55 protein-coding genes and 1 tRNA gene (2 of these 56 running past the window's edge) are annotated in these 56553 nt (G+C 62.0%); 26 read left to right on the top strand and 30 right to left on the bottom strand.

Features of this window, described 5'->3' with window-relative positions:
* The 7 genes from pilW to der form a co-directional block, all read left to right on the top strand.
* A protein-coding gene (gene pilW / locus BTW07_RS08440) for a type IV pilus biogenesis/stability protein PilW (protein WP_075569706.1) crosses the window boundary here: on the top strand, positions 1–512 show its 3' portion. 226 nt of this gene lie to the left of the window's left edge; the window shows 512 of its 738 coding nt (coding positions 227–738); its start codon lies off the left edge, out of view; the stop codon is at positions 510–512.
* Between the two features lie 60 nt (positions 513–572).
* Positions 573–1652, top strand: a complete 1080-nt coding sequence (locus BTW07_RS08435) for a RodZ domain-containing protein (protein ID WP_083941673.1) — start codon at positions 573–575, stop codon at positions 1650–1652.
* 8 nt (positions 1653–1660) lie between these two features.
* On the top strand, positions 1661–2776 hold the full coding sequence (gene ispG / locus BTW07_RS08430) for a flavodoxin-dependent (E)-4-hydroxy-3-methylbut-2-enyl-diphosphate synthase (RefSeq protein ID WP_075569705.1): 1116 nt from the start codon (positions 1661–1663) through the stop codon (positions 2774–2776).
* Positions 2777–2915: 139 nt separating this feature from the next.
* On the top strand, positions 2916–4196 hold the full coding sequence (gene hisS / locus BTW07_RS08425; RefSeq protein ID WP_075569704.1) for a histidine--tRNA ligase: 1281 nt from the start codon (positions 2916–2918) through the stop codon (positions 4194–4196).
* 98 nt (positions 4197–4294) lie between these two features.
* Positions 4295–4951, top strand: coding sequence for a YfgM family protein (locus tag BTW07_RS08420; RefSeq protein ID WP_075569703.1), 657 nt, complete (start codon positions 4295–4297; stop codon positions 4949–4951).
* Complete coding sequence (gene bamB / locus BTW07_RS08415) at positions 4951–6117, top strand: outer membrane protein assembly factor BamB (protein WP_075569702.1); 1167 nt, start codon at positions 4951–4953, stop codon at positions 6115–6117. The genes BTW07_RS08420 and bamB overlap by 1 nt, the downstream gene beginning before the upstream one ends.
* 190 nt (positions 6118–6307) lie before the next feature.
* Positions 6308–7711, top strand: coding sequence for a ribosome biogenesis GTPase Der (gene der, locus BTW07_RS08410; protein WP_075569701.1), 1404 nt, complete (start codon positions 6308–6310; stop codon positions 7709–7711).
* 15 nt (positions 7712–7726) lie between these two features.
* Here the strand turns inward: der and BTW07_RS08405 are convergent, their stop codons facing one another.
* The 4 genes from BTW07_RS08405 to BTW07_RS08390 all read right to left on the bottom strand — a co-directional run bounded on the left by BTW07_RS08405 (position 7727) and on the right by BTW07_RS08390 (position 14167).
* Positions 7727–9343: a diguanylate cyclase gene (locus BTW07_RS08405; RefSeq protein ID WP_075569700.1), complete on the bottom strand. Its 1617-nt coding sequence runs from the start codon at positions 9341–9343 to the stop codon at positions 7727–7729.
* Positions 9336–9722, bottom strand: a complete 387-nt coding sequence (locus BTW07_RS08400) for a response regulator (protein WP_075569699.1) — start codon at positions 9720–9722, stop codon at positions 9336–9338. The genes BTW07_RS08405 and BTW07_RS08400 overlap by 8 nt, the downstream gene beginning before the upstream one ends.
* Position 9723: 1 nt before the next feature.
* Positions 9724–13221 (bottom strand): ATP-binding protein, encoded by a 3498-nt coding sequence (locus BTW07_RS08395; protein WP_144076870.1) that lies wholly within the window; start codon positions 13219–13221, stop codon positions 9724–9726.
* 73 nt (positions 13222–13294) lie between these two features.
* Positions 13295–14167, bottom strand: coding sequence for an ATP-binding protein (locus BTW07_RS08390; RefSeq protein ID WP_075569697.1), 873 nt, complete (start codon positions 14165–14167; stop codon positions 13295–13297).
* 316 nt (positions 14168–14483) lie between these two features.
* Here BTW07_RS08390 and BTW07_RS08385 point away from each other — a divergent pair, with 316 nt between their 5' ends.
* Together BTW07_RS08385 and BTW07_RS08380 are read left to right on the top strand one after the other, a co-directional pair.
* Entirely contained in the window at positions 14484–15149 is a 666-nt protein-coding gene (locus tag BTW07_RS08385; RefSeq protein ID WP_075569696.1) for a hypothetical protein, read from the top strand.
* A 93-nt stretch (positions 15150–15242) separates the two neighbouring features.
* Entirely contained in the window at positions 15243–16070 is an 828-nt protein-coding gene (locus BTW07_RS08380) for a M48 family metallopeptidase (RefSeq protein WP_083941671.1), read from the top strand.
* A gap of 146 nt (positions 16071–16216) precedes the next feature.
* Here BTW07_RS08380 and aroE read toward each other — a convergent pair whose 3' ends face one another.
* From aroE to tsaC, 3 genes are all read right to left on the bottom strand, one after another.
* The gene (aroE, locus tag BTW07_RS08375; protein ID WP_075569694.1) at positions 16217–17029 is read right to left on the bottom strand and encodes a shikimate dehydrogenase; all 813 of its coding nucleotides are present in this window, start codon (positions 17027–17029) and stop codon (positions 16217–16219) included.
* Positions 17026–17958 (bottom strand): oxygen-dependent coproporphyrinogen oxidase, encoded by a 933-nt coding sequence (hemF, locus tag BTW07_RS08370; RefSeq protein WP_075569693.1) that lies wholly within the window; start codon positions 17956–17958, stop codon positions 17026–17028. Before hemF ends, aroE begins: the two co-directional genes overlap by 4 nt.
* Positions 17959–18035: 77 nt before the next feature.
* Complete coding sequence (gene tsaC / locus BTW07_RS08365; RefSeq protein WP_075569692.1) at positions 18036–18584, bottom strand: L-threonylcarbamoyladenylate synthase type 1 TsaC; 549 nt, start codon at positions 18582–18584, stop codon at positions 18036–18038.
* 190 nt (positions 18585–18774) lie between these two features.
* Here tsaC and BTW07_RS08360 point away from each other — a divergent pair, with 190 nt between their 5' ends.
* The gene (locus tag BTW07_RS08360) at positions 18775–19614 is read left to right on the top strand and encodes a 5'-nucleotidase, lipoprotein e(P4) family (protein WP_075569691.1); all 840 of its coding nucleotides are present in this window, start codon (positions 18775–18777) and stop codon (positions 19612–19614) included.
* Positions 19615–19668: 54 nt separating this feature from the next.
* On the opposite strand, the gene dprA is transcribed toward BTW07_RS08360, so the two are convergent.
* Positions 19669–20889: a DNA-processing protein DprA gene (gene dprA / locus BTW07_RS08355; RefSeq protein ID WP_075569690.1), complete on the bottom strand. Its 1221-nt coding sequence runs from the start codon at positions 20887–20889 to the stop codon at positions 19669–19671.
* Positions 20890–20974: 85 nt separating this feature from the next.
* Positions 20975–22267 carry a LysM peptidoglycan-binding domain-containing protein gene (locus BTW07_RS08350; protein ID WP_075569689.1) on the bottom strand — a complete coding sequence of 431 codons (1293 nt, stop codon included), beginning with the start codon at positions 22265–22267 and terminating at the stop codon, positions 20975–20977.
* 188 nt (positions 22268–22455) lie between these two features.
* Between BTW07_RS08350 and def the strand changes: the two genes are divergently transcribed.
* The 10 genes from def (at position 22456) to BTW07_RS08300 (ending at position 33338) form a co-directional block, all read left to right on the top strand.
* Positions 22456–22962 carry a peptide deformylase gene (gene def, locus BTW07_RS08345; protein ID WP_075569688.1) on the top strand — a complete coding sequence of 169 codons (507 nt, stop codon included), beginning with the start codon at positions 22456–22458 and terminating at the stop codon, positions 22960–22962.
* A gap of 134 nt (positions 22963–23096) precedes the next feature.
* Positions 23097–24158 carry a methionyl-tRNA formyltransferase gene (fmt, locus tag BTW07_RS08340; RefSeq protein ID WP_075569687.1) on the top strand — a complete coding sequence of 354 codons (1062 nt, stop codon included), beginning with the start codon at positions 23097–23099 and terminating at the stop codon, positions 24156–24158.
* Positions 24155–25483 (top strand): 16S rRNA (cytosine(967)-C(5))-methyltransferase RsmB, encoded by a 1329-nt coding sequence (gene rsmB / locus BTW07_RS08335; RefSeq protein ID WP_075569686.1) that lies wholly within the window; start codon positions 24155–24157, stop codon positions 25481–25483. The genes fmt and rsmB overlap by 4 nt, the downstream gene beginning before the upstream one ends.
* A 138-nt stretch (positions 25484–25621) precedes the next feature.
* Positions 25622–26317, top strand: a complete 696-nt coding sequence (locus BTW07_RS08330; RefSeq protein ID WP_244158334.1) for a nicotinamidase — start codon at positions 25622–25624, stop codon at positions 26315–26317.
* 90 nt (positions 26318–26407) lie between these two features.
* Positions 26408–26614: a dodecin gene (locus BTW07_RS08325; RefSeq protein ID WP_075569685.1), complete on the top strand. Its 207-nt coding sequence runs from the start codon at positions 26408–26410 to the stop codon at positions 26612–26614.
* Between the two features lie 179 nt (positions 26615–26793).
* Positions 26794–28167 carry a Trk system potassium transporter TrkA gene (gene trkA, locus BTW07_RS08320; RefSeq protein WP_075569684.1) on the top strand — a complete coding sequence of 458 codons (1374 nt, stop codon included), beginning with the start codon at positions 26794–26796 and terminating at the stop codon, positions 28165–28167.
* Between the two features lie 55 nt (positions 28168–28222).
* The gene (locus BTW07_RS08315) at positions 28223–29671 is read left to right on the top strand and encodes a TrkH family potassium uptake protein (RefSeq protein WP_075569683.1); all 1449 of its coding nucleotides are present in this window, start codon (positions 28223–28225) and stop codon (positions 29669–29671) included.
* A gap of 279 nt (positions 29672–29950) precedes the next feature.
* Positions 29951–31195 carry a serine/threonine transporter SstT gene (gene sstT, locus BTW07_RS08310; protein WP_075569682.1) on the top strand — a complete coding sequence of 415 codons (1245 nt, stop codon included), beginning with the start codon at positions 29951–29953 and terminating at the stop codon, positions 31193–31195.
* A 124-nt stretch (positions 31196–31319) separates the two neighbouring features.
* Positions 31320–32534, top strand: coding sequence for a TraB/GumN family protein (locus tag BTW07_RS08305; protein ID WP_075569681.1), 1215 nt, complete (start codon positions 31320–31322; stop codon positions 32532–32534).
* A 330-nt stretch (positions 32535–32864) separates the two neighbouring features.
* The gene (locus BTW07_RS08300) at positions 32865–33338 is read left to right on the top strand and encodes an Hsp20 family protein (protein WP_075569680.1); all 474 of its coding nucleotides are present in this window, start codon (positions 32865–32867) and stop codon (positions 33336–33338) included.
* 105 nt (positions 33339–33443) lie between these two features.
* On the opposite strand, the gene BTW07_RS08295 is transcribed toward BTW07_RS08300, so the two are convergent.
* Positions 33444–35021, bottom strand: coding sequence for a BCCT family transporter (locus BTW07_RS08295; protein ID WP_075569679.1), 1578 nt, complete (start codon positions 35019–35021; stop codon positions 33444–33446).
* A gap of 235 nt (positions 35022–35256) precedes the next feature.
* Between BTW07_RS08295 and BTW07_RS08290 the strand changes: the two genes are divergently transcribed.
* Complete coding sequence (locus BTW07_RS08290; RefSeq protein ID WP_075569678.1) at positions 35257–35535, top strand: hypothetical protein; 279 nt, start codon at positions 35257–35259, stop codon at positions 35533–35535.
* 12 nt (positions 35536–35547) lie between these two features.
* Here the strand turns inward: BTW07_RS08290 and BTW07_RS08285 are convergent, their stop codons facing one another.
* Positions 35548–35853, bottom strand: coding sequence for a hypothetical protein (locus tag BTW07_RS08285; protein ID WP_075569677.1), 306 nt, complete (start codon positions 35851–35853; stop codon positions 35548–35550).
* Between the two features lie 159 nt (positions 35854–36012).
* Here BTW07_RS08285 and BTW07_RS08280 point away from each other — a divergent pair, with 159 nt between their 5' ends.
* A complete protein-coding gene (locus BTW07_RS08280; protein WP_075569676.1) occupies positions 36013–36276 on the top strand; it encodes a type B 50S ribosomal protein L31 in 264 nt (87 codons plus the stop codon).
* Between the two features lie 172 nt (positions 36277–36448).
* Here BTW07_RS08280 and BTW07_RS08275 read toward each other — a convergent pair whose 3' ends face one another.
* The 4 genes from BTW07_RS08275 to BTW07_RS08260 form a co-directional block, all read right to left on the bottom strand.
* Positions 36449–36652: a cold-shock protein gene (locus tag BTW07_RS08275; RefSeq protein WP_071229947.1), complete on the bottom strand. Its 204-nt coding sequence runs from the start codon at positions 36650–36652 to the stop codon at positions 36449–36451.
* Positions 36653–37005: 353 nt separating this feature from the next.
* Positions 37006–37275, bottom strand: coding sequence for a hypothetical protein (locus BTW07_RS08270; RefSeq protein WP_244158333.1), 270 nt, complete (start codon positions 37273–37275; stop codon positions 37006–37008).
* A 133-nt stretch (positions 37276–37408) separates the two neighbouring features.
* Positions 37409–37819, bottom strand: coding sequence for a polyketide cyclase (locus BTW07_RS08265; RefSeq protein WP_075569675.1), 411 nt, complete (start codon positions 37817–37819; stop codon positions 37409–37411).
* 43 nt (positions 37820–37862) lie between these two features.
* On the bottom strand, positions 37863–38795 hold the full coding sequence (locus tag BTW07_RS08260; protein WP_075569674.1) for a LysR substrate-binding domain-containing protein: 933 nt from the start codon (positions 38793–38795) through the stop codon (positions 37863–37865).
* 147 nt (positions 38796–38942) lie between these two features.
* On the opposite strand from BTW07_RS08260, the gene BTW07_RS08255 reads away from it, so the two are divergent.
* From BTW07_RS08255 to BTW07_RS08245, 3 genes are all read left to right on the top strand, one after another.
* Positions 38943–39824, top strand: coding sequence for a pirin family protein (locus tag BTW07_RS08255; RefSeq protein WP_075569673.1), 882 nt, complete (start codon positions 38943–38945; stop codon positions 39822–39824).
* A 108-nt stretch (positions 39825–39932) separates the two neighbouring features.
* Positions 39933–40556 (top strand): isochorismate family cysteine hydrolase YcaC, encoded by a 624-nt coding sequence (ycaC, locus tag BTW07_RS08250; protein WP_075569672.1) that lies wholly within the window; start codon positions 39933–39935, stop codon positions 40554–40556.
* Between the two features lie 74 nt (positions 40557–40630).
* Complete coding sequence (locus BTW07_RS08245; protein WP_075569671.1) at positions 40631–41578, top strand: pirin family protein; 948 nt, start codon at positions 40631–40633, stop codon at positions 41576–41578.
* A gap of 763 nt (positions 41579–42341) precedes the next feature.
* Here the strand turns inward: BTW07_RS08245 and BTW07_RS08240 are convergent.
* The 3 genes from BTW07_RS08240 to BTW07_RS08235 form a co-directional block, all read right to left on the bottom strand.
* A complete protein-coding gene (locus BTW07_RS08240) occupies positions 42342–43241 on the bottom strand; it encodes a type I restriction enzyme HsdR N-terminal domain-containing protein (protein ID WP_075569670.1) in 900 nt (299 codons plus the stop codon).
* 82 nt (positions 43242–43323) lie between these two features.
* Positions 43324–43950 carry an HNH endonuclease gene (locus tag BTW07_RS19625; protein WP_144076868.1) on the bottom strand — a complete coding sequence of 209 codons (627 nt, stop codon included), beginning with the start codon at positions 43948–43950 and terminating at the stop codon, positions 43324–43326.
* A 490-nt stretch (positions 43951–44440) separates the two neighbouring features.
* The gene (locus tag BTW07_RS08235) at positions 44441–44839 is read right to left on the bottom strand and encodes a MerR family transcriptional regulator (protein ID WP_075569755.1); all 399 of its coding nucleotides are present in this window, start codon (positions 44837–44839) and stop codon (positions 44441–44443) included.
* A gap of 65 nt (positions 44840–44904) precedes the next feature.
* On the opposite strand from BTW07_RS08235, the gene BTW07_RS08230 reads away from it, so the two are divergent.
* Positions 44905–45606: a cation efflux transmembrane domain-containing protein gene (locus BTW07_RS08230; RefSeq protein WP_075569669.1), complete on the top strand. Its 702-nt coding sequence runs from the start codon at positions 44905–44907 to the stop codon at positions 45604–45606.
* Here BTW07_RS08230 and BTW07_RS08225 read toward each other — a convergent pair.
* The 12 genes from BTW07_RS08225 to BTW07_RS08170 all read right to left on the bottom strand — a co-directional run.
* Positions 45592–46476, bottom strand: coding sequence for an alpha/beta fold hydrolase (locus BTW07_RS08225; protein ID WP_075569668.1), 885 nt, complete (start codon positions 46474–46476; stop codon positions 45592–45594). The two genes, BTW07_RS08230 and BTW07_RS08225, sit on opposite strands and share 15 nt — an antisense overlap.
* A gap of 638 nt (positions 46477–47114) precedes the next feature.
* On the bottom strand, positions 47115–48032 hold the full coding sequence (locus tag BTW07_RS08220; RefSeq protein WP_075569667.1) for a hypothetical protein: 918 nt from the start codon (positions 48030–48032) through the stop codon (positions 47115–47117).
* A gap of 74 nt (positions 48033–48106) precedes the next feature.
* Positions 48107–49882: a DUF927 domain-containing protein gene (locus tag BTW07_RS08215; protein WP_075569666.1), complete on the bottom strand. Its 1776-nt coding sequence runs from the start codon at positions 49880–49882 to the stop codon at positions 48107–48109.
* Entirely contained in the window at positions 49875–50912 is a 1038-nt protein-coding gene (locus BTW07_RS08210; RefSeq protein ID WP_075569665.1) for a toprim domain-containing protein, read from the bottom strand. The genes BTW07_RS08215 and BTW07_RS08210 overlap by 8 nt, the downstream gene beginning before the upstream one ends.
* Entirely contained in the window at positions 50905–51222 is a 318-nt protein-coding gene (locus tag BTW07_RS08205) for a hypothetical protein (protein ID WP_075569664.1), read from the bottom strand. The genes BTW07_RS08210 and BTW07_RS08205 overlap by 8 nt, the downstream gene beginning before the upstream one ends.
* Positions 51215–51454, bottom strand: a complete 240-nt coding sequence (locus BTW07_RS08200) for a hypothetical protein (RefSeq protein ID WP_075569663.1) — start codon at positions 51452–51454, stop codon at positions 51215–51217. Before BTW07_RS08200 ends, BTW07_RS08205 begins: the two co-directional genes overlap by 8 nt.
* 521 nt (positions 51455–51975) lie before the next feature.
* Positions 51976–52236, bottom strand: a complete 261-nt coding sequence (locus tag BTW07_RS08195; protein WP_075569662.1) for a hypothetical protein — start codon at positions 52234–52236, stop codon at positions 51976–51978.
* Entirely contained in the window at positions 52233–52532 is a 300-nt protein-coding gene (locus BTW07_RS08190; RefSeq protein ID WP_075569661.1) for a helix-turn-helix transcriptional regulator, read from the bottom strand. Before BTW07_RS08190 ends, BTW07_RS08195 begins: the two co-directional genes overlap by 4 nt.
* A 449-nt stretch (positions 52533–52981) precedes the next feature.
* Positions 52982–54538 carry a hypothetical protein gene (locus tag BTW07_RS08185; RefSeq protein ID WP_144076864.1) on the bottom strand — a complete coding sequence of 519 codons (1557 nt, stop codon included), beginning with the start codon at positions 54536–54538 and terminating at the stop codon, positions 52982–52984.
* Between the two features lie 11 nt (positions 54539–54549).
* Positions 54550–55746: a tyrosine-type recombinase/integrase gene (locus tag BTW07_RS08180; protein WP_075569659.1), complete on the bottom strand. Its 1197-nt coding sequence runs from the start codon at positions 55744–55746 to the stop codon at positions 54550–54552.
* A 164-nt stretch (positions 55747–55910) separates the two neighbouring features.
* Positions 55911–55987, bottom strand: a tRNA-Arg gene (locus BTW07_RS08175).
* A 56-nt stretch (positions 55988–56043) separates the two neighbouring features.
* Positions 56044–56553 carry the 3' portion of a ZinT family metal-binding protein gene (locus BTW07_RS08170; RefSeq protein ID WP_075569658.1) on the bottom strand. The gene runs 180 nt beyond the window's last position, so the window shows 510 of its 690 coding nt (coding positions 181–690); the start codon falls outside the window, past its right edge; it ends in the stop codon at positions 56044–56046.

The raw sequence follows: 56553 nt of genomic DNA, 5'->3' as shown, positions 1-56553 counted from the left end.
GCGACGGCGGCGCGCTCGAGGGGCTGGCGCTGCTGTATCAGCGTCAGCAGGAGCTCGACCAGGCTGACCACTTCTTTCAGCAGGCCTTGAAAGCCGAGCCCGACGCGACGCGCATTCGCAACAATTATGCGGCGCTGCTGTATCAGCGTGGCGAGTACGCCAAGGCGTGCGATCAGTTGAACGTCGCCAGTCAGGACATCACCTATACCAACAGAGCCCAGCTCTTCGCGAATCTGGGCCAGTGCCAGATTGCCAACGGCGACGAGACCGCCGCTCGCCGATATTACGAGCGCGCACTCGACATCGATCCGCGCAATGCGCGTAGCCTGTTGGCGTTGGCTCGTATCGATCACACGCAGGGTAACAACGAACGCGCCTGGGAGCGCTTGCAGCGCTATTTCACCGTGGCCGGCACCGATGCCGAGAGCCTGCACCTGGCGAGCGATATCGCCAGCGCGCAAGGCGACTCGACGCGTGCTGCCTTTTATCGCCGGCAGCTCGGCGGCTCCTGAGGCTAACAGACCCCGTACTCGAGCCTCGGCTCGGGAAAGAGATCAGAAGGATTTTCGCCCATGAGCGAAATGAAAGAACCCTCGACCAAGCAATACGATGCGCCCAGCCCTTCTCGCGAAACGGCAGGCAACATGCTTCAGAACGAGCGCGAGCGCCAGGGACTGAGCGTCGAAGAGGTCGCGCTGCAGCTCAACCTGCGCCCGATCGTGGTGACCGGCCTGGAGGAGGATCGCTTCGACCAGGTACCGATCGCCGCCTACCGACGGGGCTACGTGCGGGCCTATGCGCGCCTGCTGGGTCTTGACGAGACCAGCGTCGTCGCCGCCTATGATGCCACCCACGGGCGTGGCGACATGGATCGCAAGCTGGCACCGGTTCATACCTCACATCAGCCCTCGCGGGTCGGTGCCTGGATATTCCGCCTGTTCACGCTGCTGGTGATCGTCGGACTGATCTCGCTGACACTGCTGTGGTGGCAGAGCCGAGAAGGCAACGAGATCTTCGGCGGTGGCAGCGATGACAGTCCGATCGCGGTCGACCGCCTGAACGGCGATGACGACAGCACTGCGTCCACCGCCGCAGATGCAGACAGTGGCGCGATGGCCCCCAATACCGATACCCAGTTGCCACCGCTGGCCACCCAGGGGGACATGCCATCGGCCGGTGACGGCACACCGACTTCGACGAGCGGTTCTGCACTCACGGGCGGCGGGATTGACACTGGCAACGGCACGGGCATTTCCGCATCGGCGGAATCGGCGACGCCGGACGACGACGCGCGCCAGGCCGGGCAGATCGGATCGGCGGCGGATGATGTCACGTCGACCGCCTCGACAGAGGATGGATCGATAGGGGATGGCTCGACAGAGGATGGCTCGACGGCAGCTGCGGCCGGCGACGACACGCTCTCCCTGACTTTCAACGAAGAGTCATGGACCGAGATCTATGATGCCAACGACGACCGGATCTTCAGCGGCCTGCAGTCCGCCGGCAGTCAGGCAACCGCGGAAGGCGAACCACCCTTCCGCCTGACCGTCGGCAACGCCAGTGGCGTGACGCTCGAATACCGCGGCGAACCGATCGACCTGAGTCAATACGCGGGTGGCAACAACGTTGCCCGCTTCACATTGGGAGACTGAGAAGCGCCATGCAAATGCCCTCTCCGATCACCCGCCGTGTCTCGCGACAGATCCATGTCGGTGACGTACCCATCGGCGGCGGCGCGCCGATCAGCGTGCAAAGCATGACCAATACCGACACCAACGATGTCGCCGCTACCGTGGATCAGATCCAGCGCCTGCAGAAGGCCGGGGCCGATATCGTGCGCGTCTCGGTACCGGACATGGACGCTGCTGAAGCGTTCGGCAAGATCAAGCGCCAGGTCAGCATACCGCTGGTGGCCGATATCCACTTCGATTACAAGATCGCTCTGCGCGTGGCCGAACTCGGCGTCGACTGTCTGCGCATCAACCCCGGCAATATCGGCCGCGAGGATCGTGTACGCGCGGTGGTCGACGCCGCTCGCCATCACGGCATCCCGATCCGTATCGGCGTCAACGCCGGTTCGCTGGAGAAGGATCTGCAGAAGAAGTACGGCGAGCCGACGCCGGAGGCGCTGGTCGAATCCGCCATGCGCCATATCGACCACCTCGACCGGCTCGATTTCCCCGACTTCAAGGTCAGCGTCAAGGCCAGCGACGTGTTCATGGCCGTCGCCGCCTACCGTTTGCTGGCCAAGCAGATCGAACAGCCGTTGCATCTGGGTATTACCGAGGCCGGCGGCCTGCGGTCCGGCACGGTGAAGTCCTCCATCGGACTCGGCATGCTGCTGATGGATGGCATCGGCGACACGATTCGCGTCTCGCTGGCCGCCGATCCGGTCGAGGAGATCAAGGTCGGCTTCGACATGCTGAAGAGCCTGAAGCTGCGCGCCAAGGGCATCAACTTCATCGCCTGCCCCAGCTGCTCGCGTCAGAATTTTGACGTCATCGCGACCATGAATGCCCTCGAGGAGCGCCTCGAAGACATCATGACGCCGCTGAACGTCTCGGTCATCGGCTGCGTGGTCAACGGTCCCGGCGAGGCCAAGGAAACCGATATCGGCCTCACCGGTGGCAGTCCGGCCAACCTGGTCTATATCGACGGCAAGCCGGCCAGCAAACTGCGCAACGATCATCTGGTCGACGATCTCGAAGCGCTGATCCGCGCCAAGGCCAAAGAGAAAGAGAGCCGCACCGACGATCTGATCGCCCGCGAAGCCTGATCGGCGCGAGGCCCGGATCGCGGGAAGCCCGGTAAGGTAACGCGAACCCGGATGCGTCGCCGCCCAAGACAACCCGTGAATCACCGACGAACGCCCAGGCAGGCCGCCTGTGGCGTTTCCGTATAGGCAGGAGTGTCAGTTGAGTACCAAACTACAAGCCATTCGCGGCATGAACGATCTGCTGCCGGATCAGTCGCCCGCGTGGCAATACCTCGAGCGACAGCTGCGCTCGCTGATGGACCGCTACGATTATCGTGAAATCCGCACCCCGATCGTCGAGCAGACCGCCCTTTTCGCCCGCTCCATTGGCGAAGCGACCGACGTGGTCGAGAAGGAGATGTATACCTTCGACGATCGCAATGGCGAGAGTCTGACACTGCGCCCGGAAAATACCGCGGCGGTGGTGCGCGCGGCGATGGAGCACGGCCTGCTGCACAATCAGACGCAGCGCCTGTGGTACATGGGCCCGATGTTCCGCTACGAGCGTCCGCAGAAAGGCCGCTACCGCCAGTTCCACCAGATCGGCATCGAGGCTTACGGCATGACCGGGCCGGATATCGACGCCGAGATCATCCTGCTATCCGCGCGGCTCTGGCGCCAGCTCGGAATGGCCGAACACGTGACCCTCGAGCTCAATTCGCTGGGGTCGCCGGAAGCCCGCGCGGCCTATCGTGAATCACTGGTCGCCTACTTCGAATCCCATCACGAGCTTCTCGACGAGGACTCCCGGCGTCGGTTGACCACCAATCCGCTGCGGATCCTGGATTCCAAGAACCCGGCCATGGCAGAGATGCTCGCTGACGCGCCACAGCTGCTCGAGCATCTCGACGAGGAGTCCCGCACGCACTTCGAACAGTTGAAGTCGACGCTCGACGCTGCCGGCATCGGTTATCGCATCAACCCCCGGCTGGTGCGGGGGCTCGACTACTATTCGCGCACCGTATTCGAATGGACGACGACCGCCCTCGGCAGCCAGGGCACCGTCTGCGGTGGCGGGCGCTATGACGGCCTGGTCGAACAGCTCGGCGGCAAACCCACGCCCGGCGTGGGTTTTGCCATCGGGCTGGAACGTCTCATGCTGCTGCTCGACACTCTCGACCTGGTTCCCGAAGAAGCCAAGGGCGGCGCCGACGCCTACCTGCTGGCCATGGGTGATTCGGCGGAGCGCGAAGCGCTGCTGCTCGGCGAGCGTCTGCGCGACGTTCTGCCCACGCTGCGTCTTCAGGTACACTGCGGCGGCGGCAGCTTCAAGAGCCAGATCCGTCGTGCCGATCGCAGTGGCGCGACGGTGGCGCTGATTCTCGGCGAGGACGAGATCGCCAATGGCCGCCTGACGCTGAAGCCACTGCGCGACGGCAGTGAACAACGGACACTCGAACTGGATGACGCCATCACCTGGCTCGACCAGCAGTTTGCCTGAACCTGAGCGGCTGACCGGCAACGGGGAGACATACACGTTTCCCATTGATTGCCGTGTTGAATACCGATTGCCGTCTTGAATACAGAAGGAGACCGCCCGTGGCGGAGCTTAGGACCGAAGAAGAGCAGCTGGACGCGATCAAGCAGTGGTGGAAGGCCAACGGAAGCGCCCTGCTGGTGGGCATCGTCATCGCCGCGGCCGGCGTCTTCGGCTGGCAGGCGTGGCAGCGCTACCAGGAAGGCCAGTCTGCCGAGGCATCCAATGCCTATCAGCAGCTGATCGCGATTGCCAGCAGCGACACTCTCGATGACAACGCCCGCACCCAGGCGTTCGACCTCGCTGACGGCTTGCAGAGCGATCATGGTGGCACGTTGTATGCCGATCTGGCCGGATTGCTGGAAGCCAAGATCGCCGTCAACGCCGATGACAACGACCGCGCCCTGAAGGCCTTGAAGGATGTCATCGACAACAGCGACCGCCCCTACATGCAAGGTCTGGCGCGCATCGATCTGGCTCGCCTGCAGATTGCCAGCGACGATCCCGACACGGCGCTCGACACGCTCGGGGACAGCGTTCCCGGGGCCCTGGAAGCGCAGCGTCAGAACGTGCTCGGCGACGCCTATACCGCGCTCGAGCGACCCGAGGACGCGCGTAATGCCTATCAACAGGCGCAGACTCTGGCGCAGGATGCCGACCAGACCATCTACGGCCTGCAGCTCAAGCTAGACGATCTCGGTGCGGAGGATGCCACCTGATGAAACTGACCCACCTGCTTCTGCCTCTGGGGCTGACCGCGACACTGCTGGCCGGCTGTGCCGGCAGCGTCGAACCGCAGTATCCGCCCAAGGAACTCAAGGATTTCACGCCCAAGGTCAGCCTCGACGAGCGCTGGGATCAGGGTATTGGTGACGGCCTGGGTCGCGCCCGTTATCCGCTGACGCCGATCATCGATAACGGCACGATCTACGCGGTCGACGAGACCGGCGACCTGCGCGCGATCGACACCGACAGTGGCGATACCCAGTGGGACGTCGATCTGGGCACGCCGATCTCCAGCGGCATCGGTGCCGACGGTGGGCGTCTCTACATCGGCACCCGCAACGGCGAAGTCCTGGCCGTCAATCGCGAAGATGGCAGCATCGACTGGAAATCACGGGTCTCCAGCGAAGTGCTGGCCGCGCCCCAGGTCAACAGCCAGCTGGTCGTCGTGCAGAGTGTCGATGGCGCGGTCACGGCGCTCGATCGTCTGGACGGCAACGAACAGTGGGTCTACTCCAGCTCGCAGCCGGCGCTGACGCTGCGTGGTACTGGCGCGCCTCGTGTCATCGAACCGGTCTCCTTCGCCGGATTCGCCAACGGTCGTCTGGTCACCCTGGACAACCGTAGCGGTCAGCCGCTGTGGGACATGCGCGTCGCGGTGCCAAAGGGACGTACCGAAGTCGATCAGCTCGTCGACCTCGATGGCCAGCCGGTGCTGACCGAGGACGGCCGCCTGTTCGTGACCAGCTACAACGGACGCCTGCTGGCGCTGGAAGCCACCTCCGGCAAGGTACTGTGGGAGCATGAAGAATCCAGCTACCTGACGCCGCTGGTGGTGGGCAACTACCTGTTCACGGTCAATGCCGCCAGCCATGTCATCGCGATCGAGGCAGACACCGGCCGCGTGATGTGGGATTCCGACGCTCTCGAAGGTCGCTCGCTGACCGCACCGTCGTTCGTCGATGGCAACATCGCCGTGGGCGACTATCAGGGCTATATCCACCTCATCGACGCCTCGACCGGCGAAATGAGCGGTCGTACCCATATCGGTGGCGATGGCCTGACCCTGCCGTTGCTGACGGGCACCCAGCGTCTCTATGCGCTGAGCAACGATGGCACCCTGGTGGCCTATGACGTGAAGAGCATGTCCGACCAGAACTGATCGGTATCGTCGGCTTCACCATCGGCCCCGCTTCGGCGGGGCCGATTGCGTCCCGGCTCTAGAACCTCGAGAGGTTCGGACTTCGCGCTTGTCACATGCTAGAATGCCGAGCTATCAGCATCGATCGTATCGGGTTATCCGACCCCTCCCTCCGATCGTCCATCTTGTCACCGCCCTTTTGCGAATCGCCATGAATCCCGTTATCGCCCTGGTTGGCCGACCCAACGTCGGCAAGTCGACGCTTTTCAACCGCCTGACACGCACCCGCGATGCGCTGGTGGCCGATTTCCCCGGTCTGACACGCGACCGCAAATACGGCAGCGGCCAGCTCGGCGACAAGACCTACACCGTGATCGATACCGGCGGTATCAGCGGCGACGAGGAGGGCATCGATGCGGCCATGGCGGAGCAGTCGCTCACCGCCATCGATGAAGCCGACATCGTGCTGTTCATGGTCGATGCCCGTGCCGGGTTGATGCCGGCCGATCAGGCGATCGCCAACCACCTGCGCGTGAACCAGAAAAAGACCTGGCTGGTGGTCAACAAGACCGACGGGCTCGAAGAGCAGACGGCAATGGCCGATTTCTGGGCCCTGGGTCTGGGCGACCCGCGCCCCATCGCCGCCTCCCACGGTCGCAACGTCACCACGCTGATCGACGAGGTGCTGGCGCCCTTTCCCGAGCGCGATCCCAATGCCGGCCCGGCCGGCAACCATCCCGGCATTCATATCGGTGTCATCGGCCGTCCCAACGTGGGCAAGTCGACCCTGGTCAACCGCATGCTGGGCGAAGAGCGTGTGGTCGTGTTCGATGAGGCCGGCACCACCCGCGATGCCATCGAGATCCCGTTCGAACGGCGCGACAAGCCTTATGTACTGGTCGATACGGCGGGCGTGCGTCGTCGCAAGAATGTCAGCCTGATCGCCGAGAAATTCTCGATCATCAAGACGCTCGAAGCGATCAAGGAGTGCCACGTTGCCATCATGGTGCTGGATGCGCGCACCGGGCTGGTGGAGCAGGACCTGCATCTGCTCGACTACGTCCTGAGCAGCGGTCGTGCGCTGGTGCTGGCGGTCAACAAGTGGGACGGTCTGGAAGGCGAAGCCCGGGACAAGATGCGCTCCGACATCAAGCGCCGATTGGGTTTTGCCGACTACGCCGAGCTGCACTTCATCTCGGCACTGCACGGCACCGGCGTCGGCGATCTCTACAAATCGGTCGACAAGGCGTTCGACAGCGCCAACAGCCACTGGTCGACCAACCGCCTGACCTCGATCCTGCAGGACGCGGTCAGCGAGCACCAACCGCCGATGATCCACGGTCGACGCATCAAGCTGCGCATGGCCCACCAGGGCGGCAGCAACCCGCCGATCATCGTCGTCCACGGCAACCAGACGGCGTCACTGCCGGAAGCCTACAAGCGCTACCTCACCAACACCTTCCGCAAGGTGTTGAAGGTCCGCGGCACGCCCATTCGTTTCGAATTCCGCTCTGGCGACAACCCCTACGATCCGGACGCCGGCGCCAGCGACCGCGAGAAGGCCAAGAAACGCGAGCTGGGGCGCAGTCGCGAAGCCCGCAAGAGCCGCCGCTGAGCGGGACTTTGGCGCTCACTGCCGTGAAGCCGCGATCCGCGTCTGATTGCGGCCACCCTGCTTGGCCGCGTACATCGCTCTGTCGGCGGCTTCGAGCAGCGTCTCGGCATCCCGCCAATCCTGGGTGCAGGAGACGCCGGCGCTGAAAGTCGCGTGAAACGTCTTGTCGTCCGCCACGCACTCGAGTTCGGAAAAGCTGACGCGAATCCGCTCGATGGCGTCTCGGGCATTCTCCAGCGAACAGGATGGCAGCACGGCAACGAACTCCTCCCCCCCGTAGCGCCCGACGTGATCCACCCGGCGAAGTCGCTGCCGCAGCAGGTTGGCCAGCAGACGAATGACGTAGTCGCCGGTGCCGTGACCATAGGTATCGTTGATCGACTTGAAGCGATCGATGTCGATCATCACCACGCAAGCCCCCGTGTCGGTTCTCTGACCACGCGCTACCTCGAGCTCGATCAGTTCCTTTATCGCGGGATGCTTGATCAGTCCGGTGAGCCCGTCACGGGCCAGCGCCAGGCTCAGTTGGCGCGAACGCTGCGCCCGCGCCGTGACCGCAGCCACCAGCGCCACGTCCGAGATCGGCTTGACCAGGAAGTCGTCCCCCGCCTGGGCCAGGGCCTTCGCCTGTCGCTGGGCATCCGACTCGGCAGAGAGATAGATCAGCGGGATCTTCAGCCAGTCGTCGTCGAATCGGATGATCCGTGCCAGCTCCGGCCCTGAGCAGCCGGGCATGTTGATGTCGATCAGCACCAGATCGGGCACGAAATCCCGCAGGCCTTTCAGGACATCGCGAGGGTCGCTGATCACTCGGGACTCGATCCCGGCCATCTTCAGTGTCAGCCGAAAATGCTCGGCCAGATCGACGTCGTCGTCGACGATCAGCACCCGATAGGGATCCTGCTGCGGCAGGTTGATCAAATGGCGCAGACGATGCTCCAGCGAAGGGACGTCCACCGGATGAGTGAAAAAGCCCTGAGCACCGTTGCGAACGGCCTTTAACCGCGTCTCGAAATCGCCGGCGCCGCTGAGCAGAATCAACGCCGCCTTGGGAGCCGCCTCCACCGCCGGCTTCCAGACTTCATCCGCCACCTTGGCCGTATCGACGATGGCGATATCCGGCTGCCATTGGGGAAATGTCGCCTGGGCGTCGAGGCTGCGACACTCGTAGCCGAAGCCGCTCAGCGCGCGAATCAGCGTATCGGTATCACCGTCGGCCAGTACGGCCACGCGAATCCCCCGGTCGCCGCTGGCCAGATGGTAACTGCCCTCGGGCTCGACCACTTCCGAAGTCTGCGCGAGCTCCAGATCCCGATAACTCTCCTGCAGGCGATCGTGCAGCACCACCAGCGTCGGAGGCGTCGGCTGCGCGGCGCTTTCGATCACCGTCTGCAGCCAGACCTCCATTTCGCGCGCGTTTCGACTCAGCGCGGCGTAGCCGAAGGTGCCGGCAGAACCCGCGATGCGATGCAGGCCCTGACGCAGCGTCTCCAGAGCGTCGAGCCCGATCGCGCTCTGGCGTGCACTCAACTCCCGAGCCTGCGCCATCAATGTCTGCAAGTCGTCACTCAGGCGACGGCCGTACTGTTCCCGCAGTGCCGCCAACCGGGCCTGGACGTCTACGTCAGTCATGCGCCCGCTCCCAGATCTCGCGCAGCTGCGCCGCCAGCGTCATCGGATCGAAGGGTTTGATCACAACGTCCAGCGCGCCGATGGAGCGGTAGTGCTCGATCTCGCTGGGCTGGACCTTGGCGGTCATGAAGACCACCGGAATCTCCCGGGTCGAGGATTGCTCACGCAACTTGTTCAAGGTCGTGGGTCCATCGATCCCCGGCATCATGACATCGAGCAGAATCAGATCCGGCTGCCATTGATCGGCTCGCGCCAACGCCGACTGGCCGTCGTCGCAGCTCTCGACTTCGAAGCCGCCGACGATCTCGAGCGCTACCTTGGCCACTTCCTGAATCGAGATGTCGTCCTCGACATGTAGAATTCGCTGAAGGGGGTTCATATCAACCGTTGTCCTCTTGGTCGTTCTTTGGCTCGCGCTCCGAATCCTCATCCGGGAGCGTCGAAGTGCCGTGGAGCTGGCGATCGAATGCTTCCATCAGCGCCTCAGCCGACAACCCCGGCTTGGCGATCGCCGTCTTCACACGGCCCAGCAGCGTCGGCGCCAGGGCTTCCTCGGAAAGAATCACGACGGCGGGCTGACGCACCAGCTCGCTCAGCAGCGGAATCACTTCCCAGCCGGGCCCCTCCGGCGCCGTCAGATCCAGCGAGATCAAGCCGTACTCCTGACCGTCGAGCAGGTAGCGTGCTTCCTGCAACGAGCGCGCCACATCCAGCGTCATGCTCGGGGCAATCTGCTCGGCAACACGATGGGACAGCTCGGGGTCGCTCTCGATATGCAGGATGCGTTCGCGCTGTGGACGCAGGCTCAGCGAGCTGTGCAGGGCGCCAGCCAGCCGCTTCTGATCGAAGGGTTTGGCCAGCCAGTCCACCGCTTCCAGTCGACCGCCGATCTCGAGCTGTCCCTCTTCCGCGGTCGCCGACACCACCAGCACCGGCAGCTCGCGTGTCTGCGGCTGCTCGCGCAGTTGGCGCAGCAGCGTCAAACCATTGCCGTCGGGCAGCATCAGATCGAGCGTGATGGCGTCGAAACTACGCCGCTCCAGCCACTTCAGCGCATCGCTCATGGTGTGCGCCGTTTCCGCCTGATAGCCCCAGTGTCGGACCAGCGTAGCCAACAGCATTGCGGTGTCCGGATCATCCTCGACGATCAACAGCCGTGACCCCGAGACGCTGGCGTCGGTCGCCTCGGGAGCGCTCACATTGGCGCTCGCCGATGCCGCCTCGTCGGGCTGCGCGGGAAGGGCGAAACACGGCAGTTCGATGAAGAAGCAGGCGCCGTGCCCCTGCTCCGAGAAGAAATTGATCGACCCGCGCATGCGCTCGACGAGCTCACGGGTAATCGCGAGCCCCAGACCGGTGCCTCCCTGCTTTCGCGTGCTTGACGCATCCGCCTGGGAGAACTTCTGGAACATGCGGTCGTGAAACTCGGCAGGGATGCCGGGACCACTGTCGATGACGCTGATCCGCACCCGGTCGGCGATCGGCTCGACCCGGATTTCGACCTGGGTATCCGGCGGCGAGAACTTGGCGGCGTTGGAGAGCAGGTTGCTCATCACCTGCTGCAGCCGCATGGCATCGACATTGACGCCCACGCCCTCCACCCGCTCGGTCACCAGGTAGTGCGCGCGGAACTGATCCGCATAGGCCTGGTTGGATTCGATGGCCTGGTCGATCAGCGGCATCAACGGCTGTTCCTGCATCTGGAACGTCATCTTGCCGGCGACCAGCTTCTCCATATCGAGCAGATCGTTGATCAGCATGATCAGACGCTGCGAATTGTTATGGGCAGTGGCCAGCATGCCGCGCATGGTATCGGGTGGCGTACCCAGCGCACCACCCTGAATCAACCCCAGCGCGCCAGAGATCGATGTCAGTGGCGTGCGCAGCTCGTGGCTGACGGTCGAGATGAATTCCGTCTTCAGTCGTTCATCGCGTTTCCGCGCAGTGACATCGTGCAGAAAGCCGTGCCACAGCGTGCCGCCATCCGCCTCGCGCTCGGGTATCGATTGGCCGGCCAGCCAGATGACACGGCCATCGGGATGCCGAATGCGATATTCGCAGTGCCAAGGGGTCAGGTTGTCTCTGGACTCGGTAATCGACTGGAGAACCTTGGGCCGATCGTCTTCCAGAATCGCCTCGATCACGGCAGAAGAATCTTCCGCCGCCTGTTCGGGGGTGATGCCATAGAACGTCTTGATCGCTTCACTGGCGTAGGGGAAAGAGGCCCGGCCATTCGCATCGATCCGGTATTGATAGATCAGTCCCGGGGTCTGCGACGCGATCTTGCGCAAACGCTGACTCAGTTCTTCGCGCGTCTGTACTTCACGCCAGCGCATCAGCGTGGCGCCGATCCAGCGGGCCAGCAGACGCACGAACTCCTTGTCGACTTCATCGAACTGGCGTGGATGGGCCTGGTCACTGCTGAATGCCAACGCGCCGTAGCGCTCGCCGTGGACCCAGATCGGCGCGCCGATATAGCTCTTCAACGCGTAGCGCAGCCGACAGCGATGCTCGCCGTAGCCATCCTCGTCGGCATCGGCAAAAGCGACGACGTCGTCGCTGGCCATGGTCATTTCGCAAAAGGTATCGCTGGTCGTCAGATGCTGCCCCGGCGCGAAGCGCTGGTCTGGGGAGTAGGCGGCCTGAATCAGGTAGTCTTCGCCCTCGATACGGTTGGCCACGGCAAACGGCATGCCCAGGTGTTCTGCACCCGCCTGCAACGCTTTTTCCACCAGCCGGAGGAAAGAGGTCTCCTGCAGCGCCGCAATGTCATTGAGCGTCTGCAGTGTCTCCTTCTGCGCCTCGAGCCGCTGATTCAAGGACTCGAGCGTCGCTTTCTGGCTTTCGAGCCGCTGCTGATGTCGCAGCATGGTGTCGCGGGTGGCGCGGCGGGTTCCCCATAACAGCAACAGCAGACACGCCTCGGCGATCAGCCACGCCACGCCCCAGCGCAGCCAGGTATTGATAATCAGCTCGCCACGCTGCTCGAACTGGGTAGTGACGTCCTTCCAGATCGCCACGGCCGCGACCGGCGCCTCGTTTTCCCGCCCAGTCTGACTCAGCGGCACCAGCGTCAGCAGATAGTGACGTCCGTCGTCACCTGCCACCAGGGTATGGTCGTCGCGCCGGGTGGGTAGCTGGCGCTGTTGCAGCCAAGTCTCGATCAGCGATCGGGAGCTTGCGTCCACCCGCCAGCCCGGTGTGTCATCCCGATGTCGGAAGAGTACGGCAACGCCGCTGTCCAGTTGATCCGCCAGGCTATCGACGTTGGGCACGATGCCGAACTCCAGCTCGAGCAACCCGACCACGGAGGCATCCGCCCCGTCACTGTCCGATGCCAGTATCGGCGACACGCCGATCGTGGTCGCCCGCTCACCGTCGTATTCGACACCGAATTGCGGACGCTGGTGGATGACACTCTGATGCAGCAGATAGCCGCCGTCGCTCCGGGCCTCCTGCGGTGCGTCCGGCGGCTCCATGCTCAGCAATGGACGGATTTCGCCGCCGGCATGCACAAAGACATTCAGTTCCAGTGCGCTACCCGCTTGGAGTGCCTCCCAAAAGGGTTCTAGGTTTTCGTCCAGACGCCGACGCAGTGACTCGAGTCGCGCGGTGGAATCGGTGTCAGCGGCCTGTGCCACCAGCGAGCGAATCGTCGTGTCGGCGGCGAGCGTCGAGGCCAGCACCTGCACGCGCCGCTCGAGCCCGGCTCGCGACGTCCTGACCGTTATGCCCTGCTCCTGAGACTGAAACCGCAGATCACGTTCGAAGGTTTCGCGATCGTTATGCAGCGCCTGCAGTAACATCCAGCCGAAAAACAGGGTCAGCAAGATGCTGCCGAGCACAATCAGGCATATCGGTAAGCGGGAGTGTTTCACCAGGCCCTTCCCTCATGAACGCGTGAGCATGAGTCGAATAACTCACACTTTTTCATGAGGGTAACGCATTCGTCTACGTCGTGGGGCGCTGAATAGACTGCGAACCGACCCACTGACAGGCGAATTGCCACGCCGCCCGACCACTGCGGACGCCGCGCAAGGTGGCGTAGCGAACGGCTTCGGCGCGGGCGTCCTCGTTCCAGGCGTTCTCTCCTCCCAGATGGGCAACCCAGTGCTGGCAAGTCTCGAGATAGGCCTGCTGGCCGAACGGATGAAACGCTAGCCACAGGCCGAACCGATCCGACAGCGATATCTTCTCTTCCACCGCATCGCCGTGATGCAGCTCGCCATCGACCAGCTGAGTCTGCTGATTGTCGGCCATGGATTCCGGCAGCAGATGACGACGGTTGGACGTCGCGTACAGCAGCACGTTGTCCGGCGGACCGGTCAGCGTACCGTCAAGCACGCTTTTCAGTGCCTTGTAGGCATCGTCGCTGCCTTCGAACGAGAGATCGTCGCAATAGACCACGAACCGCTCCGGACGGTCGCGCAGACGCTGCACCAGGATCGGCAACGCCACCAGGTCGTGACGATCGACCTGGATCAGCCGCAGTCCATCGGGCGCCAGGGTATTGAGCAGGGCGCGAACCATCGAGGATTTGCCGCTGCCGCGAGCGCCCCACAGCAATGCATGGTTGGCGGGATAGCCCTTCAGAAACGCGCGGGTATTCTCCAGCAGCGCGTGTTTCTGGCGCTCGACGCCGATCAGATCGTCCAGTCGAACGCCGTCGCGCGGCGATACGGCCACCAACTGACCGCCCATCGGATGGGAGTGCCACAGCGCCGCAATATCGCGACTCCAGTCCACCGCCGGCGGCTGCTCGGGCAACCAGCTTTCGACCCGATCCAGCAGCCGGCTCAAACGTTGCGCCAGATCAGCGTCCATCGTTGACTCCCCTTTTCCACTCTCCATACCGCATTTTTCTCTCCGTAATGACATTCGTGCCCTCAGGACGGGCGTGACAAGACAGCTCCACCAGCCTTACGACGTGGACACTAAAGGCCCTCATCAGTAACGATTGCGGATTGCCGGAAACAGCGTATCTTGTGCCGGTTGAATCCGCGGGTCCAGTTGCAGCCCATCGCCGTGCCCTTGGTCGTCGAATCGGCCGCAGGCTAGTCGTCGAATCGGCCGCTGACGACAGTGCCATTGCGCTGGGCTTCTGCCGTCCATCTCGAGCTGTCTCAGGCAAGGAGAGGCGATGCCGTCTCGTTACCGTCCGTTCATCGCACTGGCGTCGGTGGCCCTGCTGGGCGGCTGCCTGGCGCTGCCTCAGGTCAGCTTCATGCTGGGGCGGATCGCCCTGTCGTCGATGGGCGTGGAGAACGTGCGGATCGGGAATTATCACTTCTCGCCCGGCCTGCAGGGTATCGACGAACTCTCGCTGCTGAGCTCCGGCCTGGCACTGGCCGGGCTACCGGTGAACATCGATCTGCCCCTGGCCATGACACTGCCTGCCGGCGCTCCTCCGATCGAACTTCAGGGCTTCGATTGGCAGTTGCAGGTACCGGGCGCCGAGCCGACTGCCGGTGAAATCGACGAGACCATTCGACTGCAGGGCGGCGAGCCGGCGACGGTCACGTTGCCGGTGGCCCTGGAGCCGACCGGGATCGATGCGTTGAGCTCGAAGGCCGAGCGTGTCTCGTCGCTGCTCTCCCTCGCCCGCCAGCTCAGTCGTAGCGGCGAACTGCCGGCAGGCAGCCAGCTATCGCTGACCCCGACACTACCGGCGGCGCTCGACGGCATCGTCACCGCGCCGACGTTGACGCTGGATGTCGGCGAGCCGGCCACGATCTCGCCAGACAACCCGCAGGAGAGCGCACCCGAAAACACCGCGGAGGACGCGAGAGACAAGCCCTCGGGTTGACCGCTCCGCCAGGCCGGGTATCTTGAGCGGATTCATAACCAGTCCCGGCAAATCGCCGCGACGATACAGTTTCAGGCAGCTCCGGAGACCCTGATGGAAGACTCGAAACCCTGCATGTCGGCAAGACCCTCGACCCGGCTGATTGGCGCCCTCGGCGTTGCCGTCCTGCTGAGCGCCTGCAGCACCTCTCCGCTGGGCCGCAACCAGCTGGCGTTCTACTCCGACGATGAACTGGCACAGATGGGCGAGCAGAGCTTTGCCCAGTATGAACAGGAGCTACCCACTGTCGGCGGCGCCAAGGCGGCCTACGTCCAGTGCGTGGCCAAGGCGATCACTGCCGAAGTGCCCGCCAGCGAGGGGATTTCCAACTGGGAGGTCAAGCTCTTCAAGGACGGCACCGCCAACGCCTTCGCGCTGCCGGGGGGCTATATCGGCGTCAATACCGGGCTGCTCGACGTCGCCACCAATCAGGACCAGCTGGCTGCAGTCATCGGCCACGAGGTTGGACACGTTCTGGCGCATCACGCCAATGAGCGGGTTTCCACCCAGGCCGCCACCCAGAGCGGGCTTTCGGTACTGCAAACGGTCGCCGGCCTGCAAGGCGCGGGAGGCGAACAGGTGATGGGGCTATTGGGTGCTGGCGCCCAGTACGGCGTCATCCTGCCGTTCTCGCGCAAGCAGGAATCCGAAGCCGATCTGGTCGGGCTGGATCTGATGGCCGATGCCGGATTCGACCCCAGCGCCAGTCTCAAGCTGTGGGAAAACATGGCGGCCAACAGCGAGGGCGAACCGCCGGCCTGGATGTCCACCCATCCCAGCAACAGCCAGCGCATGGAAGGCTTGCACGATCGGCTCAACGAAGCCCAGCCACGCTACGAGCAAGCCAAGGCCAATGGCAAGCGGCCCAACTGCAAGGTTTGATTGGGATCAGGGCAACATATTCGAAGGTGTTCGAGTGACCACTGACGTCGCGTCAACCGCCCTGTTGCTCGTGAATGCGAGGGGGATCCCCTCGCGCTCCCCTTTCTTGACGTCGCATGACGGCGAAACCCTGCCCGCTGGAGCGCTTACAGCTCCCGCCTCAGCAGCTCCCGCAGCGGCGCGGTATCCGGCCTCACTTGGCGCCACAGCCAGAACGATTCCGCCGCCTGCTCGATCAGCATGCCGAGTCCGTCGACCGATCGGGCACCCTGCTCGGCCGCCCAGCGGAGAAAGACCGTCGGCTCGGCGGCATACATCATGTCGTAGGCCAGCCCTTGCGCCGCGAAGATTTCGCCCGGCAGTGGCGGCAGGTCGCCGACCAGGCTGGCGCTGGTGGCGTTGATCACCAGATCGAACGGCCCCGCGACGTCTTCGAAGCCGCATCCGGAGACCTCGCCCCTGGCGGCAAACCGCGAAGCGAGTTCCTCGGCCCTGGACACGGTGCGGTTGGCGACCGTCAGCGACGCGATACCCGCCTCCAGCAGCGGCTCGATCACGCCACGCGACGCGCCACCGGCGCCGAGCAACAGCACCCGCGCGCCGGCCAGCGGGGCCGCATGGGCCTGCAGATCCCGAACCAGACCGACACCATCGGTGGTATCGCCGTGCAGAAGCCCATCGTTGCCGAGAGAAAGGGTGTTCACCGCCCCGGCCAGCTGGGCCCGCGGCGACAGCACTTGCGCCAGCGCGAAGGCCGCCTGCTTGAACGGCACGGTCACGTTGGCACCGCGGCCACCGGCCTCGGCAAAGGCGCGCCAGGCAACCGCGAAATCGGTCACGGGCGCCTCGATCGCCGAGTAGCTGATCGCCTCGCCGGTCTGCTCGGCGAATGCAGTGTGGATTCGCGGTGATCGGGAATGTCCGATGGGGTTGCCGAAAACGGCGTAGCGATCAGTCATTTCGGCTGCGGCTCCTGCGTTGTGCTCAACCAGTCACGGGGCTGGAGATAGGCGTTCAGGCGAGCCTCGACGGTATCGGCCTGCGGCGCCCACTGATATTGCCAGCGTGCCAGCGGCGGCATCGACATCAGAATCGATTCGGTGCGCCCGCCGCTCTGCAGGCCGAACAGGGTGCCGCGGTCCCACACCAGATTGAATTCGACGTAGCGTCCGCGACGATAGGCCTGAAACTCGCGCTCGTGCTCGCCGAACGGCACCGCCCGGCGACGCTGGGCGATCGGCTCGAACGCCTCGAGAAAGCTGTCGCCGACCGAGCGCTGGAAGGCGAAGCACTCCTCGAACGACCCTGCGTTGAGATCATCGAAGAACAGCCCGCCGACACCACGGGTCTCGTCGCGGTGCTTGAGAAAGAAGTACTCGTCGCACCAGGCCTTGAAGCGCGGATAGACATCGTCTCCGAAAGGATCGCAGGCCGCCTTGGCCACGCGATGCCAATGCTGGACGTCTTCGAGATAGGGATAGTAGGGCGTCAGGTCGTAGCCGCCGCCGAACCACCACACGGACGCCTCGCCGGGCTTGTCGGCGATGAAGAAACGGACGTTGCCGTGCACCGTCGGCACATGCGGATTGCGGGGATGCAGTACCCAGGACACGCCAACCGCATGGAAACTGCGACCTGCCAGCTCGGGACGCGCCGCGCTCGCCGAAGGCGGTAACGCCGCACCGTAGACATGAGAAAAGTTGACGCCGCCTTTTTCGAACAGCGCGCCCTCTTCGATCACCCGCGAGCGCCCGCCTCCACCTTCGGGACGGTCCCAGGTCTCCTCCCGAAAACATCCGCCGCCATCGAGCGCGGTCAGCGACTCGCAGAGCCTGTCCTGAAGCGTGAGCAGGTAGTCCTTGACGCGTTCGAGATGGGGATGTGCCACGATCGTCGTTCCTTCAGGTCCGGAGAATAGGGTTCAGCGCGTGAGTCGGGATTGCGGCCGCGGAAACGCTGGCGCGCTCAGGCGCGCAACGTCCGGTTGGACATCAGATCGCGGATGGTGCTCGGCCGGTCGCGACCGCCAAGCGGGCCATCGACGATCACGTCCACCGCATCGCCGAACGTCTGGCGCACCTGTTCGGCGCTCATCCCCGGCGGCTCACCGGCACGGTTGGCCGAGGTCGATACCAGCGGTCCGCCCCAGGCGGCGCACAGAGCCTGTACCAGCGGATGATCGCTGACGCGCACAGCCAGCGTGACATGATTACCGCGCAGAAGCGGTTTGGCACGACCGTTGTCGGGAATCAACCAGGTGTTGGGGCCGGGCCAGCTGTCAATCAGCCGGGCCATTGCCGCCTCATCGACCCCCGCGAGCCAGTCCGCCAGTTGCCGGATGTCACCGGCGATCAGAATCAGCCCTTTGTCGCTGGCGCGCCCCTTGAGCGCGATCAACGCTGCCAGGGCCTGCTCATTGTCCGGATCGCAACCCAGACCCCAGACGCCTTCGGTGGGATACGCGATGATGCCGCCTCGTTTGAGTGACGCCACGGCCGCTGCCTTTTCCTGCATGTCCCGATCTCTCTGTCGCAAGCCAACCCAGCGCTGAATGGGGACGAATTCTAGCATGGCCGGACCACATCCTGCCGTGCCTGAACGTCGCACCCGGCTCCCTGTTCCGACTGGCAAGACCGCCTCTCGCCGACCATATTGACCTATCGGCAACGCACTCCTTCACGGCAAAACGACCAGGAAACCGATCATGCCCCGTTCCCCGCTCTCTCTGTCTCTGCTCTCGCTGATCCTGGCCGGCGGACTCTCCGCCTGCGCCCAGCATCCGGCGAAACCGCTAGGCCCTCCGGTGTCTCTTGCCGACGAACTGGTGATGGCAACGGTCTGGATGCAGTCCTCCGGCGAATACGCCGCGCTTAGCCATCAAGCCTTCAATCTGGCGCGCATGAATCTGGACCGTGCGCTCTCCGCACCCGCCAACGGCCAACAGCGCCGGCCGGCGATCATCGTCGATGTCGACGAGACGGTGCTCGACAACTCACCCTACGAAGCCTGGCTGATCGCCCAGAGCGAGAACTACGCCAGCGACAGCTGGCATAAATGGGTGGAGAAAGCCAGCGCCGTGCCGATACCCGGCGCCAAGGCGTTTCTCGACTACGCCGCGTCGCGCGGGGTCGAGGTCTTCTATGTCACCAATCGCCGCGACAGCGAAACCGAAGCGACGCTTCGCAACCTGCAGCAGGTCGGTTTTCCCGATGCCGACAGCGAGCATTTCCTGCCGCGCAGCGATTCCAGCGACAAGACCGCACGACGCCAGCGCGTGGCGCAATCACACTGGGTCGTACTGCTGATGGGCGACAACCTCGGCGATTTTTCCGCCGGCTTCGATCGCGACACTGCCCCCGCTCGCCGTGCCGCCGTCAATGCCCAGGCCGACGCCTTCGGCAGCCGATACATCGTGCTGCCCAACCCGGCTTACGGCGATTGGGAGGAAGCGATCTACGGCGGCGACTGGAGCCTGAGCGACGAGCAAAAATCACGTGCCCGTCGCAACCATCTGGAAGTGTGGGGCGGACCGGCGACTCGGTAGACGAGAGATTGGCGGTAGAAGAGCGAGTCAAGGCAGGCGGGGCCGAAGCGAGCGTCATCGCCCTCTTCGGACCCAGCCGCCGGTCGTCTGTGCCACCCAGCCATCGAGCTCGAGCTCGAGCAGGCCCAGCTGCAATTCGGCCACCGACTGACCGGTCAGCTCGACCAGCAGGTCCACCGGCGTCGGGGCGTCGCTGAGCGCTGCCAGTAGCGGCGACTCCGGCGCCACGGGCGAAACGGCCAACGCCGGAGACGACGGTAACGGTGACGGTGAGAATAAAGATGGCGTCGAAGCTGGAGGGTTCGCGGCATCATCGAGCGGGGCGTCCATTGCGGTTAGCGACCGATCCAACGGCTTCGACAGCGGGTCGAGCGCCGCCACCTGCCAGGTCGACAGATCGGCAAGCATGTCGTCGACGTCGCGAACCAGCGCCGCCTCCCCCTGGCGAATCAGGCGCAGGCAACCGGCAGACTGCGGGTTGTGAATCGATCCCGGTATTGCGAAGACCTCCCGATCCTGTTCCAGCGCCAGACGCGCGCTGACCAGCGACCCGCTCTTCTCCGCCGCCTCCACCACCAGCACGCCGAGGGATAGCCCGGTGATCAGGCGGTTGCGCCGCGGGAAGAAGCGGGGATGCGCTCGCGTCGTCGGCGCATGCTCGGAAAGCAGCAGCCCTTGCCCGGCCAGCAATTCGCGGTAGAGCGAGGCGTGACGAGGCGGATAGACCACATCCACCCCGCAGCCAAGCACGCCGATGGTGGCGCCGCCGACCTGAAGCGCTGCTCTCTGGGCCGCACCATCGATGCCCAACGCCATGCCGCTGGCGATGCAGAATCCTTTTTCGACCAGCGCCCGGGCAAAGCGCGCGGCGTTGTCCTGCCCCTCCCGCGTGGGCCGCCGGGTACCGACGATCGCCATGGCGGGGCGCGACAGGATCGCGAGGTCGCCCTTGGCCCAGAGTATCGTCGGCGGGTCGGGCAGCTGGTTCAGCAATTCGGGCCAGGCCGGATGCCCGGGATGGAGCAGGTGATGAAGTGAGTCGGCGCGCTCCCACCCGATCGCGGCGTCGATCGCAGGCGTCAACGGGCTTCGGGCCGGATGCTCCAACCACAGTCGCAGCGGCTGGGCCAGGCTGGCTGGCAACGCTGCCAGCCAACCCTGAGGCCAGTGCAGATCGTCACCCTCGCGCCAGCGTCGCACCAACGGTGCCAGTTTGGCCGGCCCCAGCCCGGGAAGCGCGTCGAGCGCGAGCCAGTCTTGCAGTCCCGGCGTCATGGCCGACACCCGCGGCGATGAGGGCTGTCGAAACGACGATCGGCCCTGGCAATACCCTGACCGCCAATGCTCGTCAGCAGACTCGTCAAAATGCCCCTCCGCTGGCCAGAGTCTCGCGAAGATCGCGCGGCACGACCAATTGATCGCCCACCGCCAGCACCTGAGAAGTGCGCATCACCAGGGCGTAACTGAGATGATCGAAAACGCGAAACACCATCACCGCGCCGGCTTCGGTATCCGGTAACGTCACCCAGTCGTCGCGACTGTCGTCATGCACGCGTTCGCCCTGGCGCATCACTTGCAGCACGTGGCCGGTCTCGAGTCCGTCGGCGCGACCGCGATCGATCGCCACGACATCATGACGGCCGATGAATCGTACCCCGTGCGGCACCGAAAGAATCGTCGCTACCACCGGCGTTTCAGGCGCACGCGGCAGAAACCGGGTGGCAATGCCGCCTTCGTCCAGTGCCAGCAGGTAGTCGCCATTGCGAATCTCCTGCACGGCGTCCAGCACCTCGAGCTCGCCGACATCACCCACGTTTCGACTCACCCGCACGTGACCGAGACGCCGCAACTCCAGCCCCAGCGATCGTTGGGCTGGCGTGTTTGTCGACGTCGCTTTGGACGTGGCTGTCGACGTGGCTGTCGACGTGGTTGTCGACGTGGTTGTCGATCTCGGTGTCGATCTCGGTGTCGATCCGGTTATCGACCTATTTGCCAGGTCATCGGATGCCGCGGGGGAGCGATAATCGTTGCCTGGACGGTAGACGCCGAGCGTGGCCCCGACCGCCGGCAGCGACCCATGGGCGTATAGCCTGTCGCCCGCACCGCTCAATAGCCGCTGGGCCTGCCCGGCGACGACGGTCGGAGCGCCCTCGAGCACGCCGGGATCGACGATCTGATAGGCCTCGAGAAAGACCTTGATACGCGCCAGCGGCAGCCCCGGCACCGCCTGTCGCGTTGGCACGCGGCGCACGCCGGGAGAGAGCCGAACCGGCTGACCGCGGCCGCGCTCGAGGGAAAGGCCCGGCGTGCCGGCCCGCGTCGTCAGAGAGATCACGTCACCGGGATACAGGCTGCGCGGCGAGCCAATCTGCGGATTGCGCTGCCACAGTTCCTGCCACCGCCAAGGCGCCTCGAGGAAGCGGGCGGCGATGCCCCAGAGCGTATCGCCCTGGCGAACGGTATAACTGGCCGGCGCATCCGCCCTAAGCGACAGCGAAGTGGACCGAGCCGACGGCGAATCGGCCTGCGCAGACAGCGCCCACGCCGACGTGGGCAGCGCCGCCAACAGGGCCAGCCCGCCCGACATCAGCAGTCGCGCCGCCACGCCACGACAGCGCGGGCGGCGCGCTCGCCAACCTTCCAAACTGATCATTGCCGTTGTCATCCCCAGCGTGAACCCACCGACCTATAACGTCCTAGATCGGCGCTGACAGGCTGGACTTGAGGGCAGGACACGCAAGCGGCGGCACACGCGATCCCCGTGAAGCGGTTCCCCCGTCGACGCTGGCGCTCTACAATAGGGAGATCACGTCAAACATGCCGATAGGCACGCAAACGAATATGGCCATCAGAACCATTCTCCAGTATCCCGATCCGCGCCTTCGCACCCGAGCGGCACCGGTCGCCCAGGTCGACGACGACATCCGTACGCTGGTCGACGACATGCTCGAAACCATGTACGACGCCGCCGGCATCGGACTCGCCGCGACCCAGATCGACGTCCATCAGCGTGTGATCGTCATGGACGTCAGCGACGACCGCAATGGCCCGCTGGTGTTGATCAACCCGAGCTACGAGCCGCTGGATGACGAACGCGAGCCACTGCAGGAAGGCTGCCTGTCGATCCCTGATTACTATGCCGAGGTGCCGCGCGCGCTACGGGTTCATCTCAAGGCCACCGATCGCGACGGCAATGCCTACGAACTGGACGCTGACGGATTGCTGGCCCACTGCATCCAGCACGAGTGCGATCATCTCGAAGGCGTGCTGTTCGTCGACTATCTGTCGCCGCTCAAGCGCGACCGGATTCTCAAGAAGATGCAGAAGCGTCTGAAGCAGGACGCCTGATCGCCCACGTCACCCCCAGGCTCTCAAAGGCCGGCGGTCCTCGCGACGCCGGCCTTTCGTCATTCATTTTCCGGCAGCATGCATCAGGAACTTGGCGGACATCAGGAACTTAGCGGACATCAGGAACTTAGCGAATGAGCCACCGTGTTGAAGGACAACCGCTGCGGATCGTCTTCGCCGGCACCCCGGATTTCGCCGCCGAAGGCCTCAAGGCCCTGCTCGCCTCCCGTCATCAGGTCGTCGGGGTCTACACGCAGCCTGACCGCCCCGCCGGTCGTGGCCGCAAGCTCACGCCCAGCCCGGTCAAGCGCCTTGCCCTGGAGCACGCGCTGCCGGTGGAAACGCCGCTCAGTCTCAGGAAGCAGGACGCCCAACGTCGGCTGGCCGAATTCGAGGCCGATGTGATGATCGTCGTCGCCTATGGATTGCTGCTGCCACAGGCGGTACTCGATATTCCTCGGCTCGGCTGCCTCAACGTCCACGCCTCGCTGCTGCCTCGCTGGCGTGGTGCGGCGCCGATCCAGCGCGCCATCGAGGCGGGCGACAGCGAGAGCGGTATCACCCTGATGCAGATGAATGCCGGTCTCGATACCGGCGACATGCTGCTGATCAAGCGCACGCCGATCGACGACACCACGACCGGCGGCGCACTGCATGATCGTCTCGCCGAGCTCGGTGGCCAGACGCTGATCGAGGGCGTCGACGCGCTGGCCGGGAACGGCCTGAGCGCCACGCCGCAGCCGGACGATGGCGTCACCTACGCCAGCAAGCTCTCGAAGTCGGAAGCGGAGCTCGACTTTCATCATTCGGCGGTCGCGCTGTCACGCCGCATTCGCGCCTTCAACCCGTGGCCGGTGGCCTGGACTCGGCTCGACGGCGAGCCACTGCGGCTGTGGTTGGCGCTGCCGGAAACCGACGACCAGACGGTGCCCTCCGACAGGGTCAGCTCCGCCGCGCCACAGCCGGGTACGCTGCTCGAATCCGCCGCCGACGCGCTGCGGATCGCCTGCGGCGCCGACGGCCGCGAGGTGCTGCGGGTAACCCAGCTGCAGATGCCCGGTGGCAAGCCGCTCGCGGCACGCGATCTGCTCAACGCCAATCACCCTCGCCTTCGCTCCGGCCAGCGTCTCGGTCAAGATTCCGGCCCATCTTCCGAACAAGGCCACGATCAGTCATCCAAGGAAGCCGCCCAATGAACTCTGGCGATACCCGCGCATTTGCCGCGCAACTGCTGGTGCCGGTGCTGAACGGCAAAGGCTCGCTGTCGAGCCTGGACGCCGACCTGGCCTCCAGCGTGATCAAGGAGCGCGACCGCGGCTTCGTCAAGGCGCTCTGCTTCGGCGTCTGCCGGGCGCATCCGCGTCTGGAAGCACTCGCCGGGCAGTTGCTGCGCGAGCCCATGAAACAGCGCGACACCGACGTTCAGGCACTGCTGCTGATCGGCCTGTACCAGATTTTGCACATGCGCGTGCCGGCCCATGCCGCCGTCAGCGAGACCGCGGGTGCCGCGCGGGCGCTTGGCAAACCGTGGGCGACCCGTGTGCTCAACGGCTGCCTGCGTCGCTTTCAGCGTGAATCGGTCGCGTTGCAAGCCAAGGTCGACAAGGCAGCGCCGGTCGCCCTGTGGCATCCGGACTGGCTACTGCTCGAATTTCGCGATGCTTGGCCGGACGCCTGGCGCGCGATCTGCGAGGCCAACAACGAAGCGGGGCCGATGACGCTGCGGGTCAATCGTCGCCGGGTCACCCGCGATACCTATCTGCAGCGTCTGGAGAGCGCGGGACTGGCCGCCGTGCCCTGCCGTTTTGCAGAAGACGGCATTCAGCTGGAAACGCCCTGCGACGTGACCCAGCTGCCCGGCTTCGCCGACGGCGACGTCAGCGTCCAGGACGAATCCGCTCAGCTGTGTGCCGACCTGCTGGCACCGGCACTGGCGGACAACGCCGAGAAGCGCGTTCTCGATGCCTGCAGTGCGCCCGGCGGCAAGACGGCCCATCTGCTCGAGCGTTTCGACGTTCGGCTCACCGCGCTGGACGTCGACGCGTCGCGGTTGAAGCGGGTCTCCTCGACCCTTCAGCGGCTGGGACTGGAAGCCACGCTTCATGCAGGCGATGCCAGCGCCCCGGGCGCCGACGACGCCTGGTGGGACGGTGAGCCCTTCGATGCCATCCTGCTCGACGCGCCCTGTTCCGGCACGGGCGTCATTCGACGCCATCCGGACATCAAGCTCGCCCGCCGCCACAGTGACGTCGCCGAACTGGCCGCGCTGCAGGGACGCCTGCTCGACACGCTGTGGGCCAAGCTGGCACCGGGCGGGATCTTGCTCTACGCCACCTGCTCGGTGCTGCCGGCGGAAAACGCGAATCAGATCGAAACGTTCCTGGCCCGTACAGCGGACGCCGTTGCCGACACGCCTGACGATCTCGACTGGGGTCAGCCGGCCGGCCACGGGCGCCAACTGTTTCCCCAGCCGGCAGGTCAGGACGGCTTTTTCTATGCCCGGCTTCGCAAGAACGCCTGATCGCGTCAAGGCGAGCGCGCATCGATGCCGTCGATGGCGCCCAGATGCGAGCTCCCCGCCTTGGCGGCCGCCTCACTTGCGACATCCCCGCCCGCCTCCGATACTGAACGGGAATCCGTCACTCGGGGGGCGCTCGCCGTGCCTGATACCGATATTATCGATAGTCCACCACGCACCGAGACGCAGCCCGCCGGGTTGGCGCTCGGTGGCATCAACCCGCATAGCGCCCTGATCATCGTCGACGTGCAGCCGGACTTCATGCCCGGCGGCGCGCTGGCCTGTACCGGAGGCGACGAGATCCTGCTGGGTCTCGAGTGGTTGCTGGCCCAGCATGCGTTCGATCATGTGGTGGCGACCCAGGACTGGCACCCGGCAGGACACGTCTCGTTTGCCTCGAAGCACCCGCCCCATCAACCGTTCGAAGCGTTGGAGTTCTACGGTCACTCTCAAACCCTGTGGCCCGATCACTGCATTCAGCGCACCGAGGGCGCGGCCCTGCATCCGGCGATCGACTGGGCATCCTGCAATGCGATCATTCGCAAGGGCACCGACCCCGGCATCGATTCCTACAGCGCCTTTCGCAACAATATCGGCCCCGACGGTCATCGCCCCGCCACCGGGCTCGCCGGATGGCTGCGCGATCGTCGGGTCACCGATGTCCATGTCTGCGGCCTGGCGCGCGATGTCTGCGTTCTGTGGACTGCCGAGGACGCCGTGGCGGCCGGCTTCAAGACGCATTTTCTGTGGTCGTTGACGCGACCGGTCACCTACGAGACCGACGACGATACCCGCCAGCGTCTCTCGGATCTGGGTATCGCCATCGTCGATATCTGAGCCTCTCGGCTTTCAGGTCCTTGAATATCTCCGAAACCCCGGAAGCGACCGCCGGGACCCACAACCACGGTTCACCCCAGGAGTTTCATCATGAGCGACCACGTCTACAAGCAGATCGAACTTACCGGTTCTTCGACCACCAGCATCGAGGATGCCGTTCAGAACGCGCTGCAGAAGGCCAGCAAGACGCTGCACGGGATGCGCTGGTTCGAGGTTACCGAGACCCGTGGCCATCTCGAGGACAACCAGCTTTCTCATTGGCAGGTGACCATCAAGGTCGGCGTCACGCTGGATTGATCGACGCCGCCTGCGGCGAAGGTCAGGGCCGGCCGCAGAGATGTCGTCCACGGTCCTGTCATTCGGCCGCCCGGCTCGTTATGCTACGCGCTGATTTCGGCGCCCGGCGGGGTTCGTCCCGGCTTCCGGGCGCCGGGTAAACTGGCAGGCGGTACGCCGTATTTCCGTGACGGTTAGGCATGAAAATTATTATTCTGGGTGCCGGTCAGGTCGGCGGCACATTGGCCGAACACCTGGCCAATGAAGAGAACGACATCACGGTGGTGGATATCAACGAGGAGCGGCTGCGCGAGTTGCAGAACCGCCTCGATATCCGGACGGTGATCGGTACCGCGTCCTACCCCAACATTCTGCGTCAGGCCGGTGGCGAAGACGCCGACATGCTGATCGCGGTGACCAGCTCCGACGAGATCAACATGGTTGCCTGTCAGGTGGCGCACACGCTGTTCCGAACGCCGACCAAGATCGGTCGCGTACGTTCGACGGCCTACCTGACGCGCAAGAGCCTGTTCTCCAACGATGCGATCCCGGTGGACGTGCTGATCAGCCCGGAACAGGTGGTGACCGACCACATCCGTCGTCTGATCGAGTATCCCGGCGCGCTGCAGGTGCTCGATTTCGCCGGTGGCCTGGCCCAACTGGTCGCGGTCAAGGCCTATTACGGCGGCCCGCTGGTGGGCCAGGAGCTCGGATTCCTGCGCCGCCACATGCCGAACATCGATACCCGCGTGGCGGCGATCTACCGCCGCGACCGACCGATCATTCCTACCGGCGATACCGTCATCGAAGCCGACGACGAAGTCTTCTTCATCGCCGCGCGGCGCGATATCCGCACCGTGATGGGGGAGCTTCGCAAGGTCGATCGCGACTTCCGGCGCGTGTTGATCGCCGGCGGTGGCAATATCGGCGAGCGCCTGGCCGAGACGCTGGAGCACAAGCATCAGGTCAAGATCATCGAGCATGATCTCACCCGCTGCGGCGCGCTCTCCGAAAAGCTCGACCGCACCGTGGTGCTGCACGGCAGCGCCACCAGCAAGCGGCTGATGCTCGAAGAGAACATCGAGGATTGCGACATCTACTGCGCGCTGACCAACGACGACGAGGTCAACATCATGTCGTCGATGCTGGCCAAACGTCTCGGCGCCAAGAAGGTACTGACGCTGATCAACAACGCCGCTTACGTGGATCTGGTCCAGGGTGGCGAGATCGATATCGCCATCTCGCCGCAGCAGACCACCATCGGCAGCCTGCTGACGCACGTACGCCGCGGCGATATCGTCAATGTCCACTCGCTGCGCCGTGGCGCCGCCGAGGCGATCGAAGCCATCGCCCACGGCGACAAACGCTCCTCCCGCGTGGTCGGGCGCACGATCAGCGAGGTCGATCTGCCCAGCGGCACCAGCATCGGTGCCATCGTCAGGGGCAAGGAAGTCCTGATCGCCCATGACGATGTCATGATCGAAAGCGGCGACCACCTGATCCTGTTCGTGATCGACAAGCGCCGCATTCGCGACGTCGAGCGGCTATTCCAAGTCGGCCTGACCTTCTTCTGATGCATCACGCCTTCGGCACGACCCGCTTGCTTCGGCCGGCTGGGAGCGACCTTCCGTGAACCTGCTGGTGATTCTGCGCATCGTCGGGCTGCTGCTGATGCTGTTCAGCCTGACCATGGTGCCGCCGATCGTCATCGCCCGGATCTTCCACGACGGCAACTGGCATGCCTTCGGGGCCGGCATGGCGATATCCATCGTCACCGGCGCCCTGCTCTACTGGCCCAACCGCCACGCCAAACGCGAGCTACGCACCCGTGACGGCTTCATCATCACGGTGCTGTTCTGGAGCGTCCTCGGGCTGTTCGGAACGATCCCCTTCATGGTCTCCGAAGCGCCGTCGATGTCGTTTACCGACGCCTTGTTCGAGTCTTTTTCGGGTCTCACCACCACCGGGGCGACGGTTCTCAGCGGCATCGAGCATCTGCCGGCCTCGATTCGCTTCTACCGCCAGCAGCTCCAGTGGCTGGGCGGGATGGGGATCGTGGTACTGGCCGTGGCGATCCTGCCGACGCTCGGCATCGGCGGCATGCAGCTCTACCGCACCGAAATCCCCGGGCCGCTGAAAGATTCCAAGCTGACACCGCGGATCACCGAAACAGCCAAGGCGCTGTGGTACATCTACGTGATTCTGACCGTGGTCTGTGCGCTGGCGTACTGGGTGGCCGGCATGAACTGGTTCGATGCCATCGGCCACAGCTTCGCCACCGTGGCCGTCGGCGGATTCTCCACCTATGACGCCAGCATCGGTCACTTCGATAGCGCCATGATCGAGATGATCTGCGCGTTTTTCATGATCGTCTCCTCGGTCAGCTTCGGCCTGCACTTCGCGGTGTGGCGCGAACGGCGCCTGATGCAGTACATCCGCGATCCGGAATTCCGCTTCTTCGTGACGTTTCTGGGCCTGCTGATCGCGATCACAATCATCACGCTGTTCGCCACCGGCACCTATCACGACGCCACCGGGATCCGTCATGGCCTGTTCGAGGCGGTCTCGGTAGCAACCACCTCGGGCTTCAGCGTGGCCGATTTCACGCTGTGGCCCGGCGTGCTGCCGATCATGCTGTTCATGGCGGCTTTCGTGGGCGCCTGCTCGGGGTCGGCGGGCGGCGGCATCAAGGTGATCCGGATCCTGCTGATCCTGAAACAGGGCATCCGCGAGATCCATCGGCTGATTCACCCCAATGCCGTGTTTGCCGTCAAGGTCGGCAAGATGCGCATCTCGGAGGGCGTGGCCGAGGCCGTCTGGGGATTCTTCTCGGTCTACATGATGCTGTTCGTGGTGATGCTGCTGGCCCTGCTCGCCACCGGCCTCGATCAGGTAACGGCGTGGTCGGCGGTCGGCTCCGCGCTCAACAATCTCGGCCCGGGTCTGGGCGAGGTCACCACCGATTACGGCGACATTCCCGACACCGCCAAGTGGATTCTGGTGCTGGCGATGATGCTCGGCCGCCTCGAGATATTCACCATCCTGGTGCTGTTCACACCGGCATTCTGGCGCCGCTGAACGCTCGTCAACGGCCGATGGCGCCTTATGAGGATTGACGACGCGACGCTTGACGACGCGACGGCCGACGACACCCACTCCCCCCGACGCTGCCAACGGACGCTGAAAACCGCCTGATTTCGTCGAAAATTCCAAGAACTGACATGCCGGCAGTCAATGCCACCAAAGGTTGATCGAAAGACAGGTCTTCCAGCGCGTGCCGCGCGCGCAGCGATGATAGAATGCCGCCCCTCGTGGCACGCGTCGCCACTGCCATCTCGGTAACTTCAAGAGAGAGTCATGTCCGCCAGCTCCGATACCCGAACCGTCTCCTCGCGCCTGCCTCGCATCGGTCTCATTCCACAGATCCTGATCGGCATCGCGGCGGGCCTGACCCTTGCCGTCCTGGCGCCCTCCCTCGCCCCTTCGGTGGCCATTCTCGGCGATCTCTTCATCGGAGCGCTCAAGGCGGTCGCTCCGATTCTGGTCTTCGTACTGGTCATGGCGGCGATAGCCAGCCACCAGCGTGGCCAACCGACCCAGGTGCGCGGCGTGCTGGTGCTCTACCTGATCGGCACCCTGGTTGCCGCCCTGGTCGCGGTCGCGGCGAGCTTTCTCTTTCCGACGTCACTGATCATCGACGCGCCTCGGGCCAGTGGCACGCCGCCGGCGGGGATCGCCGAGATACTGCGCAATCTGGCGATGAGCGCGGTGGACAACCCGATCAGCGCGTTGAGCGAGGCCAATTTCATCGGCATTCTGGCATGGGCCGTGGGACTCGGGCTGCTGCTGCGTCAGGCCAACGACACCACGCGCCGGGCACTGGCTGATCTCTCGGATGCCGTTTCCGGGCTGGTGCGCTGGATCATTCGGCTGGCACCGCTGGGTATCTTCGGCCTGGTCGCGACGACGTTCGCCTCGACGGGAATGAGCGCGCTGGCCGATTACGGCCAGCTGCTGATCGTGCTGCTCGGCTGCATGGCGTTCGTGGCGCTGGTGACCAATCCGCTGATCGTCTTTCTCTACACCCGTCGCAACCCCTACCCGCTGGTATTTACCTGCCTGCGCGGCAGTGCCATCACCGCGTTCTTCACCCGCAGCAGCGCGGCCAACATTCCGGTCAACATGGAACTGTGCGAACGGCTCGATCTTCACACCGACACCTACGCCGTCTCGATTCCGCTGGGGGCCACGATCAACATGTCCGGCGCGGCCGTCACCATCACCGTGATGACGCTGGCCGCCGCCCATACGCTGGGAATCGATGTGGATTTCGCCACTGCGGTGCTGCTGTGTGTCGTCTCGGCGCTGGCCGCGTGCGGCGTTTCCGGCGTGGCCGGCGGCTCGCTGCTGCTGATCCCGATGGCGGCAAGCCTGTTCGGAATCTCGGCGGATGTCGCCATGCAGGTGGTGGCGATCGGCTTCGTCATCAGCGTGATTCAGGACTCCACCGAGACCGCGCTCAACTCCTCGACCGACGTGCTGTTTACCGCCGCCGCCTGTCGCTCTCCCCGCGCCAAGGCTCGTCTCGCCGGGAATGACTGACCGGCAACCGCAGTCGGCGCCGCCGTTTCGAGCCGTTTTCGGTATCCACGGTTTGGAATTGGCGGCGTGACGTGCAATATGGGGCGACTATCCTTCAGTCCTTTCAGTCTTGGAACGCCCCTAGATGTCTGACACCGCCGCCGGACCTCGCGAGATCGTCGACCTCGCCGACCACCACTTGACGCTGCTGGGCACCGCCCACGTTTCCCAGGCCAGTGCCGATGAGGTTAGCGAACTGATTCGCTCCGGCGAATTCGATGCCGTCGCGATCGAGCTCTGTGCCTCCCGCCACCAGAGCCTGGTACAGCCGGATGCCATGGCCAAGCTCGACCTGTTCCAGGTGCTCAAGCAGGGCAAGGCGGGCATGGTGGCCGCCAGTCTCGCCCTCGGCGCCTTTCAGCAGCGCGTGGCCGAACAGTCGGGGATCGAACCCGGCGCGGAGATGCGCGCCGCGGTCAAGGAGACAACGCGCGCCGGCCTGCCGCTCTATCTGATCGATCGCGAGATCGGCGTGACGCTCAAGCGTATCTATCAGAACGTGCCGTGGTACAAGCGCTTCAGCCTGATTTCCGGGCTGCTGGGCAGCGTGCTGTCGCGCCAGAAAGTCTCCAGCGAAGAGATCGAGAAGCTCAAGCAGGGCGACGTGCTCGAATCCACCTTCGCCGAATTCGCGGAACAGTCTCAGACGCTCTACGAACCGCTGATCACCGAACGTGATCGCTACATGGCACTCAAGCTGATCGAGGAGCTGCCGGACGGCGGCGCCCGGCGCGTGCTCGTCGTGATCGGTGCCGGCCACCTCAAGGGCATGAAGGCGCATCTGGAGACCCTGGATCAGCAGCGGCCGCCACTCGACGCCGTGATGCAGGAACGCGCCAATCTGGAGTCAGCCGCGCCCCGCTCGCGCTGGTGGAAAGCGATCCCGTGGGTGATCGTCGCCCTGGTGCTGACCGGCTTCGCCATCGGCTTCAGCCGCGATACCGCCTTCGGCTGGTCACTGGTCGGCGAATGGGTACTGATCAACGGCAGCTTCTCCGCCCTGGGCGCACTGATCGCGCTGGGGCACCCATTGACGATCCTGGCGGCGTTCTTCGGTGCGCCACTGACTTCGCTCAATCCAACGATCGGCGTCGGCTTCGTGACCGCCGGCGTCGAGCTCTATCTTCGTCGCCCCACCGTCGGCGACTTCTCGAAGCTTCGCAGCGATGTCAGCCATTGGCGCGGCTGGTGGCGCAATCGTGTCGCCCGTACCCTGCTGGTCTTCCTGCTATCGAGCGTGGGTTCCGCCATCGCGACCTGGGTCGCCGGGCTGCGTATCGCCGGGCAACTGCTCGGCTGATCGATCCGACTGATGAGTGCGCCGTCCAACCCGGTCGGCGCTTGAATCCCGCGCAAACGACTCCATATCGCGCCTGAGGCCGTCAACCACGCCGGTTTCGGGCGCACCGAAAAAATTTTATGAATTGGCATTTCGATCGCTTGAAAACGGATTCGGCGACCCTATTTAACATAACGTCGAGATGGACTCACAGCGATGGCGCCTCGGTGCATCGCCTCCCTCGACGGCAGATGCCGCCAAGCGGGTCTGCATGACCACGGAAATACAGCTCTGCCCGCGCAGGCGTGTCTAGCGTATTTCCTGACTTCGCTGTCAATCAGGAGGTTACCTATGAACACATTGTCACTCTCCCCGCTGTTCCGTCGCTCTGTGGGCTTCGACCGTCTCAACGACCTGTTCGAATCCTCGCTGCAGAACGACGTGCCCAGCTACCCGCCCTACAACGTCGAGAAACATGGCGACAACGACTACCGTATCGCCGTGGCCACGGCGGGATTCGCCGAGCAGGAGCTCGACGTCAATGTCGAGAAACGCGTGCTGACCATCACCGCCGGCAAGGGCGAACGTCAGGACGACGACAGCGTGCAGTATCTGCACCAGGGTATCGCCCAGCGCGCCTTCAAGCTGTCGTTCCGGCTCGATGAGAACATCGAAGTCCAGGGCGCCCGGCTGGAGAACGGCTTGCTGATCGTCGATCTGCTCCGCGTGATACCGGAAGAGCAGCGTCCGCGCCAGATTCCGATCAACGGTAGCCAGCGCCGCCTGACCGAGACGCAATCGAGCGCAGAGACAGTCACTGCCTGAAGCGCGTGACGGCCAGCCGTCGAGCCGATGGCGGCTGACCAGACGACGACACCCCCGACGGAGAGATCCGTCGGGGGTGTCGTCTTTCCAGGGAAGCCTGGAGGGTCAGCGCGGTGTCTGGACCGTGCTCGAATCGTCCAGCACGCCCTGCGCTCTCGCCATCGCGTAGGCCGCCCTGGGCCCGTGCCACAGGGTCGGGATCAGCACCAGCGCGACCGGCACGGCCGGGATCACCAGGAACTGTTGCAGCACGCTGACCTGACCTTCACCCATACCCAGCAGGATCGCCGCCATCAACGCAAAGATGACGCCCCAGAAGGCCCGCAGTGCCGACCCCGGATTATCGTTACCGGCACACACCACGGCCACGGCGTAGCTCATCGAGTCGCCGGTCGTGGCGACGAACACGGTCGTCAGCACCAGTACCGCCAGTGCCATCCAGACACCGCCGGGCAACGCCTGCGCCACGGTCAACGTGGCCACGTCGAACTGGAAGTTCTGCAACGGCTGACTGAGATCGATCACGCCTTGCAGTTCATAGAAGATGCCCGAACCGCCAAGCAAGGTGAACCAGACCGTGGTGACGATCGGCGCCAGCACTGCCGTGGCGATGATCATCTCGCGTACCGTCCGCCCGCGCGAGATCCTGGTGACGAAGATCGCCATCGGTGGGGCGAAACCCACGAACCAGGCAAAGAAGAACACCGTCCACCACTTCATCCAGCTTGGCGCCGCCGTCACCGTGGTCATCGTCGACATCTCGAAGAAATTCCCGAGGTAGGTGCCGAAGCCCTGGAACCAGCTGTCGACCAGAAACTGCGTCGGCCCGAACAGCAGAATGATGCCACCGATGATCATCGCCAGAATGACGTTCAGACGACTCAGTACCTGAATGCCGCGATCGATACCGGTCACCGCGGACGTCACATAGATCGCCCCGAGTGCGGCGAGAATTCCCAGCTGCACTTCATAGCCCCGCGGGAAGCCGAACAGATCGTGCAGGCCGAAGCTGACCTGAGTCGCCAGAAAGCCCAACGGGCCGACCGTACCTGCGGTGACGGCGATCGCGCAGATGGCATCCACCACACCGCCGAGGAAACCGCGCACCAGGCGATCTCCCAGTACCGGCGCCAACAGCGTTCGCGGTTGCAGCGGCATACCGCGCTGATAATGCTGATGCGACAGGATCGCGACCGGCAGCGTGCCGAGGATCGCCCAGCCGGTAAAGCCCCAGTGGAAGAAGGCCTGTGCCAGCGCGTTCGGCACGGCCTCGGCGCTACCGGGCTGGGAGTCGAAGGCCGGCGGCGTGACCACGAAATGATAGATCGGCTCGCCGGCGGCGAAGAACACGCCACCACCCGCCAGTAACGTACACAGGATGATCGACACCCAGCGGAAGGTGCTCATGTCGGGCCGATCCTGAGATCCGATGCGCGCGCGCCCGGCCGGCGACACCGCAACGCCGATCGCGATGAAGAACGTCAGCAGCATCAGCAGCTGAAAGAGGCTGCCGAAGGTTTTGGCGGACCAGGTAAAACCGACATCGATCACCTGCGCAACGGTATCCGGCGCCATCGCCGAGGCCGCCAGAAAGATCAGGATGAAACCGATGGTCAAGACAAGTACGACGGGATCGCCAAAGCGGCCACCCTGCGTCGATGGCACGTTGGTGTCGGAGGTCATATCAGGGAGAGGGTTCTTTAGGCATGAAGCGCGCCACACTACCGACCTTAGTCGTAGATCGCAAATTCATTATCGCGCTACGGAGAGGAAAACTGACGCTGGCAACGCGGCCCCGTGGTGATCCATGATCCGATCGGCCGGTAAATCATACGATCTACACCGAAATGCCAATGGTGGCCGCCTTCGTATCGGCTCTACTCTCAAGAGGGATTTCGCCGATGGAGGAATACGGCCCATGAAAAGCACACCGTTCATCACCGACAGTTTGCTGCAACGTTGTCGCAGAGAGCAGGCCAACCAGTTTCAGCGTTCGCGCCAGAGCTACGATCCAGCCTCGCTTCATGATCGCAAGGAGCTTTCGCTGCTGGTCGAGGAAGCGATCCGGGAAGGGGAAAACTACACATCGATCGTACGCGGTCATGAGAACATCGGCCTGACCGAATCGGATCTGCAGAGCCTCATCGGCCCCGAAAACGCCATTCGCGAGCGCATCGACCGATTCCGACAGATTTGACCAAGCTCCCGCTCAGCTATCGCAGTGACGCCGATATCGCTCGGATTCGGCGTCCAGCGTTACGCGCTCGTTGACCTTGCTATAGTAGAAAGGCAGCGCGCCTTGGTCCTGACCGACGACCTGATACAGCCCGCACACACCGTAGCCTTTCTGAACTTCTTTGGTTGCCTGCAACTCGATGTCGCCCTCGACATCGAGTTGCCGCAGAATCAACGACTCGATGTCATCATCGACCTGGCTGTCCAAGACGGCCTGCCCGCCGAAGATGATGGCGAAAGCCACCAGAATGGCGACGACGGGAATGTAGAGGTTGTGCATGTAGAATCGTTATCTGGCAGAAAGAGGATACGCGATGATAACGGATGCCGAATCTCTTCGCACAGGGGCAAGGTCGCGTTCGGCAGATAAGATCTGGCGGATTGCGCCAACCGTCAATTATGTAATAACATAACAAAATTAACCAAAAGGAGCTTCCCCATGAAAGAAGGCATCCACCCCGCCTATCGTCAGGTCATCTTCCACGACACCAGCGTCAACGAGTATTTCAAGATCGGCTCGACCATGACGTCGGATGAAACCATCGAGTGGGAAGACGGCAACACCTACCCTCTCGTTCAACTGGACATTTCCTCGGCGTCGCACCCGTTCTACACCGGCAAGCAGCGCGAAGTCGGCACCGAAGGCCGTGCCGCACAGTTCAAGCGTCGTTTCGGCAGTATCGCAGCGCGCCGCAACAGCTGAAGCGGGATTCACGAAAGCGAGAGCGAAACCCACGACAACGCGCCGGCATCATCGATGCCGGCGCGTTTCGTTTGGAACTTATTTATTGACGCGCAAAAACACCAAGGCCCGCGTTAGCGGGCCTTGGTGCTGGAATCTCTATCGCCCTGGGGCGAAGGATCTACCGAAAGTCTTAGAGCGGCTTGATGTTAGCAGCCTGAAGACCTTTTTTGCCCTGAGTGACGTCGAAAGAAACTTCCTGACCGTCCTGCAGAGACTTGAAGCCGTCGGCTTGGATCTCGGAGAAGTGTGCGAACAGGTCGTCGCCACCGTCTGCCGGAGAAATGAAGCCAAAGCCTTTAGTGTCGTTGAACCACTTAACTGTGCCAGTTGCCATGTTACGAATTCCTTTAATGCGCTTAACGCTTAATTACGATTGCCGGGTGCTACCCGATATAGTGGGTAAAACAAGGGGATATAACCAGGCTACCGAATGATTCGAGTGCAACTGACAATATGCGACTTGCTAACCAACTAGGCATTCAGTTTGCTCTCTCACCGGCAGTGAGTCAACCCCCGTGTTCATCGGAAAGCTAAAAACTTTCCATCCGATCGGCAGACCGGATTTTGCCCACACAGAGATCATAGCCTCTCTTCCCTGGTTTCGCAGCCCGCATGCCGATATCCCCCGCCCTGCCAGGCGCGATCGATAGCTTGGGAGGTCGCGCACCGCGCTGGGCCCGCCTGGCGCTATGCCCGCAACGACGCTCGCCTTGGGCGATATCCGCCTTTCAGCCACCGGATGCGGTGCCCAAACCAGGCCAGTGCGGTTTTGCCGACCAGCACCACACCGAAAACGATCAGCATCAGCAGCACTATCTTGCGGAGGGTCTCGGCATCCATTCGCTGGCGCACGATGCCGCCAAGCCGAGTGCCGACGTAAACCGGGACCAACCCCGCCAGCGACATCCAGATCGATTCGACCGTCATCAGGCCAAGCTTCGCCAGGCCCAGCGCCATGATCAGGCTCGATAAGGTGAAGGAGATATTGATCGCCTGGAAGTGAGCTCGCGCGGTCAGATAGATAGGAATAGAAAGTGTGTGCCGCGTCCCAGGAGCTGGCAATCCTGCCCTTGCCGAGCCCCCGCCAACGCTAGCCTGACGAGATCGATGTTTCGGAGAGCGTTTTAAGCGCAAGCAGATCCTGGCGAACCCAATCGGTATCCCGCTCGAATGCTGCCTCGTCCATGCCGGGTCGTCGGAAGAGGGTCAGCTGAACTTCCGCCCCGCCATCGTTGGCGATGATCCGCAACGGCACGTAGACCACCTCGCCCGACGCCAGCTCGACCCAATGATCCATGACGCCGTAAGGATTGTGGCCCGTAAAACGAATCAGGACGGATCCTTCTGGCCCCTTCGCCAGCCAACGCTCGCCCTGTTGGCTGAGCCGGGGTTGGCTGAGCCCGGAAGCCCATAGAGGAAAGGCCTCCGGCCGCCAGAAGGCTTCATAGACAGACTGCCACGGGCACTCGACAGTGAGGCTGATCGTGATGGCGTCGTGCATGCGTTCACCTCTCGTTTCTGATTTTCCCCTAGCCTACTTACCGTCACTCTTGATGCGCCGAGCCGACATCCGTCATGAAATCCTCCTGCCCAAAGTTGTCGGCCAGAAAATCGATCAGCGAGCGTACCGCCGGCAACAAGCCGCGTCGCGAGGGGAATACCGCCTGCACCACGCCGTCGCGTGGCGCCCAGTCCGGCAGCACATCGACGAGCCGGCCCTTGGCGATATCGGGCCCGGCCACCAGCATCGGCAGTTGCACGATCCCGAGCCCCGCCAGCGCCGCGCGTCGCAACGTCACCAGATCATCGGTAACCAGTCGTGGCCGGTGATCGATACGCGTACTCACCTCATCCGGCCCCTCCAGACACCAAGTATGACTCGCGCCCGGCCGTTCCCAATCGAGCGACGGCAAGCCGTTGAGATCCCCCGGCACGCTCGGTTGGGAGAAACGCTCGAACAGCGCCGGTGACGCCATCAGACGCTGCGGGCTGCGCGACAGCAGGCGCTGGCTGAGGTCGCTGTCCTCGATCGGCGGAAATCTCACCCGAATGGCCAGGTCGAACCCTTCACGCACCACATCGACCCGCCGACCGCTCGCCTCCAGTTCGATTCGAACCTGCGGATGCATCGCCATGAACTGGGTGAGCAGGTCCCCGACGATGAAGCACAGCAAGCCCGGCGGGCAGCTAACGCGCACCAGGCCCTGGGGCTCGGCGATCGAACGGTCGATCGTCTCCTGTGCCGCCTCGGCCTCCACCACCATGGCCGCACAGTGATCGTAATAGGCACGCCCCAGATCGGTAACGGCGAGACTACGCGTACTGCGATGAATCAAGCGTACGCCGATACGGGTTTCGAGTTCGGCCACGCGCCGGCTCAGCTTGGACTTCGGCACCCCGATCGCCCGGCTCGCCGGGGCGAAGCCACCGTGTTCGACCACCTGGACGAAGTAGTAGAGGTCGTTGAGATCCTGCATGTCCACGCTCCCTGAACACGATCGCTCCTGAATGAGATCGTTCTATATATAAGACGCAGCGTTGATCTATTGCCATCTTATCGCCCCTTCGTCCTGTCAATAAGCTCCATTCATCAATCAAAGCCGAGCGATCGGCGGGAGGGCAGAATGAAAAACATCACGGGTATCTACTCCGCGCCTCGCGCCCACTGGGTCGGCAACGGCTTCCCCGTGCGCTCCCTGTTCACCTACGACCGCATGGGCGCGCATCACGTCACGCCGTTTCTGATGCTCGACTACGCCGGGCCGAAGGACTTCACCCCGGCGACCAAGCCACGCGGCGTCGGCGCGCATCCGCATCGCGGCTTCGAGACCGTGACCATCGTCTATGAAGGCGAAGTCGAGCATCGGGATTCCACCGGCAGCGGCGGCATCATCGGCCCGGGAGACGTGCAGTGGATGACGGCCGGCAACGGCATCGTCCATGAGGAGTTTCACTCCCCGGCCTTCACCGAGCGCGGCGGGCGTTTCGAGGTCGTCCAGCTGTGGGTGAATCTGGCGGCCACGAACAAATCGGTTCCCCCTGGCTATCAGTCGCTCAAGGCCGCGGAGATACCGCGCGTAGAACTGGCCGAAGGCGCCGGTCAACTCGCGGTGATCGCCGGGGAATACGCCGGCGCGAGCGGCCCGGCACAGACCTTCAGCCCGATAAACGTGTGGGATCTGCGTCTGAACCAGGGCGGCTCTACCACGCTCGGCGTGCCGGAAGACCACACCACGATGATCGTCGTGCTCAGCGGCACCGTGCAGCTCAACGGCACCGAGATCGCCCGGGATGCCGAGCTTGCCCTGTTTGAGCGAGCGGGCCGCGAGATCCTGATCGAAGCCAATAACGCAGCCAAGCTGCTGGTGCTGACCGGCGAGCCCATCGATGAGCCTGTCGTCGGGTACGGGCCGTTCGTCATGAACTCTAGCGAAGAGATCGAAGATTCGATGCGCCGATTCCAGGCCGGGCAGTTTCAAGCAGAACAAGTCGACACGGTGTCGTGAAGGGTTCGAGCGATGCCGGGACGATCTGGACTTGCCAGTATCGCTTGATGCCCAGCGGAATACCGAGCCTGGTATTCCGCTCTTTCCCAAGATAGAAGGAGATGCGTGATGGCCTATTCCTACCAGAGACTCGACAAGAACGACGTCGCCGTGCTGATGATCGATCATCAGGCCGGCCTGCTAACGCTGGTTCGCGACTTCGGCCCCGACGAGTTCAAGAACAACGTGATGGCGCTTGCCGACATCGCCGAGTTCTTCAACCTGCCGACGATTCTCACCACCAGCTTCGAGGACGGCCCCAACGGCCCGCTGGTGCCGGAACTGAAAGAGAAATTCCCCGACGCGCCCTACATCGCCCGCCCCGGCCAGATCAACGCCTGGGATAACGAAGACTTCGTTCAGGCGATCAAGGACACCGGCAAGAAACAGTTGCTGATCGCCGGCGTGGTGACCGATGTCTGCGTCGCCTTCCCGGCACTGGCCGCGCGTGAAGCGGGCTACGACGTCTTCGTGGTCACCGATGCTTCGGGCACCTTCAATACGACCGTGCGCGACGCCGCATGGAGCCGCATGTCTCAGGCCGGTGTCCAGTTGATGAACTGGTTCTCGGTCGCTGGCGAACTGCATCGCGACTGGCGTAACGACATCGAAGGCTTTGGCGGTATTCTCACCCGACACCTGCCCCACTACTCGAACCTGATTCAGAGCCGCGACGCGACGCTGAAAAGCTAAACGATAAACGCATCAGCGCTGCCGCCACCGATCCGCTCGGTGCGGCAGCCCTCGTCTCGCTCAGGAGGCCGCACATGAGCAATACAGAGCATCATTCTCGCCTCTACGATTCCCGAGAGTGCCCCGTCGAAGGCGGCCAACGCCTGATCCAGCACCTCAATGCCCGCACGGCGGATGTCGGCGGCATTCCGGTCAATCGCCTCCTGCCTCAAAGAGGCCGCCGGCTCGTCGGCGCCTGGTGTTTTCTCGATCACGCTGGCCCGGCCACCTTCACCAGCGACGCAGGCGGCATGCGTGTCGGCCCTCACCCGCATATCGGTCTGCAGACTTTCACCTGGATGCTGGCCGGCGAAGTCATGCATCGTGACAGCCTCGGCAGCGCACAGCGCATCCGCCCCGGCGAACTCAACCTGATGACCGCAGGCCGTGGGATCGCCCACACCGAAGAATCGGTGCCCGAATCCGGCCAACTCCACGCCGCCCAACTGTGGATCGCCCTGCCCCACGCCGAACGCCATACTCAGCCACGCTTCGACCACTACCCCGATCTGCCGCGCTGGTCCGAACAGGACGTCGACATCACCCTGTTGATCGGCGAATTCGGCGGCCACCAGGCACCCACGCTCGCATTCTCACCGCTGGTCGGGCTGGATATCGTCAGCACCGGTACCGCACGCTGCCAGTTTCCGTTACGTTCAGACTTCGAATATGGCGTTCTCGTGCTGGAAGGCCGCCTGACCATCGAACGCGACCACTTCGAAGCAGACGAAATGGCCTATCTCGGCAGCGGGCTCGACGAAATCACGCTCACGTTGGAACGCGATACTCGCATTCTGCTGCTCGGCGGCGAACCGCTGAACGAAGACATCTTTATCTGGTGGAACTTCGTCGGTCACAGCAAAGCCGAGATCGCCGAGGCTCAGAAAGCCTGGGAAGCAGGCAGCGAACGCTTCGGCGACGTGCCGGGGTTTGATGGCAAGAGAATTATGCCGCCGCCGATTCCTTGGAAGGTGGGTGATTGAGGACCGAAGCAGGACTATAAAAATGTCCTAAGCATATGTTTAACAAAAGGTTAATAAACAACGTAACGAAAATGTATACCACTGGATATGCCATGGGGTGCATTCGAAGGATCATACCTGCCCCTATACGACAGTTTGCCTCAAGGCGGCTTACGGCCATAAATGGACGTCGAGTCAGTGCTGGTGTAACGCTCGCAGTACGCGCGTTCGGTAAAATAGAGCCTGAAACGCAATGTGGTGACCGTCGCTATGCTTGCATCGATTTTCTATCTCGGAAAACGTTTCACTAGTGTGACCATATGCAAATGCTTCTTCTTATAGCTTTCACGGTAATTTCCGCCTTTTGATTGTGTTTCATGAGGTCATCGTCGGTTAAGACGTTTGGACAACCCCGAGGCACTCCTCGAACTCATGAGCATGACCTGAATATTGAACAGTAAAAATTGAACACTCTTGATCAAATGACGAATACAGTTATCAAAGTTATATTTTCGACTAGATAACAACTCCTATATCTATTTGCGGCTGGATAGGGGATACCTATGACTGCATAATTATCAGCGAAACTATGTTGCGCCGACAATCTAGAATCTCTGCGTCATTATCATCTATCTATTTTCTAAGCAATCAAGCAAGCTTACACCCCCCCTATTTAGATACTGATTCGGTGAGAATAGTTACGGCCGTTAGCGCCCCGTCGACTAAAAGCGCACAGCGATTTCTGGTCGAATGGAACACCGCATTAGGCCACGTCATCATAAACTTACGATGGCTCATATGGGCGCATCTCAACGCTTGGGTCATATTTAGCGGACATAATATCGCTCACCACAAGTGGAATGAACTCTTCATACGCCCCAGGTGTGACCTCACCGAAAGCACCAGTCACAGATGCGATAACCCTGCCGTCCAAAATTGCTTGAAACGGTGCTCTTCTTAAAGCTGAACGTATAGCCTCTGCTACTTCCTCGGGAAGCATAGATACCAACTTCTGGCATTTTTCTTCGCTAAAATCGAAAGTAACAAAGTATTCCGTTTCACCGATAGCAGTTGTCGCATTGGCTACGTAAAGATTATCATCTGCTTTCATGAGCACTTGAAGGTTATGCAACGGAAAATGCTGAACTCCAGCTAGAAGACCCATCTTTTTCATAGCCAGTCCCAAGTCAGGCATGAACCCCTGAAGCTGTGGATTTTTCAAAAACTTGGGAAGCATTTTTTGCTCAAAGATGCCCCATTGCTTGTCAATATCAGGTACAGATATTCTCAACACCGGCTCCCAGCGGGCAACATCATAGAGAATCCACTCCCTACCATTGCACAAACCATAGTAATCAACTCTGACATCTGGATGAATAGCGTAGCTGTAAGTTTGCTCAACATGCTCAGATAAAAGTATAGGCTGCGCTGGCCCTTTAGCTTCAATTACGGCGACTGGCTCATCATCTACGTAAAGGGTATAATCGGGAACAATATGAATTTTGTGCTTCTTAGATCCTATCATTACATACGGATGGATCAAATTTTTACTGCGTTGAATCCTATTACCCCCATATGCCATAAAGCCAAGCTTCTTCAGAATGGGGGCAATAATCTCTTCTCGGACTGAATCTTCCTTGAATTCACCGGAGTCTAAAGCAGAAAAGTCAAAATCTTCGAACATGAAATTTACTCGTAAATTTTAGAACCTAACGTTGTATTAGCCGCGCATGCCAAAGCCACGCCCGATTCGCGCCTTAATTAGGTCATGATGGTGAAGTGTGTCCACTTGCCCAATGAGCCCCATAAAAATCAAACAACCATAGCGAATATCTGGAATCATCTTCATTTATCATGTATTTATAGGTCACTTGATCGTCACCAATCACAACCGTATTAAAAGAATCTAGGTTGACTTCTATTTCTTCAGGAATGCCCCTCAACCACTGTACGGACAGATTCGAACCCTTTGGTACATGTGATCCAGAATGGTGAAAATATAGTCCTCGCATCGTTCTCTCGATAACAGCGTCATGTGCTTTAGAATTCCAAAGTACACCTGTTCTTGTTTCCACCCACCCTTGATTAATCACGACCTGCACTTCTCTACTTTCTTCCATAATTGCGGAAAGCAAAACCTGATTTCTTTCTAATGTTCTGGCCGTCTTTTCTTGAAACAGCCTCCGAGCTATTTCACTGTTACTAGCCGCCTGCATGCTCAAAAAAACTTTGAACAGGTCATCGTCATCTGACGCTCCATTATTGCACTCTAGGCATGCAGGTACAGTGACCAAATTTTCTGGACGAGGTTTAGGAAAAATTGCCTTTGGTGGCACATGGTCTCTAGTAACTCCATCACGTTCTCCGCATATTGCGCATATCTGCGTACTCATCCTTTACCCCTTGATAGGTATCGGGCGGCAGGCTTGCCTTTCCACTTAAACTAGCTTGCGCGTTTAGTATTTTTATAAAAACTCAACGATCAAGTTTAGCTTAGGCCCTGATACATATTGCTACATAACAATGACGACTAACTTCCTTTCTTTGCTACATATATGCCTTGACGCGGAACACGGCGGGCCTCTCGAACCTCTTAGAGATACCTTCCATATCAATCTGCCACATTCTGTTTCGCTTCTCTATCCACCGCCTCCCGCCTTTCGTCGGATAGTCTGCAAAACGCATCATTCCGCATCGTTTTTCATGAAGCCAAATCGCCTCTTCGCCCCAGCGCTGGCGCGGCTTGGCGCCCTCTGCAACGCTGCAACAAAACCGACCCATTTAGCGCGCAGGCGGGGCGGGGAGTCGACAGCGCGCCGGCAGGTTGCGGCGAGATAAGCGCCGGATGGTGGCCACAGTGACGTGGCCACCGACTCGCTGCTGTCACCGCGAGAGCGACTCGATGATTTTGCAGTCGGCCACCGTGTCCGCCTGGCAGCATTGCTCGAGCCGGTCGAGCTCCCGTTCCAGTTGCCGTAGGTCCTTCAGCCTCGACCTGACCCGCTCCAGTTGCTCGTGGATGATCGAATCGACCTTTCGGCACGGTGCGTTTTCGTCATCGGCGAGCCCAAGCAAAGATTTGACGTCCTCCAGGCTCAGGCCCAAGTGACGCGCGCGCTTGATAAAGATCAGGCGATCCCGCTCACGATCCGTGTAGAGGCGATAGCCACCCTCCGTTCTGGTCACCGGCGAGAGTAGCCCCGCGCTTTCGTAATAACGGATGGTCACCGCCTTGGTGTCGGTGGCCTTGGCAAGCTGACCGATGGTTATCCGGGACTCCATGATGCTTGACCCTATAGCGGCTAGAACCTTCATGCTATCAGCCAATCATTCGAGGAGGCACTGGCATGGATTCCTGCTGCGAGAACAAGGCTGGCGAGCTGGCGCAATTACGGGGCGCGCAGGCCAAGATGCTGTATTGGGTACTCGGTATCAACGGCTCGATGTTCGTGATCGAGTTCGTGGCGGGTTGGCTGATCGGATCGACGGCGCTACTGGCGGACTCGCTCGATATGTTCGGCGACGCCACCGTCTACGTGCTGACGCTATACGCGCTGAACCGAAGTGATCGAACGCGAGCCGGCGCAGCGCTGATCAAGAGCCTGTTCATGTTCGTATTCGGTCTAGCGGTCATTGCCGAGGCGATCCACAAGAGCGTGGTCGGCAGCGTGCCCGAGGCCGGCGCGATGGGGATCATGGGTATGCTGGCGCTGGCCGCCAACACGGTCTGTTTCATCATGCTGCTGCGCTATCGCTCGGCGGATCTCAACATGCGTTCGACCTGGCTCTGTTCGCGCAATGATCTCATCGCGAATACCAGCGTAGTGCTAGCTGCAATAGCCGTTGGCGTGACCGGTACGGTCTGGCCCGATGTGGTGGTCGGTCTGGCCATCGCGGCGCTCTTCCTGCATTCGGCTTGGCAGGTCTCGACCGAAGCAATGGTGGCGTGGCGAAGCACGGATCGAGACAAGGCAAGTGAGCCTTCGATTCCCCCTGACAGGTCGGATGACGAGACCTGCTGCAAGTCCCGTTCGTCATGTTGTGAATGACGCGGAATCGATATCCCCACGCAAGAAGTCGAGGAGCGCACTGGCCAACGCCTCCGGCGCTTCCTCAGCCATATGGTGGCCGCAGTCGAGCCCATGCCCCACTACCGACGTCGTCCAGGGTCGCCATACCGCCAACACGTCCCCATAGAGCCGTTCCAGGTCATCACGTAGCGACCACAGCACCATGGCCGGGCAGTCGACCCGCCTACCTTGCTTGCGGTCTTCGCGGTCGTGTAGGTGATCCACGCTCAGGCCGGCGCGGTAATCCTCGATCATCCCGTGGACGGTAGCCGGATCGTGAATGGCTCTCTTGAAGTCAGCGAACGACGCCTCCCCCATCGCTTCGGGATCGCCGCCATACCAGGCATCCGGATCGGCCAGGATGGCCCGCTCCGGCTTCTCCGGCTGCGCGAAGAAGAACCAGTGCCACCACTCGGTAGCGAAACGCGCATCGCAACGTTCCAGCGCCTCGAGAACCGGCACACCGTCGAGCATAACGGCTTGTTCGATAGCCTCGGGGTAATCCATCGCCGTGCGAAAGGCCGTGTAGCTGCCTCGGTCGTGGCCAACTATGGAGAAACGGTCGAAGCCGAGGTGCCGCATCAGCTCGACACAGTCCCGCGCCTTGGCGCGTTTGGACGATCCGAAGTGATCGGGTGTGTCGGCAGGCTTGGAAGACTCACCGAAGCCTCTAAGGTCAGGGCAGACGACGGTGTGGTGAGCAGCGAGGAGCGGCGCGACTCGATGCCAGGTCATGTGGGTTCGGGGATGACCATGCAACAGCAAAACCGGCGGCCCTGATCCGCCATGCCGCACCCTCAACGTGGCCTCGGACAGCTCCACCGTCTCCAGCTGAAATCCCTCGAACATCGCTCCCCCTGCCGTGCTCGTCTTCGAATAGATTCAGAGTAGACGCGACGAACCCCATTCGCTCGCCAGGGGGCGAATGCTCAGCCGCATGATTATGCAATTCGGCATCACATCACAGTCGATAACGTTTCTCATCTCCCCAATGCGTTATTACACACGTGATTTTTTAGTGGGAACAGTGGGAACACCGGGAACAAGGCTCAACCATGCAGGTTACAGGATGGGTACACCGTTCCCGGTTTTGGGAACAGTGGGAACAGAATCACCCTCTCTCAGTGTCAGACGACACCCGTACCCATTGTTGTACCCACTTGTTCCCGTTTACACACTCCATACTGGGAACAAGGGAACCGCTCAACCATGCGGGTTGTAGCGCGGTGTTCCCACTGTTCCCGGTGTTCCCACTATTTTTGAGGTTCCTGTGAGAATTGACTCAGACGTTCCTGATTCCCTCCTCGAACGTGTCGGATGCCAGCGATCATAGGATTAGGCAAGTTCCCTTTCTCCTGGCGAGCGAATGGGTTTCGGGGTTGGGTCATTGCGCTGGAGCTATTGGGGACGTCGGGCGAGGCCGTCCGCGCACGAAAAAGCCCCGCACTCGGCGGGGCTTTGTTGGATGGTGACAATGGATCGAGGAGTCAGGCGCGGCGTTGTTCGCTCCCGGTGCCCTGGGCGGCGTCGATCTGGCGGCGGCGCCTAGCGAAATCGGCTTGCATAGCCGTACGTGGACCATCGTAGCCTTGCTCGCAGGCCAGTTCGGCCACCGGTTGCAGTGCCTCGAGGCTGTCGAGTGGTGTGGTGGCATCCACTCCCTGGGCTTGCCGCTGCTTCGCCAGCCCCTCGACCAGCCGGCGGGGGAAGCGTCGTTCGATCTCGGCATCCACGCGTCGGCGTTCCTCGGTGGGGAAGTTTCCGTACTGACCATCGCCGTAGGACGGATCGACCATCACATCGCGCTCGCTCTTGCGCTGCATCAGGCGCATGGCAGACAGCAGGCGCTGGCCTTCGGGTGTGGCGCTCATTGCAGCCAGAGCATGATCGAACTCGGTCTCGACCTCGATATCCCAGGCTTTCTGTCGAGCGTCCCGGTAGGCAGTGCGCGCTGTAATCACCTCGATCTGACGGGATTCATACTCGTCGGTCAGTTCGGTGGCCATCGCCTCCAGTTCCTCGGCGGTCTCGCGATTGTCACCGACGGCACGCTTGAGCTGCCGGATCTCCTTGGTGACGTCGCCGTGGTTCTCGCGCAGCAGTTCGCGCCAGCGCTTGTCGCTGGTCTCGGCTTCTTCCCGGGCAGCGGCCGCCCCCTTGCGGTAGCGCTCGAGGCGTTCGGTCAGGGTCTTGAGCGTGTCGCGCTTGGCCAGATAGGTCGTGCGCTGCTTGGCGTGGGCGATCATGTGGCGGGCGGTTGTCATGGCGGCAGTCTCTCCGGTCGGTTGGGTGCGGGCTTGGGTTTCCTGGCTGTTCTCGGTCGGCGTGGTCATGCGGGTTGGCTCCTGGGTCACGGTGTTGGCGGTATCGGCGTTGGCGTCGGCTTTCTTCCGGGCGGCGGTCATGCCGCCCGGCGGGTGTTGGTTTGGGTCTGCCTCGGTCGGCACGTTTTGGACGTGCGGGGCGCTGTCGGGTCGCATCAGGATCCGCCCTCCGGGTCGAGTCGCTCGGGATCGATGACGAAGAACCGCCCCATCCCTCCCCCTGGCAGGCGGTATTTCTTCTGCTTGCGGCCTTCGTCCATCTTGGCCAGCACGTCGTGCTGCCCCAGCGTGCGCAGGATCCGGGCACGGCTGTAGCCCTCGGCGGCCTCGGTAATCGCGGCGCGGTTGAACAGGTAGAAGCGCTTGTCGCCCTCGATCTCGAAGTAACCGGCGCGGTGGCGCACGTTGGGATCGGCGAACTGGGCGTGGATGCTCGAGAACCGGCTATCCCCGTGCAGGGCGATGAAGTCGGACAGCGCAGAGAGGATCTGGCGATCCTCGGCGTTACCGTCACCGATGGTGGCCAGCCATTCGGCGAACAGCAGCCGACAGGCGTCGGTCGATGTCCCGGCTGGCCAGGGCAGGATGCCGCAGTCGCTGGCCAGCTCACCGGCCAGCGCCATCACCGCGAAGCGATCCGCCACCCGTCCCGCCTGGGAGCTCGAGACGTTGAACGCCTTGCGGATCTCGCCGAAGCGCCACGTCAGGCCATCGGCGATCTCGTCCTCGAGCAGCTTCTCGACCAGCGCGGGACCGACATGGCCATAGTGGCGCCCGGCCGCCCCGGTCAGGGTACGGTGGAAGGCTTCGCCGTTGGTGCCGTGGACGTCATCGAAGGCGCGGTATTTCCGCGTACCGGCGTTGATATCGACCATGCGCAGTTCCGCGCCGGCGTGAGCGGTGTTGCCCGCCATGGCGGCATGATCGGCCAGCGAGCGCTCGCCACTGGAGAGCGCGAGCAAGCGCCAGTAGTTCTTGGGCCGCCCTTCCCGTTCCCGGGTCATGGTGCCCTTGCCGGTGCCGTTGGCGATGGCGTAGGCGTGGCCCTGGATCTGCTTGGGGCTGGCGCGGCTCATCTCGTCGTTGATCATCACCGTGTCGTTACGCGACGAAGCTTCGATCTCGACACCGCCCCCGGACATGTCCCAGGAGACCTTGAAGCGATCCGCCGGCCCCCACACGGTGGCGGCGATGTCCTGGGCGAGCGATTTACCGCTGGAGGAGTCACCCACCAGATGCACCCCGCCGCCGTTGACGCCCACCTTCTTGAGCAGCGGGCCAGCCAGGGCGCAGCACACCGACAGGATCAGCACCGGGTTGCCCAGGCACGGCTCGGCGATCTCGCTTTGCCAGCCCTCGAGCGTGCCCAGGGTGTCGAAGATCCGCGCTTCCCGGCCGGAACTGTGAAAACGCACGCGGTCGCTGCCGATGATCCGGTTGGGCAGCACGAACGCGCCGCTGCGCTCATGCCAGCCGGGGCGGGTGATCGTGTCCAGCACCACCTGGGGCGTGTGGTGGCTGGCGATATAGGCCGGCACGTGTTTGCGGTGGTGGTACTCGATGACGAGCCCCTGGCGCATCAGGGTTTTCAACACGTCCTCGCCCTTCCCGGCCAGCGCTTCCATGGGGATGACGCATTCGCGCTCCCGGCCCCGGTGCTGGAACTTCAACAGCCGGCCGATGCTGCCGTCATCGCTGTCGACGGTTTCGGCGGTGACGTGAAGCGGACCGCACACCCACAGATCGAATGGCTGTCCCGGTTCGTCCGGGCTGGTCTGCTTGATGCCGTGATACCAGACGCCGGCGCGGAATACGCGGCCGTCGACGGTAGTCGGGCCGGCGTAGACCTCGAAGCCAGGCCGGGCGATGCCGATGCGCTCCGGCGCGGCCGGCTCACCGACCACGGTCAGATGGGGCTGTGACTCACTCATGATCACCTCCCACCGGTTCGGCATCGAGTCGGGCACGATGCCAGCGATACAGGTCGTTGAAGTCGGTCAGATCGTCGGGGCAGCCTTCCGGCCACTTGGGATAGAGCACCATCGCGCCCACGGCCAGCGCGGCATCGTTGGCCGCCTGCCGTCCCGGGTTGCCGGCCGTCTGGCGGTCGTCGTCACCGGCAATGACGATATCCAGCGAGCCATTGAGCGCAGCGCGCATGGTCTCGGCAACGGCGCGCAGGTTGCCGGCATTCATGGCGCACGCCACCGGGTCGCCGGTAAGGCGATGCAGGGTCGCCCCGGTCGCCCAGCCTTCGCAGATGAACAGCCGGCCACCGGCGACGGGCTCACCGATCAGCGAGTAAGCCCCCTGGACTTGCCCGCCCTTGAGGAAGCGCTTTTTGCCGTTGGGCAGGATCCATTGCAGGTTGACCAGCTCGCCCTGAGCGCAGAGCGGCACCAGCAGCCAGCCGCGCCGGCACTGGCGCAGGCCAAAGGCCGGAACGCCCCGACTCATGAGATAGGGATGGGTGGCGCTGGCCGCCCTGGCGGCGTCCCACACCGTGCGAGCCCGGGCCGCCGCTTCCTGGCGAGCGAGGGCCTTTTCGGCGGCGAGACTTTCCAGCCGTTGGCGGTGTGCCTCGTCGGTGGCATCCGGTGCGTGTGAGCCGGGCGAATGTTCAGCTGCGGGAGTTACGGGAGCTGCCCCCCAGCGGAACACGCCCAGCCCCAGGCGTCGATCGATCGCCATGGCGGCGTCGACCTGCCGGCAGCCGAACAGGTAGCTGTAAAGCGACACCAGATCGCCACCGTGGGCGTTGCGGTCGGCAAAGTCGTTCCACTTGCCGGTGACGAGCGAGACGCCGAACGAGCCGCTGGCGCGGTCGCCGCGGGCGACGTTGCGGGCCACCCACTCGCTGCCCTGGCGGCTGCCTTGTGGCAGCCACTCACGGGTCAGGGTTTCGGCGTAAGCCAGTGAGGCGCGGGACACGCGCTGGATCTTGGCGACGACTTCAGACATGGCCAGCGCCTCCCTTGATAGTCTGCCGATGCGCTGCCGCACGTGCATCCAGGTCGCGCTGACGCGCCGCTGCCAATAAGTCGCAAGCGTCGCCGACGAGGAACCGCGACACCATGGCCAGATTGGAGAGATCCACCGAGGTCAGATCGTTGTCCCGGCCGTTCATGGTCGAGAGCGTGAACATCAGATCCTTGATCGCGTCGAGGCGCATCTCCGCGTTGTCCAGCAACGTCTCGCGGTCGGTGCGCGGATCGATCAGCAGGCACTCGGTCTCGGTCAGGCAGTTGGCTTGCTCGAGGCGCTTATCCATGACGCATCTCCTCGGCCATCAGGTCGTCGAGATCGGCCAGGAACTGCTGTCGTTCTTCCGGCGTGATCGCGCCCAGCTCGGCGGCCATGCGGGTCATACCCAGCAGATGGGCGAGTTGATCGGGACGACGATTGACGCGAAAAGCGATCAGCTTGGCGCCGATGACGGCGGTAGCGATCTGATTCGGAGGGATAGCGGATCGTGCGGACGCACGGGGGGCGTGTTCTGCCATGGGTGAGGCTCCTATTTGATTCAAGGAGTCACCACCAATCGTTCTCACACGATGGGTGGCGACTGTACGCGGGGTGAGAAACCGGTCAAATAGGAAACCGGCCGGGCCGGAGCCCGCCCACGCACAGCCGCCATAACGACGCTTTGCGGGCACAAAAAAAGCGCCTGCAAAGGTAGGGGCGCTGCTGCGCCTATTTGAACTCGGGTTCTCACGCCCGGTTACGGATTTTGCCGTAACGCGAGCATCGTAGCCGGACCCTTTAGGAAGGCGCAAGCCCTCCCCGGCCAAAGGATGGCGAATGGCGAGCGTCAGCCCCCGGCAAATCGGCGTGTGTCGGGGCGTGACACCGCGCCGGATTTTGCTAGGATCGTCATTGCTATGAGTGTCTTTGAGAGCCCCGGCAGCCCCACGCTGACCGGGGTTTTCGCGTTTCGTAGGCACAAAGCCTCCCTATTCCCCTCGGCGTGAACGTCGAGCGGCTGTGTGAATCGAGTCGGATTAGGTCGGAGAGTGCGGGCGGTCTAGCAGTCGGTCTCGAGCGTCGGGCCGCGATACTGATCGCGCATCAGGACGGTATTGGGATCGCGGGGCAGCGAGGAATGCTTGCCGCCGCTACCGTTGCGCTCCATCAGTACCGCCACGCGGGTGCCGCTGGCGCTATGGCGGACCACTTCGCGGCCGGCCCGGTTGGTGGCGACGTTCAGCGCCTCGTCCAGTGCCGGGATATCTTCTTCGGTGAAGTTGAGCGACTGCGCGCCCACGGTCAGTGTGAAACGTTTCATGCGCGGGCCTCCTGGGCGTTGTTGGCGAAGTGGTGAATCTGGCGGCCGGCCAGGGTGCGGTTGCGCTCGGCGAGTCGGGCGGCGATCCAGCTATCCACCTCCTCCTCAAGCCAGGCGACGCTCTTCTCACCAATCGGCACCGGTGCCGGAAAGGTGCCGTTGCTGACGCCGGCATAGATCGCGGATCGGCTCTTGCCGGTCTTGAGCTCCACGTCGCGGCGGCGCAACAGGCGGTTGCCGAGTTCGATGCGCTCGACCTGGCGGTATGGGGCGGCTGTCGATGAGACGTTGGCCATGATGGTTCCTCGGTGGCTTCCATTGCGTGTCCTGGCGTTGTCGCTCAGGACAGGGATAGCTTGCCGGGGGCGAATGAGGACTTCGAGCGATCTGCGTTGTAAAACTCACCTTCACAAGCTCGCCCGAACTAACCGTCTCAACCCGGAATCGCCCACAAAAAAGCCGCAGCCCTCGATGAGGGCTGCGGCTGTACTGTAAGACGGTGTCGCTGTGCGATCAGTGCTAGCTCGTTTGATTCTGAGAGACGCTGAGCGTTAAATTTTTCTAATGACCAGGCTAGTCCTACCGTTCGGGCTCAGAGCCTAGGTAGATATAAAGTCACTGGGAGCTTAGGCGCTAAGATGAAACAAACATTCAGTTGAATGTATTCATTCCCTGCTACAATGCATTATATATTACTATCACGAAATCAACCTTCTTACTCCTACCCACGCTGCTAATTAAAAAATCACTCATAGCCTAAAAAGTAGCGCTCAAACTCCTGGTCGGGCAACATCGGTTTCAAAACAATCTGTATACGGTCTCCAATTTCTAACAGATCGAGTGGCTTACTAAAACTCAAACCGACCCCTTTAAACCTGCAGACCTCCTTTGGCAAAGATATTTTCCTGCCAAAGATTTCTATTGACTTACCAGCTATCTCGGAAACTATTTCTTGAGGTCCCTGCTGGTTCCCAAAAACTTTTTTCACCTCATCTGGACTATCGACTGTGAGAGACAACTCAGGAAAATCAGTCAGATCCGAAAACTTTACAGCCTTGGATCCAGATATAATGTCCGCGACCTCCTTAACTTTAAGCGCACTGAGGCCGGCGCATACATAATTTGAATCATGGGCGATATCGACACCCAACAAGGATGATATGGTTTTAGCGGAAGAAATATAATTAAAATGATCCAAGGCAGCCCTCCAATACTCATCACCTGAAATAACCACAGGATTACTCTTGTAAACTACATCCCCTTTTATTTCGAGAGAAAATAAAACATTCCAGCCATCAACGATTTTTTCCACCAGCTCCTTTAGCTTATTAAAGTAGGGGAGCTTAAGAAGTTCGACATGGTCCCACTTGGTTATATCCAAACTCAATGTGTAATTCAATGCCCCCTGCAACTGTCGGCTTATATTGCTATGCTCAACACTCAACAAACCGCCAAAACATTCTCCTCTAAACATGGCTTCTTCTGAGCCTATATAAACGTGACCATCCAAGTCATCAATCTGGAAAAAATCGTCGACGTCGTTTCCCGCCAGCCACATCTTCAATTTTGCCGAATGACCTTGAGGCACTATATTTAACTCACCTTGCTCACTAAATATATGCTCAAACAAATTAGACCCTTCGACTTCTACTAGCTCACTAGGAATTGATACCGGCCTACCTTGCCTATAAAAACCTCTTAGATCATCTCTTAGATCTGGCCTATCCTTGAAGTTGAACTTGAAATTTATACCAAACCCCTTTTCAACTGCATCAAGCCTATATTTTGTGGCATCCTCATAATATTCTGAAGTGACTGAAAACCTGGGATCCAAGCTGGACAGAAACTTTTCCTGAGCAGTATGGACATTTTTAATAGCATTACCAATTTTATTAAGAGGCATGCCAGAAAACGCGGCGGCGAGCAGGTCAGTGCTATCACTGGTTTTGGGCAAACGTTTTCCAATTTCATTTCTTGCCGACGATTCAGCTGTTTCTTTCCATCGCACAATCTTGCATTGAGTGTAAAAAACCGGATCATCATCAATTTTCTTAGCGCAGTGAGCGCATAACCATATTCCATTTTTGATGTTTTTTCTCTCACTTTGACTCATACTAGCGTCAAATCTCGGACCACCTGGCGAGGCGGCATTTATATGGGCTGCGACGCCAATATTAGTGATTTTATCAGGATTTTCATTCGGTCCACTTGTTGGCACTCTGCAGTCAGGGTTTGAACAGCGAAAAGATACTCTTTTCGCTAATCGATCAATTGTAGCTTTTGAAAAATTGTCCCTTGCCATAACTCACTCACTTATATTAGCCCTTGATCAAAGACAAGATCAGCCCATGCCTGCATCATTTTAGGCCTTTGCTCCGCAGCCATATGCTCTGCGTGCGTATATACACCCTGGATCCCTGGCAACTTGTGGGAAAGCTGCATCTCGATCCACTCGCCGGGGAATCCAGCCTCCTTGAGCCCGGTTGCAACGGTGTGTCGTGTTCCGTGGGGCACGTGCCGGCCTTCGAAGCCCATTCGCTTGAGCGCCATGCTGAAGGTCATGTTTGACATGATCTTGGTGGCGTCATTGCGACTGGGGAACAGGTGCGGGTAATGGCCGGAGATCCGTTGCATCTGGCGCAGGGTGGCCATCGCCTGGCGTGGTAGCGGAACACGGTGCTGACGCCCCATCTTCATCCGGTCGGCGGGAATCGTCCAAACGGCCTTGTTGAAGTCGAATTCTTCCCACTTGGCCAGCCTTAGCTCGCCAGGGCGCACCGCCGTCAGCAGCAGCAGCTTGAGCCCATGCTTGACCAGTTCGTTACCCGTGTAGGCGTCGATGGCCTGAATAAGTTCAGGCAGCTCGTCGGCGTCGAGATGAGCCATGTGCTTCGACTTACCCCGTACCAGCGCCACAGCGAGGTCGTTGAGCGGGTTATTGGCTGCCCTGCCGGTCACCACGGCGAGCCGGTACACGTCACGGCAAAAGAAATGCACCTTTCGCTTCTGTTCGTGCTTGCCCTCTCGCTCCAGCCGGCGCAGTAGCTCCAGCCATTCCATTGGCGTGATCTCGTCCATCCCTTTGTCACCGACGAAGGGAAACACGTGGCGCTCGAGGGCGGCCCAGCTCCCCTGGGTGCGACGAGATGACTCCTTCCACTGCTGAGCCTTTCCAGCATGCCATTCCTGGGCGATCACGCGGAAAGTGTGGGCGTGGGGGTTTCGCTCTTGCTCCTTCTCGGCCTTACGGTGCTCGGCTGGGTCGATGCCATCGACGAGCTGCCGGCGGATGTCCAGCGCAAGCTCTCGCGCCCTGGCGAGCGTAATGGTTGGGTAGACCCCGAGACTGATCATGTTGCGGCGTCTAGAACCGTCAGGACGGACGTAACGAAAGCGCCAGCCTCGCTTGCCGTTGGGCGTGATCCTGAGTTCTAGTCCCGATCCATCGGAAAGGGTTATCACCTTGTCCGCGGGTTTGGTTGATTCGATCTTTCGGGCAGTTAGCGGCATGCGGGTATAGCGACCCTATTCGAACAGACAATAGGCCAGAAACTATACCGGTTGTATGCCAGATTGGGTAGGAATTCTGAGGAATAGCGAGGAAGAAAATTCTCTAAAAACCTAGCCGTTTCAGCGCTTTATTGGAACATCTTGGAACGCTTAGGAAGTCGATCTGGCGCCCGAAGCAGGACTCGAACCTGCAACCCACGGCTTCGAAGGCCGGTACTCTATCCAATTGAGCTATTCGGGCGCACGGCGCAGAAGATAACATTGCTCGGGCCTCGGATGCGAGGCCCGAAATGACGATCAGTGCGCCATCATCTCCTCGGCGACTTCCTCACCGCTCAGCTCCGAAGGGTAGTAGGTCGGCCAGTTGACGACTTCCTCGAGCAGCGCCTCGCGGTCATCGCCCATGTAGAGGTGGTAGTGATCCGCATCGGTGGGCGCGATGGCGTGGTCGCTGAACTGGAAGTACTGCGGGGCGTCTTCGTCGCCACCTTCCCGCTCGAAGATATAGCGCACGCCACGGTTGCCGGCCTTGTAGGTCAGTATCTCGTAGCCGTCGTAGGCGTACTCGCCGGTATGCGCTTCGTCCCCTTCATAGAAGGTGACCTCGTCGCCGTCGATCACGATGCGATCGACGTCGGTCCTATAACCCTCTTCGTAATAGCTCTTGTACTCGTCTGCGCTCTTGTCGCCGTGCTCGGCCTTGTGGGCGAATACCTCGTCGAGGGTGCCGTCCTGAAGATAGGGATAGACGGACTGCCACTCCCCTGCCCAGTCGGAGAGCTGTCGATCCTCGACCTGGTCGTCGTC

This window comes from Salinicola socius, from assembly GCF_001937195.1.
In the GTDB taxonomy this organism is placed as follows: Bacteria; Pseudomonadota; Gammaproteobacteria; order Pseudomonadales; family Halomonadaceae; genus Salinicola; species Salinicola socius.
Note: the sequence above shows the minus strand (reverse complement) of the source record. Positions and strands in the feature narration are given on the sequence as shown.

What these genes read in the sequence shown, in the direction of transcription:
- BTW07_RS08245 (WP_075569671.1), top strand. Translation starts at nt 40,631, where the DNA reads ATGAGCAATACAGAGCATCATTCTCGCCTCTACGATTCCCGAGAGTGC.
- BTW07_RS08285 (WP_075569677.1), bottom strand. Translation starts at nt 35,853, where the DNA reads ATGCACAACCTCTACATTCCCGTCGTCGCCATTCTGGTGGCTTTCGCC.
- BTW07_RS08270 (WP_244158333.1), bottom strand. Translation starts at nt 37,275, where the DNA reads ATGGCGCTGGGCCTGGCGAAGCTTGGCCTGATGACGGTCGAATCGATC.
- BTW07_RS08380 (WP_083941671.1), top strand. Translation starts at nt 15,243, where the DNA reads ATGGAAGACTCGAAACCCTGCATGTCGGCAAGACCCTCGACCCGGCTG.
- BTW07_RS08390 (WP_075569697.1), bottom strand. Translation starts at nt 14,167, where the DNA reads ATGGACGCTGATCTGGCGCAACGTTTGAGCCGGCTGCTGGATCGGGTC.
- BTW07_RS08235 (WP_075569755.1), bottom strand. Translation starts at nt 44,839, where the DNA reads ATGGAGTCCCGGATAACCATCGGTCAGCTTGCCAAGGCCACCGACACC.
- BTW07_RS08180 (WP_075569659.1), bottom strand. Translation starts at nt 55,746, where the DNA reads ATGCCGCTAACTGCCCGAAAGATCGAATCAACCAAACCCGCGGACAAG.
- BTW07_RS08325 (WP_075569685.1), top strand. Translation starts at nt 26,408, where the DNA reads ATGAGCGACCACGTCTACAAGCAGATCGAACTTACCGGTTCTTCGACC.
- BTW07_RS08305 (WP_075569681.1), top strand. Translation starts at nt 31,320, where the DNA reads ATGTCTGACACCGCCGCCGGACCTCGCGAGATCGTCGACCTCGCCGAC.
- tsaC (WP_075569692.1), bottom strand. Translation starts at nt 18,584, where the DNA reads ATGCAGGAAAAGGCAGCGGCCGTGGCGTCACTCAAACGAGGCGGCATC.
- BTW07_RS08215 (WP_075569666.1), bottom strand. Translation starts at nt 49,882, where the DNA reads ATGAGTGAGTCACAGCCCCATCTGACCGTGGTCGGTGAGCCGGCCGCG.
- BTW07_RS08185 (WP_144076864.1), bottom strand. Translation starts at nt 54,538, where the DNA reads ATGGCAAGGGACAATTTTTCAAAAGCTACAATTGATCGATTAGCGAAA.
- BTW07_RS08295 (WP_075569679.1), bottom strand. Translation starts at nt 35,021, where the DNA reads ATGACCTCCGACACCAACGTGCCATCGACGCAGGGTGGCCGCTTTGGC.
- aroE (WP_075569694.1), bottom strand. Translation starts at nt 17,029, where the DNA reads ATGACTGATCGCTACGCCGTTTTCGGCAACCCCATCGGACATTCCCGA.
- BTW07_RS08205 (WP_075569664.1), bottom strand. Translation starts at nt 51,222, where the DNA reads ATGGATAAGCGCCTCGAGCAAGCCAACTGCCTGACCGAGACCGAGTGC.
- BTW07_RS08220 (WP_075569667.1), bottom strand. Translation starts at nt 48,032, where the DNA reads ATGACCGCCGCCCGGAAGAAAGCCGACGCCAACGCCGATACCGCCAAC.
- ycaC (WP_075569672.1), top strand. Translation starts at nt 39,933, where the DNA reads ATGGCCTATTCCTACCAGAGACTCGACAAGAACGACGTCGCCGTGCTG.
- trkA (WP_075569684.1), top strand. Translation starts at nt 26,794, where the DNA reads ATGAAAATTATTATTCTGGGTGCCGGTCAGGTCGGCGGCACATTGGCC.
- BTW07_RS08435 (WP_083941673.1), top strand. Translation starts at nt 573, where the DNA reads ATGAGCGAAATGAAAGAACCCTCGACCAAGCAATACGATGCGCCCAGC.
- def (WP_075569688.1), top strand. Translation starts at nt 22,456, where the DNA reads ATGGCCATCAGAACCATTCTCCAGTATCCCGATCCGCGCCTTCGCACC.
- BTW07_RS08210 (WP_075569665.1), bottom strand. Translation starts at nt 50,912, where the DNA reads ATGTCTGAAGTCGTCGCCAAGATCCAGCGCGTGTCCCGCGCCTCACTG.
- BTW07_RS08225 (WP_075569668.1), bottom strand. Translation starts at nt 46,476, where the DNA reads ATGTTCGAGGGATTTCAGCTGGAGACGGTGGAGCTGTCCGAGGCCACG.
- BTW07_RS08360 (WP_075569691.1), top strand. Translation starts at nt 18,775, where the DNA reads ATGCCCCGTTCCCCGCTCTCTCTGTCTCTGCTCTCGCTGATCCTGGCC.
- BTW07_RS08300 (WP_075569680.1), top strand. Translation starts at nt 32,865, where the DNA reads ATGAACACATTGTCACTCTCCCCGCTGTTCCGTCGCTCTGTGGGCTTC.
- BTW07_RS08240 (WP_075569670.1), bottom strand. Translation starts at nt 43,241, where the DNA reads ATGTTCGAAGATTTTGACTTTTCTGCTTTAGACTCCGGTGAATTCAAG.
- ispG (WP_075569705.1), top strand. Translation starts at nt 1,661, where the DNA reads ATGCAAATGCCCTCTCCGATCACCCGCCGTGTCTCGCGACAGATCCAT.
- BTW07_RS08275 (WP_071229947.1), bottom strand. Translation starts at nt 36,652, where the DNA reads ATGGCAACTGGCACAGTTAAGTGGTTCAACGACACTAAAGGCTTTGGC.
- BTW07_RS19625 (WP_144076868.1), bottom strand. Translation starts at nt 43,950, where the DNA reads ATGAGTACGCAGATATGCGCAATATGCGGAGAACGTGATGGAGTTACT.
- BTW07_RS08385 (WP_075569696.1), top strand. Translation starts at nt 14,484, where the DNA reads ATGCCGTCTCGTTACCGTCCGTTCATCGCACTGGCGTCGGTGGCCCTG.
- BTW07_RS08255 (WP_075569673.1), top strand. Translation starts at nt 38,943, where the DNA reads ATGAAAAACATCACGGGTATCTACTCCGCGCCTCGCGCCCACTGGGTC.
- BTW07_RS08400 (WP_075569699.1), bottom strand. Translation starts at nt 9,722, where the DNA reads ATGAACCCCCTTCAGCGAATTCTACATGTCGAGGACGACATCTCGATT.
- BTW07_RS08260 (WP_075569674.1), bottom strand. Translation starts at nt 38,795, where the DNA reads ATGCAGGATCTCAACGACCTCTACTACTTCGTCCAGGTGGTCGAACAC.
- BTW07_RS08350 (WP_075569689.1), bottom strand. Translation starts at nt 22,267, where the DNA reads ATGATCAGTTTGGAAGGTTGGCGAGCGCGCCGCCCGCGCTGTCGTGGC.
- BTW07_RS08190 (WP_075569661.1), bottom strand. Translation starts at nt 52,532, where the DNA reads ATGGCCAACGTCTCATCGACAGCCGCCCCATACCGCCAGGTCGAGCGC.
- der (WP_075569701.1), top strand. Translation starts at nt 6,308, where the DNA reads ATGAATCCCGTTATCGCCCTGGTTGGCCGACCCAACGTCGGCAAGTCG.
- BTW07_RS08200 (WP_075569663.1), bottom strand. Translation starts at nt 51,454, where the DNA reads ATGGCAGAACACGCCCCCCGTGCGTCCGCACGATCCGCTATCCCTCCG.
- BTW07_RS08230 (WP_075569669.1), top strand. Translation starts at nt 44,905, where the DNA reads ATGGATTCCTGCTGCGAGAACAAGGCTGGCGAGCTGGCGCAATTACGG.
- BTW07_RS08280 (WP_075569676.1), top strand. Translation starts at nt 36,013, where the DNA reads ATGAAAGAAGGCATCCACCCCGCCTATCGTCAGGTCATCTTCCACGAC.
- bamB (WP_075569702.1), top strand. Translation starts at nt 4,951, where the DNA reads ATGAAACTGACCCACCTGCTTCTGCCTCTGGGGCTGACCGCGACACTG.
- rsmB (WP_075569686.1), top strand. Translation starts at nt 24,155, where the DNA reads ATGAACTCTGGCGATACCCGCGCATTTGCCGCGCAACTGCTGGTGCCG.
- sstT (WP_075569682.1), top strand. Translation starts at nt 29,951, where the DNA reads ATGTCCGCCAGCTCCGATACCCGAACCGTCTCCTCGCGCCTGCCTCGC.
- BTW07_RS08290 (WP_075569678.1), top strand. Translation starts at nt 35,257, where the DNA reads ATGAAAAGCACACCGTTCATCACCGACAGTTTGCTGCAACGTTGTCGC.
- BTW07_RS08405 (WP_075569700.1), bottom strand. Translation starts at nt 9,343, where the DNA reads ATGACTGACGTAGACGTCCAGGCCCGGTTGGCGGCACTGCGGGAACAG.
- fmt (WP_075569687.1), top strand. Translation starts at nt 23,097, where the DNA reads ATGAGCCACCGTGTTGAAGGACAACCGCTGCGGATCGTCTTCGCCGGC.
- BTW07_RS08195 (WP_075569662.1), bottom strand. Translation starts at nt 52,236, where the DNA reads ATGAAACGTTTCACACTGACCGTGGGCGCGCAGTCGCTCAACTTCACC.
- BTW07_RS08265 (WP_075569675.1), bottom strand. Translation starts at nt 37,819, where the DNA reads ATGCACGACGCCATCACGATCAGCCTCACTGTCGAGTGCCCGTGGCAG.
- dprA (WP_075569690.1), bottom strand. Translation starts at nt 20,889, where the DNA reads ATGACGCCGGGACTGCAAGACTGGCTCGCGCTCGACGCGCTTCCCGGG.